This window comes from Variovorax ginsengisoli, assembly GCF_030811835.1.
In the GTDB taxonomy this organism is placed as follows: domain Bacteria; phylum Pseudomonadota; class Gammaproteobacteria; order Burkholderiales; family Burkholderiaceae_C; genus Variovorax; species Variovorax ginsengisoli_C.
In genome coordinates this window covers 1-57,348 of the sequence record NZ_JAUSRO010000003.1, presented here as the reverse complement: position 1 = coordinate 57,348, position 57,348 = coordinate 1, and the positions used below count along the sequence as shown (strand labels likewise).

General features: G+C 66.8%; 52 protein-coding genes (1 of these 52 only partly in view). 25 read left to right on the top strand and 27 right to left on the bottom strand.

The genetic code is table 11. From position 1 onward, the window contains the following. The 10 genes from J2W36_RS04540 to J2W36_RS04495 all read right to left on the bottom strand — a co-directional run. On the bottom strand, positions 1-695 hold the 5' portion of the coding sequence (locus J2W36_RS04540) for a branched-chain amino acid ABC transporter permease (RefSeq protein WP_307688493.1). Its footprint begins 334 nt before the window's first position; only the first 695 of its 1,029 coding nucleotides appear in the window; the start codon lies at positions 693-695; its stop codon lies beyond the left edge, outside the window. 62 nt (positions 696-757) lie between these two features. Next, positions 758-1,903 (bottom strand): ABC transporter substrate-binding protein, encoded by a 1,146-nt coding sequence (locus J2W36_RS04535; protein ID WP_307688492.1) that lies wholly within the window; start codon positions 1,901-1,903, stop codon positions 758-760. Positions 1,904-1,976: 73 nt separating this feature from the next. Further along, entirely contained in the window at positions 1,977-3,083 is a 1,107-nt protein-coding gene (gene paaE / locus J2W36_RS04530; RefSeq protein WP_307688491.1) for a 1,2-phenylacetyl-CoA epoxidase subunit PaaE, read from the bottom strand. 22 nt (positions 3,084-3,105) lie between these two features. After that, entirely contained in the window at positions 3,106-3,636 is a 531-nt protein-coding gene (gene paaD, locus J2W36_RS04525) for a 1,2-phenylacetyl-CoA epoxidase subunit PaaD (RefSeq protein WP_370869255.1), read from the bottom strand. Beyond that, entirely contained in the window at positions 3,633-4,406 is a 774-nt protein-coding gene (gene paaC / locus J2W36_RS04520; RefSeq protein ID WP_307688489.1) for a 1,2-phenylacetyl-CoA epoxidase subunit PaaC, read from the bottom strand. Before paaC ends, paaD begins: the two co-directional genes overlap by 4 nt. Positions 4,407-4,414: 8 nt before the next feature. Next, on the bottom strand, positions 4,415-4,732 hold the full coding sequence (paaB, locus tag J2W36_RS04515; protein ID WP_307688488.1) for a 1,2-phenylacetyl-CoA epoxidase subunit PaaB: 318 nt from the start codon (positions 4,730-4,732) through the stop codon (positions 4,415-4,417). Next, entirely contained in the window at positions 4,729-5,745 is a 1,017-nt protein-coding gene (gene paaA, locus J2W36_RS04510; protein WP_307688487.1) for a 1,2-phenylacetyl-CoA epoxidase subunit PaaA, read from the bottom strand. The genes paaB and paaA overlap by 4 nt, the downstream gene beginning before the upstream one ends. Positions 5,746-5,784: 39 nt before the next feature. Further along, positions 5,785-7,101, bottom strand: coding sequence for a phenylacetate--CoA ligase PaaK (gene paaK / locus J2W36_RS04505; protein ID WP_307688486.1), 1,317 nt, complete (start codon positions 7,099-7,101; stop codon positions 5,785-5,787). A 52-nt stretch (positions 7,102-7,153) separates the two neighbouring features. Next, entirely contained in the window at positions 7,154-7,594 is a 441-nt protein-coding gene (gene paaI, locus J2W36_RS04500; protein ID WP_307688485.1) for a hydroxyphenylacetyl-CoA thioesterase PaaI, read from the bottom strand. A 22-nt stretch (positions 7,595-7,616) separates the two neighbouring features. Next, positions 7,617-8,399 (bottom strand): enoyl-CoA hydratase-related protein, encoded by a 783-nt coding sequence (locus J2W36_RS04495; RefSeq protein ID WP_307688484.1) that lies wholly within the window; start codon positions 8,397-8,399, stop codon positions 7,617-7,619. Between the two features lie 186 nt (positions 8,400-8,585). On the opposite strand from J2W36_RS04495, the gene J2W36_RS04490 reads away from it, so the two are divergent. The 5 genes from J2W36_RS04490 (at position 8,586) to J2W36_RS04470 (ending at position 13,816) form a co-directional block, all read left to right on the top strand. Continuing rightward, positions 8,586-9,188, top strand: a complete 603-nt coding sequence (locus J2W36_RS04490) for a phenylacetic acid degradation protein PaaY (RefSeq protein ID WP_307688483.1) — start codon at positions 8,586-8,588, stop codon at positions 9,186-9,188. Positions 9,189-9,243: 55 nt separating this feature from the next. After that, positions 9,244-9,852, top strand: a complete 609-nt coding sequence (locus tag J2W36_RS04485) for a TetR/AcrR family transcriptional regulator (RefSeq protein WP_307688482.1) — start codon at positions 9,244-9,246, stop codon at positions 9,850-9,852. Between the two features lie 33 nt (positions 9,853-9,885). Then, the gene (locus J2W36_RS04480) at positions 9,886-10,245 is read left to right on the top strand and encodes a DUF2946 family protein (RefSeq protein WP_307688481.1); all 360 of its coding nucleotides are present in this window, start codon (positions 9,886-9,888) and stop codon (positions 10,243-10,245) included. Positions 10,246-10,397: 152 nt separating this feature from the next. After that, positions 10,398-12,455 carry a TonB-dependent receptor gene (locus tag J2W36_RS04475; protein ID WP_307688480.1) on the top strand — a complete coding sequence of 686 codons (2,058 nt, stop codon included), beginning with the start codon at positions 10,398-10,400 and terminating at the stop codon, positions 12,453-12,455. Positions 12,456-12,457: 2 nt separating this feature from the next. Then, positions 12,458-13,816: a PepSY-associated TM helix domain-containing protein gene (locus tag J2W36_RS04470; RefSeq protein WP_370869271.1), complete on the top strand. Its 1,359-nt coding sequence runs from the start codon at positions 12,458-12,460 to the stop codon at positions 13,814-13,816. Positions 13,817-13,825: 9 nt separating this feature from the next. On the opposite strand, the gene boxA is transcribed toward J2W36_RS04470, so the two are convergent. From boxA to J2W36_RS04450, 4 genes are all read right to left on the bottom strand, one after another. Then, complete coding sequence (boxA, locus tag J2W36_RS04465) at positions 13,826-15,103, bottom strand: benzoyl-CoA 2,3-epoxidase subunit BoxA (RefSeq protein ID WP_307688478.1); 1,278 nt, start codon at positions 15,101-15,103, stop codon at positions 13,826-13,828. 5 nt (positions 15,104-15,108) lie between these two features. Then, positions 15,109-16,536 carry a benzoyl-CoA 2,3-epoxidase subunit BoxB gene (gene boxB / locus J2W36_RS04460; protein ID WP_307688477.1) on the bottom strand — a complete coding sequence of 476 codons (1,428 nt, stop codon included), beginning with the start codon at positions 16,534-16,536 and terminating at the stop codon, positions 15,109-15,111. A 32-nt stretch (positions 16,537-16,568) separates the two neighbouring features. After that, entirely contained in the window at positions 16,569-18,242 is a 1,674-nt protein-coding gene (gene boxC / locus J2W36_RS04455; RefSeq protein ID WP_307688476.1) for a 2,3-epoxybenzoyl-CoA dihydrolase, read from the bottom strand. A gap of 155 nt (positions 18,243-18,397) precedes the next feature. Beyond that, on the bottom strand, positions 18,398-19,330 hold the full coding sequence (locus J2W36_RS04450; protein ID WP_370869254.1) for a helix-turn-helix transcriptional regulator: 933 nt from the start codon (positions 19,328-19,330) through the stop codon (positions 18,398-18,400). 170 nt (positions 19,331-19,500) lie between these two features. Between J2W36_RS04450 and J2W36_RS04445 the strand changes: the two genes are divergently transcribed. The 9 genes from J2W36_RS04445 (at position 19,501) to J2W36_RS04405 (ending at position 28,522) form a co-directional block, all read left to right on the top strand. Then, complete coding sequence (locus J2W36_RS04445; RefSeq protein ID WP_307688475.1) at positions 19,501-19,968, top strand: 4-hydroxylaminobenzoate lyase; 468 nt, start codon at positions 19,501-19,503, stop codon at positions 19,966-19,968. A 4-nt stretch (positions 19,969-19,972) separates the two neighbouring features. Then, entirely contained in the window at positions 19,973-21,526 is a 1,554-nt protein-coding gene (locus tag J2W36_RS04440; RefSeq protein ID WP_307688474.1) for a 3,4-dehydroadipyl-CoA semialdehyde dehydrogenase, read from the top strand. A gap of 61 nt (positions 21,527-21,587) precedes the next feature. After that, complete coding sequence (locus J2W36_RS04435) at positions 21,588-23,162, top strand: benzoate-CoA ligase family protein (protein ID WP_307688473.1); 1,575 nt, start codon at positions 21,588-21,590, stop codon at positions 23,160-23,162. Then, positions 23,159-23,959: an alpha/beta fold hydrolase gene (locus J2W36_RS04430; protein WP_307688472.1), complete on the top strand. Its 801-nt coding sequence runs from the start codon at positions 23,159-23,161 to the stop codon at positions 23,957-23,959. The genes J2W36_RS04435 and J2W36_RS04430 overlap by 4 nt, the downstream gene beginning before the upstream one ends. Further along, positions 23,956-25,128 (top strand): ABC transporter substrate-binding protein, encoded by a 1,173-nt coding sequence (locus tag J2W36_RS04425; protein ID WP_307688471.1) that lies wholly within the window; start codon positions 23,956-23,958, stop codon positions 25,126-25,128. Before J2W36_RS04430 ends, J2W36_RS04425 begins: the two co-directional genes overlap by 4 nt. 128 nt (positions 25,129-25,256) lie before the next feature. After that, positions 25,257-26,129: a branched-chain amino acid ABC transporter permease gene (locus J2W36_RS04420; RefSeq protein ID WP_307688470.1), complete on the top strand. Its 873-nt coding sequence runs from the start codon at positions 25,257-25,259 to the stop codon at positions 26,127-26,129. Further along, the gene (locus tag J2W36_RS04415) at positions 26,126-27,076 is read left to right on the top strand and encodes a branched-chain amino acid ABC transporter permease (protein ID WP_307688469.1); all 951 of its coding nucleotides are present in this window, start codon (positions 26,126-26,128) and stop codon (positions 27,074-27,076) included. The genes J2W36_RS04420 and J2W36_RS04415 overlap by 4 nt, the downstream gene beginning before the upstream one ends. Next, positions 27,073-27,819 (top strand): ABC transporter ATP-binding protein, encoded by a 747-nt coding sequence (locus J2W36_RS04410; RefSeq protein WP_307688468.1) that lies wholly within the window; start codon positions 27,073-27,075, stop codon positions 27,817-27,819. The genes J2W36_RS04415 and J2W36_RS04410 overlap by 4 nt, the downstream gene beginning before the upstream one ends. Position 27,820: 1 nt before the next feature. Then, on the top strand, positions 27,821-28,522 hold the full coding sequence (locus J2W36_RS04405) for an ABC transporter ATP-binding protein (protein WP_307688467.1): 702 nt from the start codon (positions 27,821-27,823) through the stop codon (positions 28,520-28,522). 3 nt (positions 28,523-28,525) lie between these two features. Here J2W36_RS04405 and adhP read toward each other — a convergent pair whose 3' ends face one another. Beyond that, positions 28,526-29,554 carry an alcohol dehydrogenase AdhP gene (gene adhP / locus J2W36_RS04400; protein WP_307688466.1) on the bottom strand — a complete coding sequence of 343 codons (1,029 nt, stop codon included), beginning with the start codon at positions 29,552-29,554 and terminating at the stop codon, positions 28,526-28,528. A 91-nt stretch (positions 29,555-29,645) separates the two neighbouring features. Continuing rightward, entirely contained in the window at positions 29,646-30,140 is a 495-nt protein-coding gene (locus J2W36_RS04395; protein ID WP_307688465.1) for an SET domain-containing protein, read from the bottom strand. Positions 30,141-30,348: 208 nt separating this feature from the next. Between J2W36_RS04395 and J2W36_RS04390 the strand changes: the two genes are divergently transcribed. Continuing rightward, positions 30,349-32,145, top strand: coding sequence for a diguanylate cyclase (locus tag J2W36_RS04390; RefSeq protein WP_307688464.1), 1,797 nt, complete (start codon positions 30,349-30,351; stop codon positions 32,143-32,145). Here the strand turns inward: J2W36_RS04390 and J2W36_RS04385 are convergent. Beyond that, positions 32,132-32,512, bottom strand: a complete 381-nt coding sequence (locus J2W36_RS04385) for a hypothetical protein (RefSeq protein ID WP_307688463.1) — start codon at positions 32,510-32,512, stop codon at positions 32,132-32,134. The two genes, J2W36_RS04390 and J2W36_RS04385, sit on opposite strands and share 14 nt — an antisense overlap. 579 nt (positions 32,513-33,091) lie before the next feature. Between J2W36_RS04385 and J2W36_RS04380 the strand changes: the two genes are divergently transcribed. From J2W36_RS04380 to J2W36_RS04365, 4 genes are all read left to right on the top strand, one after another. Further along, positions 33,092-34,108, top strand: a complete 1,017-nt coding sequence (locus J2W36_RS04380) for an excalibur calcium-binding domain-containing protein (protein ID WP_307688462.1) — start codon at positions 33,092-33,094, stop codon at positions 34,106-34,108. Between the two features lie 203 nt (positions 34,109-34,311). After that, positions 34,312-34,689: a helicase SNF2 gene (locus tag J2W36_RS04375; protein ID WP_307688461.1), complete on the top strand. Its 378-nt coding sequence runs from the start codon at positions 34,312-34,314 to the stop codon at positions 34,687-34,689. A 182-nt stretch (positions 34,690-34,871) separates the two neighbouring features. Further along, a complete protein-coding gene (locus J2W36_RS04370) occupies positions 34,872-35,285 on the top strand; it encodes a response regulator transcription factor (RefSeq protein ID WP_307688460.1) in 414 nt (137 codons plus the stop codon). A gap of 91 nt (positions 35,286-35,376) precedes the next feature. Continuing rightward, positions 35,377-35,580 (top strand): hypothetical protein, encoded by a 204-nt coding sequence (locus J2W36_RS04365; protein WP_307688459.1) that lies wholly within the window; start codon positions 35,377-35,379, stop codon positions 35,578-35,580. A gap of 30 nt (positions 35,581-35,610) precedes the next feature. Here the strand turns inward: J2W36_RS04365 and J2W36_RS04360 are convergent, their stop codons facing one another. From J2W36_RS04360 to J2W36_RS04345, 4 genes are all read right to left on the bottom strand, one after another. Continuing rightward, the gene (locus J2W36_RS04360; RefSeq protein ID WP_307688458.1) at positions 35,611-37,092 is read right to left on the bottom strand and encodes a DegQ family serine endoprotease; all 1,482 of its coding nucleotides are present in this window, start codon (positions 37,090-37,092) and stop codon (positions 35,611-35,613) included. A gap of 84 nt (positions 37,093-37,176) precedes the next feature. Continuing rightward, complete coding sequence (locus J2W36_RS04355) at positions 37,177-38,493, bottom strand: ATP-binding protein (protein WP_307688457.1); 1,317 nt, start codon at positions 38,491-38,493, stop codon at positions 37,177-37,179. Then, on the bottom strand, positions 38,490-39,149 hold the full coding sequence (locus J2W36_RS04350; RefSeq protein ID WP_307688456.1) for a response regulator: 660 nt from the start codon (positions 39,147-39,149) through the stop codon (positions 38,490-38,492). Before J2W36_RS04350 ends, J2W36_RS04355 begins: the two co-directional genes overlap by 4 nt. 30 nt (positions 39,150-39,179) lie before the next feature. Next, entirely contained in the window at positions 39,180-39,950 is a 771-nt protein-coding gene (locus tag J2W36_RS04345) for an IclR family transcriptional regulator domain-containing protein (protein WP_307688455.1), read from the bottom strand. A 144-nt stretch (positions 39,951-40,094) separates the two neighbouring features. Here J2W36_RS04345 and pobA point away from each other — a divergent pair, with 144 nt between their 5' ends. Further along, entirely contained in the window at positions 40,095-41,279 is a 1,185-nt protein-coding gene (pobA, locus tag J2W36_RS04340) for a 4-hydroxybenzoate 3-monooxygenase (protein WP_307688454.1), read from the top strand. Positions 41,280-41,351: 72 nt separating this feature from the next. Here pobA and J2W36_RS04335 read toward each other — a convergent pair whose 3' ends face one another. The 3 genes from J2W36_RS04335 to J2W36_RS04325 form a co-directional block, all read right to left on the bottom strand. Beyond that, positions 41,352-43,676: a xanthine dehydrogenase family protein molybdopterin-binding subunit gene (locus J2W36_RS04335; protein ID WP_307688453.1), complete on the bottom strand. Its 2,325-nt coding sequence runs from the start codon at positions 43,674-43,676 to the stop codon at positions 41,352-41,354. Between the two features lie 132 nt (positions 43,677-43,808). Further along, on the bottom strand, positions 43,809-45,038 hold the full coding sequence (locus tag J2W36_RS04330) for an NAD(P)/FAD-dependent oxidoreductase (protein ID WP_307688452.1): 1,230 nt from the start codon (positions 45,036-45,038) through the stop codon (positions 43,809-43,811). Positions 45,039-45,156: 118 nt separating this feature from the next. Next, a complete protein-coding gene (locus J2W36_RS04325; RefSeq protein WP_307688451.1) occupies positions 45,157-45,714 on the bottom strand; it encodes a cytochrome b in 558 nt (185 codons plus the stop codon). Between the two features lie 128 nt (positions 45,715-45,842). Here J2W36_RS04325 and J2W36_RS04320 point away from each other — a divergent pair, with 128 nt between their 5' ends. Continuing rightward, entirely contained in the window at positions 45,843-47,351 is a 1,509-nt protein-coding gene (locus J2W36_RS04320; protein WP_307688450.1) for a glycosyltransferase family 2 protein, read from the top strand. A 77-nt stretch (positions 47,352-47,428) separates the two neighbouring features. Here J2W36_RS04320 and J2W36_RS04315 read toward each other — a convergent pair whose 3' ends face one another. Then, positions 47,429-48,445, bottom strand: coding sequence for a 1-aminocyclopropane-1-carboxylate deaminase (locus tag J2W36_RS04315; protein ID WP_307688449.1), 1,017 nt, complete (start codon positions 48,443-48,445; stop codon positions 47,429-47,431). Between the two features lie 147 nt (positions 48,446-48,592). Between J2W36_RS04315 and J2W36_RS04310 the strand changes: the two genes are divergently transcribed. Next, positions 48,593-49,111 (top strand): Lrp/AsnC family transcriptional regulator, encoded by a 519-nt coding sequence (locus tag J2W36_RS04310; RefSeq protein WP_307688448.1) that lies wholly within the window; start codon positions 48,593-48,595, stop codon positions 49,109-49,111. A 52-nt stretch (positions 49,112-49,163) separates the two neighbouring features. Here J2W36_RS04310 and J2W36_RS04305 read toward each other — a convergent pair whose 3' ends face one another. Then, on the bottom strand, positions 49,164-49,979 hold the full coding sequence (locus J2W36_RS04305) for a DODA-type extradiol aromatic ring-opening family dioxygenase (RefSeq protein ID WP_307688447.1): 816 nt from the start codon (positions 49,977-49,979) through the stop codon (positions 49,164-49,166). A 90-nt stretch (positions 49,980-50,069) separates the two neighbouring features. Here J2W36_RS04305 and J2W36_RS04300 point away from each other — a divergent pair, with 90 nt between their 5' ends. Beyond that, on the top strand, positions 50,070-50,990 hold the full coding sequence (locus tag J2W36_RS04300; RefSeq protein ID WP_307688446.1) for a LysR family transcriptional regulator: 921 nt from the start codon (positions 50,070-50,072) through the stop codon (positions 50,988-50,990). A 40-nt stretch (positions 50,991-51,030) separates the two neighbouring features. Further along, complete coding sequence (locus J2W36_RS04295; RefSeq protein WP_307688445.1) at positions 51,031-52,194, top strand: zinc-binding dehydrogenase; 1,164 nt, start codon at positions 51,031-51,033, stop codon at positions 52,192-52,194. A gap of 67 nt (positions 52,195-52,261) precedes the next feature. Here J2W36_RS04295 and J2W36_RS04290 read toward each other — a convergent pair whose 3' ends face one another. Next, on the bottom strand, positions 52,262-54,349 hold the full coding sequence (locus tag J2W36_RS04290) for an NAD(+) synthase (RefSeq protein ID WP_307688444.1): 2,088 nt from the start codon (positions 54,347-54,349) through the stop codon (positions 52,262-52,264). 182 nt (positions 54,350-54,531) lie between these two features. Here J2W36_RS04290 and J2W36_RS04285 point away from each other — a divergent pair, with 182 nt between their 5' ends. Further along, positions 54,532-57,195 carry an ATP-binding protein gene (locus J2W36_RS04285; RefSeq protein WP_307688443.1) on the top strand — a complete coding sequence of 888 codons (2,664 nt, stop codon included), beginning with the start codon at positions 54,532-54,534 and terminating at the stop codon, positions 57,193-57,195. Positions 57,196-57,348: the final 153 nt, after the last annotated feature.

Sequence of the window (57,348 nt, the reverse complement as noted above, 5' to 3'; positions counted from 1 at the left end):
GCACCCACCCGGTTCATCGCCGTGGCCCGCAATGCCTTGCCGATCATCGAGCGGCCGAAGAACACGAAGAGCAGCGCGACCAGTGCCAGCGTCACGCCCACCACCACCAGCGACTGGCCCGTGACCTGCAAGCCGCCCACCTCGAAACGCGCATCGGAAAACGCCGGCGTGCGGGAGCCCTCGGCCCCGAAGAACAGCAGGCCCAGCCCGACCAGCACGCCATGCAGCGCGACCGAGACGATCAGCAGCATGAGCACCGTGGCCTGGGCCAGGGGCCGAAAAGCCAGGCGGTACAGCAAGGGCCCGAGCGGGGTGATGAGGACCAGCGTCGCAGCCGCCTGCCCTGCCAAGGACGCCGGCCGCCAGGCCAGCACCATCGCCGCGGCGACCAGGGGCAGCGCCACGCACCAGACCAACGCAGATACCCAGTCGACCGTCGCGCCCCGCTTCCAGCGCCAGGCCTCGACCACCAGCACGGCGGCAGCCAGGGCCAACAGCAGCCACAGCGTCGGCGGCACGCGGCCGGCCTGCAACGCGACCATCGAGAGTGCGCCGAACGCGACGAACTCGCCTTGCGGAATGAAGATGACCCGTGTCACCGAGAACACGAGCACCAGGGCCACGGCCATGAGGCCGTAGACCGCACCGTTGACGAGGCCGTCCTGCGCCAGCAGCAGCGCGATCTGGACATCCATGGATGGAAACTTTCAAGAAGGCCAGCGGCCGGGAACCCAAGGTGCGCGAAATTGCGGCGAGCTCAAGGAACGTACTTCCAGGCGCCGTTCTCGATACGGACCATCACGCGTGCGCGCTGGTCCAGACCCAGGTGGTCGGTGGGCGACAGCGTGAAGATGCCGTGCGCGCCCGGCACTTCCTTCAACTGTTCGAGCGCATCGCGCAGTGCCGCGCGGAACTCGGGCGTGCCAGGTTGCGCCTTCTTCAGCGCCACCGGGATCGCCGTCGTCATGAGCAGCCCGGCGTCCCACGCGTGCGCGCCGAAGGTCGACACCGAACCCTTGCCGTAGGCCGCCTCGTAAGCCGCGACATAGGCTTGCGCCGCCTTGCGCACCGGGTTGCTGGCGGGCAACTGGTCGGCCACGAGGACCGGGCCGGCTGGCAGGAAAGTGCCTTCGACGTCTTTGCCGCCCACGCGCAGGAAGTCGGCATTGGCCACGCCGTGCGTCTGGTACATCTTGCCGGCGTAGCCACGCTCCTTGAGCGCCTTCTGCGGCAACGCGGCTGGCGTGCCCGAACCCGCGACCAGCACCGCGTCAGGCTTGGCCGAAATGAGCTTGAGCGTCTGGCCGGTGACCGAGGTGTCGGCGCGGCCGTAGCGCTCGTTGGCGACCACCGTCAGGCCCTTGAGCTGCGCGGCCTTGGTGAATTCCTGGAACCAGCCTTCACCGTACGCGTCGGAAAATCCGATGAAGCCGACCGTCTTCACCCCCGACGAGGCCATGTGCTCGGCAATGGCGAGAGACATCATGATGTCGTTCTGCGGCGTCTTGAAAACCCACTTGCGCTTGGCGTCCATCGGCTCGACGATCCGCGCCGAGGCGGCCATGGAGATCATCGGCGTCTGGGCCTCGGCCGCCACGTCGATCATGGCGAGCGAGTTGGGCGTGACCGTGGAGCCCAGCACGATGTCGACCTTGCTCTCGGCGATCAGCTTGCGCGTGTTGGCCACTGCGGCCGTGGTGTCCGACGCGTCGTCGAGCACGATGTAGTTGATCTTCTGGCCACCGATGGTCTTGGGCATCAGCGCGATCGTGTTCTTCTCGGGAATGCCCAGTGACGCCGCGGGCCCGGTGGCCGACAAGGTCACGCCGACGTTGATATCGGCATGGGCAGACAGGGCCACGGCAACGAGGCCGGCGAGCAGCAGGGGTTTCAGGAATGTCATTTCTTTTGTCTCCGTTGTAGTGAGTCAGGGTTGTCACGGTTCGAAAAAGGCGGGCGACCCGCGCACAGGGAACTCAGCGATCGTCAAAGGACAGCACCACGCGCTCGGTCAGCGGATGCGCCTGGCAGGTGAGCACGAAACCGTCGGCCACTTCCTTCTTGTCGAGTGCGAAGTTGCGCTCCATGCGCACCTGGCCCTCGACCACCTTGGCACGGCAGGTACCGCACACGCCCGAGGTGCAGGAGTAAGGCACCTCGAGCCCGGCGGCAGAGGCCGCATCCAGGATGCTCGGCTGACCCTTGCGAAAGGAAATCTCGCGCTGCAGGCCGTCGCGCACGATGACGATGCGCGCCTGCTCCGCGTCGCCGGGCTGGGCCTCGTGCAGCATCGCACCGCCCACGGGTGTGCCCGCTGCCACCGCTGCGCCCGCAGGCAGCGCCACGCCGAAGCGCTCGATGTGAATGCGCTCCTGCGGCACGCCCGCGGCCAGCAGCGCCGCCTCGGCCTCGTCGTTCATCTGGAAGGGGCCGCAGACGAACACGTGGTCGATCGCGCCGGCAGGCACCACGCTGGCGAGGAACTCGCCGATCTTCTCGCGGTTCATCACGCCCCGGTTGAGCGGCGCGTCGGTGTGTTCGTCGGAGAACACGTGCTGCAGCACCAGACGCGTCATGTAGCGGTTCTTGAGGTCCTCGATTTCCTCCTTGAACATCGTGGACTGCAGCAGCCGGTTGCCATAGATCAGCGTGAAGCGGCTCAACGGTTCGCGCGCCAGCACGGTCTTCATGATCGACAGGATCGGCGTGATGCCGCTGCCCCCCGCAATGCCGACGTGGTGGCGCCTGGACGCTGGGTCGAGCGGCACGAAGAAGCGGCCCTGCGGCGCCATCACATTCACCGTATCGCCGGGCTTGAGCTGCGCGTTGACCCAGTTGGAGAACACACCGCCGCGCACCTTGCGCACACCGACGCGCAGCTCGCCGTCGTCCACGCCCGCGCAGATCGAATACGAGCGCCGCAGGTCCTGGCCGTCGACATCGCCGCGCAGCGTGAGGTATTGGCCCTGGGTGAAGGCGAAGGCGTCGCGCAGTTCGGGCGGTACGTCGAAGGAAACGATGACGGCTTCCTGGGTGTCGGGCTCGACGGCGCGTACGCGCAGCGGATGAAAGAGGACGCTCATGGGGCCTTCTCGATGGGCGGAGTCAAAGAGGTTTGAAGTGCTCGAACGGTTCCTTGCATGCAAGGCAGCGGTGAAGCGCCTTGCAGGCCGTGGAACCGAAGGCCGAAAGCCGTTCGGTGTGGGTGCTGCCGCAACGGGGGCAGGCCAGTGCGGGCGCAAGACTGCGCCCGAAGAAACGCACGGGCACCGCTTCGCCCGCAGCGACCCCATGCGGCGGCGCAATGCCGTAGGCAGCCAGCTTCTGCCGACCCTCGGCGGTGATCCAGTCGGTGGTCCAGGCCGGGGCACGGCGCAGGCTGATCGTCACCGGCCCCAGCCCTGCGGCCACGAGTGCCGACTGCACGTCGTGCGCGATGACTTCCGTGGCCGGACAACCCGAGTAGGTCGGCGTGAGCACGATCTCCAGCGCGTCGTCGCGGTCCACCACGTCGCGAACGATGCCCAGTTCGCGCACCGACACGGCGGGCACTTCAGGGTCGAGCACGGTGTCGAGCACCGCCCAGGCCGCGTGGACGCGGGCCGCGCGCGTGTCTTCGGCCAGCAGTTCGCTCACCACACGCCTCCGGGAAAGGCGCGCTGCAGGTACTGCATGTCGGTGAGGATGAAGCCCATGTGCTCGCTGTGCCGGCCGCGCTTGCCATCGCTGCGGAAAGCCGACGCAGCGGGCACGGCCAGCGTGGCTTCGCCGAGGATCGACCGCATCTCTTCGTGCCACGGCGCCTCCAGCTCAGACCACAGGGGGCCAAGCCCGCTCGCGGCGGCCTCGCGGTCGGCCGCATCGGTGTCGAAGAGTTCCGGCACATAGCGCCAGGCACTGTCGAGCGCGGCCTGCATGCGGCGCCGCGATTCGGCGGTGCCGTCGCCCAGGCGCACCACCCAGTCGCCCGAATGCTGCTGGTGGTAGCGCGCTTCCTTGAGCGCCTTGCCTGCAATGGCGGCCAGTTCGGCGTCGCTCGACGTGGCCAGACGCGCCCAGAGCAGCTTCAACCAGGTCGCGACCATCGCGTTGCGCAGAACGCTGAAGGCGAAGTCGCCGCGCGGCAGCTCGACCAGCGTGAGGTTCAGGTAGTCGCACTCATTGCGCAGGAACGCCAACTGGTCTTCGTCATGCGCCAGGCCTTCGAGGTGGCCCGCATGGGTCAGCAGCGCGCGGGCCTGGCCGACCAGATCGAGCGCGATGTTGGCCATGGCGATGTCTTCTTCGAGCACCGGCGCGTGGCCGCACCATTCGCCCAGCCGCTGCGCCAGGATCAGGCAGGTGTCGCCGATGCGCAGCAGGTACTGCACGTCCGCCGTTCGGTTCAGTTCGATAGAGGCTTGCATGTCGCTCCTCACATGTGGTCGACCGACTTGGGCAATGCATAGAAGGTCGGATGCCGGTACACCTTGTCTTCCGCGGGATCGAAGTACATCGCCTTGTCGCCCGGGTCGCTGGCGACGATCTGGTCCGAACGCACGACCCAGATGCTGCTGCCCTCCTGGCGCCGTGTGTAGACGTCGCGGGCCAGCTGGATCGCCATCTTCGGGTCGGCCGCATGCAGGCTGCCGCAATGCTTGTGGTCCAGGCCCGCCTTGCTGCGCACGAACACTTCCCACAGCGGCCATTCCTGCTGCGATTGCGGCTTGTCTTGCTGCATGTCGGTGCTCATGCCGCCTCCTTCATGGGTTGCTTGCGGGCGTGTGCCAACGCGGCTTCGCGCACCCAGGCGCCGTCTTCCCAGGCGTCGACACGCGCCTGCAGCCGCTCGCGGTTGCAGGGGCCGTCACCGCCGACCACGCGCCAGAATTCGCTCCAGTCGATGGTGCCGAAGTCGTGCGACTGGCGTGCCTCGTTCCATTTCAGGTCCGGGTCGGGCAGCGTCACGCCCAGGATGCGGGCCTGCTCGACCGTGGCGTCGATGAACTTCTGTCGCAGTTCGTCGTTGCTGACGCGCTTGATGCCCCAGCGCATCGACTGCGCGCTGTTGGGCGACTGGTCGTCGGGCGGCCCGAACATCATGATCGAGGGCCACCACCAGCGGTCGACCGCGTCCTGCACCATCGCCTTCTGCGCGGCGGTGCCCTCGGTCATCATCGTGAGAAGGGACTCGTAGCCCTGGCGCTGGTGAAAGCTCTCCTCGCGGCAGATGCGGATCATGGCGCGCGCATACGGCGCGTACGAACAGCGGCAGATCGGCACCTGGTTCATGATGGCCGCGCCGTCCACCAGCCAGCCGATGGTGCCCATGTCGGCCCAGGTCAGCGTCGGGTAGTTGAAGATCGAGCTGTACTTGGCGCGGCCGGTGTGCAGCGCGTCGAACAGCTGGTCGCGCGAGGTGCCAAGCGTCTCGGCCGCGGCGTACAGGTAGAGGCCGTGGCCACCCTCGTCCTGCACCTTGGCCAGCAGGATGGCCTTGCGCTTCAAGGTGGGGGCGCGGCTGATCCAGTTGCCCTCGGGCAGCATGCCGACGATCTCGGAATGTGCATGCTGGCTGATCTGTCGCACCAGCGTCTTGCGGTAATGGTCCGGCATCCAGTCCTTGGCCTCGATGAAGTCACCGGCATCGATGTGCGCGTCGAAGCGCTCCTCGAGCCGCATTTCTTCGGCCGAGCGGACCGCCTTCTTCCTGTCCACGGCGTCGGCGCCGTCCTTGCCCATCGTGTCCATCGCTTGTGTGTACATGTGTGCTCCTGCTCAATGCGTTGATTCGGATGCGCCAGCTCAGCGCAGGCGCGTGTCGACCACGCGCCGGGCCTTGCCGGTCTGGGTGCGTTCGATGGAATCCGGGTCGAACACCCGCACCTGCGTGGAAATGCCCACCAGCGTCTTCACGCGGTGCTGCACCCACTGTGCGATGGCACTGCGGTCGGCCTCATTGATGCGGCCCGCGGCGGGCTGCAACTCGCAGTGCACCTCGACCTGGTCGAGCAGGCCGTCGCGACTCACATGCAGCTGGTACAGGCCGGACAGCTGCTGGTGCGCCAGCACGATCTCCTCGACCTGCGTGGGAAACACATTGACGCCCCGGATGATCATCATGTCGTCGCTGCGGCCGACGATCTTTCCCATGCGCCGGAAGGCGCGCGAGGTGGGCGGCAGCAGCCGCGTGAGGTCGCGCGTGCGGTAGCGGACGATGGGCATCGCTTCCTTGGTGAGCGAGGTGAAGACCAGCTCGCCCTCCTCGCCGTCGGGCACCAGCTCGCCGGTCTCGGGGTCGACGATCTCCGGATAGAAATGGTCTTCCCAGATCACCGGGCCGTCCTTGCTCTCGATGCATTCGCTGGCCACGCCCGGGCCCATCACTTCGGACAGGCCGTAGATGTCCACCGCGTCCAGTCCGGCCTTGGCCTCGATGTCGTGGCGCATGGCCTCGGTCCAGGGTTCGGCGCCGAAGATGCCGACCTTCAGCGCGCTGTCGCGTGCGTCCAGACCCTGGCGCGTGAACTCCTCGATGATCACCTGCATGTAGCTGGGCGTGACCATGATGAGCGAGGGCTTGAAGTCGCGGATGAGCTGCACCTGCTTTTCGGTCTGCCCGCCCGACATCGGGATCACCGTGCAGCCGGCCCGCTCGGCGCCGTAGTGCGCACCGAGGCCGCCGGTGAAGAGACCGTAGCCGTAGGCCACGTGGATCATGTCGCCCGGCCGGCCGCCTGCCGCACGGATCGAACGCGCCACCAGCTCGGCCCAGGTGTCGATGTCCTGCCGCGTGTAGCCCACCACCGTCGGCTTGCCGGTGGTGCCAGATGACGCGTGGATGCGGGCCACCTGCTCGCGCGGGACCGCGAACATGCCGAAGGGGTAGTTGTCGCGCAGGTCGGTCTTGACCGTGAACGGGAACTTGGCGAGGTCGCTCAGTTGCCGCAGGTCGCCCGGCTTGACGCCCTTGGCATCGAAGGATTTGCGGTAGTGCGGCACATGGTCGTAGGCGTGTTGCAGCGTGGCCTGCATGCGGGCGAGCTGCAGCGCCGTGATCTCGTCGCGGCTGGCGGTTTCGATGGGCGACAGGTCGCCGGGGGCGGGTCTCTGGACGGGCATGGAGCGTTCCTGGAGGGGGCAGGTTCGGGTTGCGTGGATGCCGCGCGCGGCGTCAGGCCGCCGGCACTGCCGGCCGGCCCTTGGCGGTGTGCGAGCGGCCGCGGAACACCGCGATGCGCTCGCCGCGCTGGTTCGTGACTTCGGTGTCGTACACGCCGGTGCGGCCTGCCTTGGACACTTCGTGGCTGTGCGCCGTGAGCAGATCGTCCACGCGAGCCGGGGCCAGGAAGTCGATCGTGAAGGCCGAAGCCACCGTGAGCTCGCCGTGCGAATTGCACGCGAATGCAAAGGCCGAGTCCGCCAGCGTGGAGATCACGCCGCCGTGGCAAGTGTCGTGTCCGTTGAGCATGTCCTCGCGCACCCGCATGTGGAGCGTGGCGCGCCCAGGCGCAATGTCGAGCACCTGCATGCCGAAGCTGCGCGTCATGCGGTCGCGGCGCAACATGCCGTCGCGCACGTGCTCGGCCATGTCCTGGGGCGAGAGATCGGTCATCGTGGGCATCCTTTTCGGCGCTTCAGCGGTCGCTGAACTGCGGCGCACGCTTGCTGCGAAACGCGTCGACGCCTTCGAGGTAGTCATGGGCACCGCCCAGGGCCGTCTGGAGCGTGGCTTCGGCGTCGAGCGCCGCGCGCACATCGAGCCCCTGCGCGATGGCCATCGCATGGCGCGTGGCGACCAGGGCGCGCGTCGGCATGGCGGCCAGCCGTGCCGCGAGTGCGGCGACGGTGCCGGCCAGCGCATCGTCGTCCACGCACTGCCAGATCATTCCCATCTGCGCGGCCTGTTCGCCTGGAATGCGGTCGCCCAGCAGCGCCAGTCCCATCGCGCGCGCCGAACCGACCAGCCGCGGCAGCAGCCACGTTCCGCCGGTGTCGGGCACCAGCCCGATCTTGGAGAAGGCCTGGATGAAGCTCGCCGAGCGCGCGGCGACCACCAGGTCGCAGCACAGCGCCAGGTTGGCGCCCGCCCCGGCGGCCACGCCGTGGACCGATGCGATCACCGGCACCGGCATCGACCGGATGCGCGCGACCAGAGGCGCGTAGTGCGTGCGGATCAAAGCGCCCAGGTCCTGGCCTGGTGCGGCCGACGGGTCGCTCAGGTCCTGCCCGGCGCAAAAGCCGCGCCCTGCCCCCGAAATCACCACGCAGCGCACCGCGCTGTCGCCAGCAGCCACATCGAGCGCCGTCCGCAATTCGGCATGCATGGCCGTCGTGAAGCTGTTGATCGCCGTCGGGCGGTTCAGCGTCAGTTCGCGCACGGCAGCCGACTGGCGGACAAGGATCAGGGGCTCGGTCATCGGGTCCTCTTTTTTTTTGGGGGGGCGGCGAGGGGCAACGGCCGATTATTACTATTGACCGACCGTTCGGTAGATTTTAAGATGGGCTTTCGCGGCGATGCAAGGTGTTTGGTGCTGGTGCAAACCCTGAGCAGGCACGTCGCTTCAACCGCATTCCCACCGCACACCCACAACAGGAAACCAGACATGCCCTGCTATTCCATCGAAGGCGTCGTGCCGGTCGTCGACCCGTCGGCGTATGTGCATCCCACCGCCGTGCTGATCGGCGACGTGATCGTCGGCCCGCGGTGCTACGTCGGGCCGAACGCGTGCCTGCGCGGCGACTTCGGGCGCATCGTGTTGCACGCTGGCGCCAACGTGCAGGACACCTGCGTCATGCATGGCTTTCCGCTGCAGGACACGGTGGTCGAGGAGGACGGCCACATCGGCCATGGGGCCGTGTTGCATGGCTGCATCGTGCGGCGCGACGCGCTCGTCGGCATGAATGCAGTGGTGATGGACGAGGCCGAGATCGGCGCCCAGTCCTTCGTGGCGGCCTGTGCATTCGTGCCCGCCGGCATGAAGGTGCCGCCGCGCAGCCTGGCCGCCGGATTGCCGGCCAAGGTCAAGCGCGAACTCAGCGACGAGGAAATCGCATGGAAACGCGAAGGGACCCTCACCTACCAGGCGCTGAGCCTGCGCTGCCTGGAGAGCCTCCGGGAAGTGGCGCCGCTCGCGCAGGTCGAGGCCGGGCGACCCCGCGTGCAGAGCACCCCGGTGCGCTCGCTGATTGCGACGCGGCGCTCCTGAGTCGCAGGCCGCTCGGGCAAGATACGTGCCTCGACACAACCAGGGAACTGACTGAATGGCACGCGGAAGAGCTTCGAACTACGAGGAACAGAGGGACATGATCCTCAGGCAGGCGGCCACGCTCTTCGCCCGGTACGGCTATCCGTCGACGTCCATGAACCAGGTGGCCGAAGCGTGCAGCCTGTCCAAAGCCACGCTCTACCACTACTACCGGGACAAATACAGCCTGCTGGTGAGCATCGCCGACGGGCATGTCTCGCGGCTGGCAGCGTTGATCGACGACGAGCAGGCGCTCGCGCTGCATGGGGAGGCGCGGCTGCGCCACCTGATCAACCGGATCGTCGAAGAGTATGCAGACGCGCAGAACGCGCACCGGGTGCTCACCGAGGACGTGAAGTTCCTGGAGGCCGAAGACCGCGAACGCGTGCTGGCCAAGGAGCGCCACGTGGTCGCGGGTTTTGCCGAGGCCGTCACCGAGATGCGCGCCGGCCAGCCCAGCACGCACCTGTCCAAGCCCTTGACCATGCTGCTGTTCGGCATGATCAACTGGATGTTCACCTGGATGAAGCCCGACGGCGAACTCGACCATGCGGCCATGGGGCCGATCGTTGCCGATCTGTTCCTGGGCGGGATCTCTCAGGTGCGGCTGCCGCCCACGTCCTAGGCCCAGCGCTTTCGACGTGATAATCCACGTCCCATGCACGCCCTGCGCCACGTTCACCTCCTGCACCGTCTGGTGCTCGCGTGGTTCGTGCTGTCGCTGGGCGTGGCCATCGCCGGCCCCGTCGTCCATCCGCAGTCGATGGAGATGGTCTGCTCGGCCGCCGGCATGATCAAGTTGATCGTCCACACCGACGAAGGCACGCAGGACCCCGGCCGCACGGCCATGGACTGCCCGCTGTGCACGACAACAGGTGCGCCGCCACCCATCGTCGGCGCGCTGCACCTGCCCACGCCGCTGCCGCTCGCGCACGCGGTGCAGTCGATCCCTTCGGCTCGTATTGCGGCCGCCACCCAGGCGCCGTTGCCCGCGCGCGGGCCACCTGCACGCTCCTGAACTGATTTTTTCATCGCCCGGCGGTGCGCGTTTGCGCGCGTCATCGGGTCTGTCCTCAGTTCACGAGCGTCGCATCCCGCACCGGCCCTTGCGCCCGGCAACGGATGCAGCGCTCGTTGCGGCCGTGCGTGCACGGCCGCGGAGTTTGCTTCATGTCCCGTTTCTTTCGCCCCCCAGCGCCTGTGCTCACCCTGGCGCTGGCGCTGCCTTTCGCCGTGCCGGTCGCGGCGCAATCGTCCGTCGCGAACCGCGACGATCCCGCACTCACGCTCGGCACGCTGAGCACGGTCGACGTGCGCGCCACCGCCACCGGTGCGCTGTCGGCGCGTAACGTCTTCAGCTCAGTCGATCTGCTGGGCGCCAGCCTGCTCGAAGACCAGCACGTCGACTTCAGCTGGGAGCTGTTCTCGCGCGCGCCCGGCGTGCAGGTCACGCCATTCCGGCAAGGCACGGACGCCGGCCGCTTCTCGTTCCGAGGTTTCAACGGCGAGGGCCGGGTCAACGCGGTCAAGCTGCTGATCGACGGCATTCCCAGCAACGACAACGCGGGTGGCATGCCCTTTCTGGACGCCGTGTCGCCGCTGGACATCGAAAGCATCGAGATCGTGCGCGGGACCAACGATCCGCGCTACGGTTTGAACAACATCGCGGGCAACGTGGACGTGCGCACGCGCATCGGCGGCAACGACGGACGTGCCAGCGTCACGCTGGGCAGCTTCGGCACCCGGGAAACGCAGATCGCCAAGGGCATCGAAAACGGCAACTGGAGCCAGAACTACTTTCTCGGCTGGCGCGACTCCGACGGCTACCGCGACCACGCCGATGCCCGCAAGATCAACTTTGCGGGCAAGTGGTTCTACACCAGCGACGACGGCCGCTGGCGCACGGGTGTGATCGCGCGCTACTACCGCAACAAGGCGCTGGAATCGGGCTACCAGACCTTTGCCGAAGCCACCCAGTCGCCGCGCAGTTCTCCGTCGTACGCGCAGGCCGACCGCAGCGAACGAGAGACACGCCAGCTGAGCGCCTACCTCGATGGCCAGCTGACCGACGCGCTGTCGTGGTCGACCCGCGCGTACTTCAACCGCTATGAAAATCAGCGCTTCGTGCGATTCTCGGCGGCCGGCCTGCAGCAGGAGCGCGACAACGACGAGACGCAGCGCGGAGCCTCCAGCACCCTCACCTGGCGCCCGAAGGTCGACTGGGCCCATGAATTCACGCTGGAGGGCGGCGTGGATGCGCAGTGGCAGGACAATGCCGCGCAGCGCTACCGCACGGTCGATCGCGTGCGGACCTCGCAGTTCCGCGCCTGGGATTTCGATCTCGACACCCAGGGCGCCTATGTCCAGGCCGTGATCCGGCCGACCGAGGCGCTCAAGATCGTCCCGGCGCTGCGCATCGACCACGTCGGTGGACACTTCACCGACCAGTTGACCGGCACCACGTCGCCGGTCTACGACTATGGACTGATCCGCCAGCCCAAGCTCAGCGTCGCCTACACGCTGGCGCCCGCGGCCACCGTGTACGGCAACTGGGGGCGTACGTTCCAGATCGGCACGGGCATCGACGCCTACCGCACGCAGGCACGCAACCTGGCGCCGTCGCTCAACGATGGCTGGGAGGCGGGCCTGAAGTTCAGCCCCGCCGCGTGGCTCGACGGCCGCGTGGCCTACTGGGAGCAACGCGCCTCCGGCGAGGTGGCGCGTGTGCTCGGCGTCAACGGCGTGGCCGATCCGGGTGGCCTGGGCAACATCGGCAAGACGCTGCGCAAGGGCTTCGACCTCCAGCTGAATGCCCACCCGAGCGCCCGGCTGACGGCCTGGGCGGCCTACTCCCACCAGGTGGCACGCGTCACTGAGCCCGACCCGAGCGCACCCGCCACGCTGGGGCGCGAGATCGAAAACGTGCCGCACTACCTCTGGTCCGCCGGCCTCGACTACCAAGCGGCCGAAAAACTCAAGCTGTCGGCCTGGGCCAACGGCCAGGGCGCCTATTACGTGGAGCGCACCAACACGCTGGGGCGATTCGGCCAGTACACGCTGCTCAACCTGGGCGCGACCTACCGGCTTTCGCCGACGGTGGATCTGAACCTGCAGGTGAAGAACGTGACCAACCGCAAGTACGTCTACGCCTGGTACGACAGCGGCTCCTCGGGCTTCTCGGCGGGCGATGGACGCGGCGTCTATGCCAGTGCGAGCTGGAAATTCTGATGATGGCGACCACCTCAGCCACGCCGACGCCGGCACAACCATCGGCGCGCTTCTACCGCGCCGTCTGGCGCTGGCATTTCTACGCCGGCCTGCTCGTACTGCCCTTCCTGGTGTGGCTCTCGGTCACCGGCGGCCTTTTTGTGTTCAAGAACGAGATCGATGGCTTCTTTCATCGCGCGCTGAAGACCGTGCCGGCCGCAAACGGCGCGGCACAGACGCCGGGTGAGATCGTGGCCGCCGCGCTGGCGGCGAATCCGGGCGAATGGTTCAAGTACACACCAGCCGCGCAGGCAGGGGCATCGGCCGAGGTCGGCGTCGTCACGCGGTCGGGCGCGCGCGTGTCCGTCTATGTCGATCCCCACGACGGCCGGGTACTGGGCAGCATCGCCGACGGCGGCTCGGTCGCATGGACGATACGGCGGCTGCACAGCCTGAAGTACTTCGGCACCATCGCGCGCGGGGCCATCGAGATGGCTGCAGGCTGGGCGGTGTTGCTGATCGCCACTGGCATCTACCTGTGGTGGCCGCGCGGGCGCCGGTTGCAGCCGGGCGGTGTGCTGACCGTGCGCGGCAAGCCGCGCCAACGGGTCTTCTGGCGCGATCTGCATGCGGTGACCGGGATCTTGGTTGGCGCCGCGCTCGTGTTTCTCGCCTTGACCGGCATGCCCTGGTCGGTGCTGTGGGGCGCCCAGGTCAACCGCTGGGCCAATGGCACGAACTTCGGCTATCCGTCAGGGGTGCGCGTCGATGTGCCCATGTCGACCCAGCGCCTGAACGAAGAGGAGCCGACCGCCTGGTCGCTCGCGCAGGCGCGCTTGCCGCAGTCGATGCCGCAGGCTTCGCCTGCGCCGGACATCGGCATCGACGCGGCCGCAGCCATTGTCGAGCGGCTGGGCATCGGCTCCGGCTACACGCTGGCGCCGCCCCGCGGCCCCACGGACGTCTACACCGCCTCGGTCTACCCCGACGACCTCGCGCGCCAGCGGGTGATCCACCTCGACCGGTACAGCGGCCGGCCGCTGGTCGACATGCGCTACGCCGACTACGGCCCGCTGGGTCGCTGGCTGGAATGGGGCATCAACGTGCACCTGGGGCAGGAGTTCGGCGTGCCGAACAAGATCGTGCTGGTACTCGCGTGCCTGGGCATCGTGCTGCTGTGCATGAGCGCTGCGGTGATGTGGTGGAAGCGCCGCCCCGCCGGCAGCCTGGGCGTCCCGCCCGCGCCTGCGGACCGCCGCACACTTTACGGCGTCGCGGCACTGCTGGCGGTTGGCGGCGTCGCTTTCCCGCTGGTCGGCGCGTCGCTGCTGGTGATGCTGGTGGTCGACCTCGCAGTCGTCGGGCGCGGCCTGACACCTTGACGCACCGTTTCAGTACGTCTCCAGGTGCAGCCGACCCTCCTTCTTCAGCGCCGCCCCCACGGTGTCCCAGTCGAGGCCGGCGCCGGTGGCCACGTCACGCAGCGCCAGCACCACACCCTCCTCCATGCTTTTCAGGCCGCACACGTAGAAGTGCGTATTGCCGTCGGCCAGCAGCGCGGCCAGGTCGGCAGCACGCTCGCGCATCGCGTCTTGCACATAGCGCCGCGGCTGGCCCGGAATGCGGGAGAAGGCCAGGTTGATGTCGATGAAGTCCTTGGGCAGCGTCTGCAGCGGTCCGAAGTAAGGCAGTTCCTGCTGGCTTCGTGCGCCGAAGAAGAGCATCAGCTTGCCGCCTTCGAACTTGCCGCTCTTGCGCAGGCGGCGTCGCCATTCGGTCATGGCACGCATCGGCGCGCTTCCCGTGCCGGTGCAAATCATCACGATGTGCGACTTCGGGTGGTTCGGCATCAGGAAGGTGGAACCGAAGGGCCCGACCACCGTCACCGTGTCGCCGACCTTCAGGTCGCAGACGTAGTTGGAGGCGATGCCCCTGACCGCGTTGCCCTGATGGTCCTGCGTCACGCGCTTGACGGTCAATGAAACGTTGTTGTACCCCGGGCGCTCGCCGTTGCGCGGACTGGCGATCGAGTACTGGCGCGGGTGGTGCGCCTTGCCCAGCGCGTCGGTGCCGGGCGGCACGATGCCGATCGATTGCCCTTCCAGCACCGGAAATGGCATCGCGCCAAAATCCAGCACGACATGATGGGTCTCGCTCTCGAAGCCGGCTTCGGTGCAGTTGAAGTTGCCGGTCACGGTCGCCCTCACCGGCCGCTTCGGCGCATAGAGGTTGGTGTAGGCATGGGCGGCGGACCACGGCGGCGTGGTCGCACCATAGCTCGTCGACATGAACGGCGCCTCGCCGGGCGTCACAACGGGCTCGACCTCGACCTTCGTCGCCGCATCGATGCCGCTGCCGGCATCCATCACTCCGGCGGCCTCGAGCTCCTCCGCGCTCAGTTCGGGCGGCAATTCCTCCCAGCCGAGTTGCTCCTCGATGGAGTAGGCCCGTTGCAGGGGCATGTTGCGCCAGTTGTCGATGGAGCCGGTGGGGCAAGGCGAGATACAGGCCATGCAGCCGTTGCAGACATCCGCCCGGACGACATAGTTGTTGTCGTCGTGCGTGATGGCATTCACCGGGCACGTGGCTTCGCAGGTGTTGCAGCGGATGCAGATTTCCGGGTCGATCAGATGCTGCCGGATGACACCGGCTTCAACGGCCATGTCCATCCCGTTCACCCGAAACGCACGTACTCGAAGTCGACCGGCTGGCGATTGATGCCCATCACCGGCGGTGCGATCCAGCCCGCAAATTTGCCCGGGTCGACCACACGGCCCATCAGCGACGCCACGAAGGCGAAGTCGTCGGGCGTCGGCAGCCATTCGCTCTTCTTGGCGGCCCATTCCGCCTCGCCCACGACCCGGCCGTCCGGCGACATCTTGATACCGGCGAGCGCACCGATCTGGCGGTTGAAGGCCTTGTGCGGCACCGTCAGGCGCGTCGGGATGCCGGCTTTCTCCAGCACCTTGTTCCAGCGGTTCACGCCAGCGACCGAGTCCTTGATGAAGTCGTCACGCAGCACCTCGTTCAGGGCATTGAGCATCGGCACGTCCTTCTCGACGAGCTGGCCGTCCTTGACTTCGAGCACCTTGTAGGTCTGGCCCTTGAGCACGTGGTCATCGGTGCGTTTGCCTTCCTCGTAGCGGCCCTTGAGGCCCGAGCTGTAGAAGATCGCCGCGTTGCTCGACTGGTCGGCGCCGAACAGGTCGATGGTCACGCTGTAGTGGAAGTTCAGGTAGCGCTGGATGGTGCCCAGGTCGATGGCGCCAGCGGCGCGCACCTTCTGCGCATCGTCGGTCTTCAGTTCGTTCATCACAGCTGCCGTACGGGTCAGCACGCGCGACACGCCGCTCTCGCCGACGAACATGTGGTGCGCTTCCTCGGTCAGCATGAACTTGGTGGTGCGTGCGAGCGGATCGAAGGCGCTCTCGGCCAGCGCCGACAGCTGGAACTTGCCGTCGCGGTCGGTGAAGTAGGTGAACATGAAGAAGGCCAGCCAGTCGGGCGTCTTCTCGTTGAACGCGCCCAGGATGCGCGGGTTGTCGACGTCGCCCGAGGTGCGCTGCAGCAGCGCTTCGGCCTCTTCCCGGCCGTCACGGCCGAAGTGCTTGTGCAACAGGTAGACCATCGCCCACAGATGGCGACCCTCCTCCACGTTGATCTGATACAGGTTGCGCAGGTCGTACATGCTGGGCGCGGTCAGACCCAGGTGGCGTTGCTGCTCGACGGATGCCGGCTCGGTGTCGCCCTGCGTCACGATGATGCGGCGCAGGTTGGCGCGGTGCTCGCCCGGCACGTCCTGCCAGGCCTTCTCGCCCTTGTGGTCGCCGAAGTGGATCTCGCGGCTGGCATCGCCGGGGTTCAGGAAGATGCCCCATCGGTAGTCGCGCATCTTCACGTGGCCGAACTGCGCCCAGCCCTGCGGGTCGACGCTGACCGCGGTGCGCAGGTACACGTCGTAGCCGGTCGAACCGTCGGGACCGACGTCGTCCCACCAATTCACGAAATTCGGCTGCCAGCCTTCGAGCGCGCGTTGCAGCGTGCGGTCTTCGCTGAGGTTGACGTTGTTCGGGATCTTGTCGCTGTAATTGACGGTGCTCATGGCGTTTCCTTGCGAGTTCGGAGGGGTCGGGATCAGACGCGATTCAGATCGAAGCCGGCTTTTTCACCGGTGCCGTAGACCTTCAGGGCGCCCTTGGCGCCGACGGCGTTGGGGCGGTTGAAGATCCAGTTCTGCCAGGCGGTGAGCCGGCCGAAGATGCGGGTGTTCATGTTTTCCTTGCTGGCGAAGCGCAGGTTGGCTTCCAGCCCGGTGAGTGCGTCGGGGGACATCGCCACGCGCTCCTCGATGGCCATGCGCAGTTCGTCTTCCCAGTCGATGTCGTCGGGTGCCGCGGTCACCAGGCCGAGCGCCAGCGCCGCATCGGCATCGAGCGCCTGGCCGACAGCAGCGCGAGCGGCCTCGAGCGGCGCGACCTCTTCATAGAAGCGGCGCTGGAGGCGGCTCTGGTCGTTCACCAGCGGATAGAAGCCGAAGTTGAACTCGTTGAGCGTGAGCTTGGGCGCACGCTCCGCGTCGTCGGGCAGCGCGAGCATGTACGTGCGGTCGGATGCGAAGGCGATCTCCGCCAGCGTACCGGCGAAGGCGGAACCCGGCTCGACCAGCGCGAAGAGACTGCGCGACGAAACGTCCAGCCGCGCCAGTGTGCGGCGCAGCGCGCCGATCGTCTCGCGCACCAGCCAGTGGTCCTGGTGGGCGAGCATCAGGGCGTCGTTGGCCAGCACGGCCTGCGCGTCGCCTTCGGTCTTCAGCAGCCAGGTGCCGATGTCCAGTTCGTTCGTGCGCAGGTTCAGGATGGCGTCGTCCAGCTGGCGGCACATCGCCAGCGGCCACCAGGCCGCACCCGCGGCCTCGATGCCCGCGATGTCGGTCGGCCGCGCGCCCGTGGGCGCCTTGACGGTGAGCGTCGCGGTGCGACGGGTGCGGTCGATGTCGACCTGCACATGCGCATAGCGCAGCGTGTCGGCACCGTCCTGACGTTCGAGGCGCGGCAGTGAGACGCCCTTGGCGCCTGCGCCAGGGCGCTTGCTGCCCTCCGCCAGCTTGGCGGCACGCTCCTGCACAGTGGCCGCGAACTGCGCTGGCTTGGCGATCGCGTCGACCAGGCGCCAGTCGACCGCGCGCTGGCCGCGCACGCCTTCGACGCTGGTGCAGAAGATGTCGGCCAGGTCATGGCGCACGTGGCGCTTGTCGGTCACACGCGTAAGGCCGCCGGTGCCGGGCAGCACACCCAGCAAAGGCACTTCGGGCAGCGAGACGGCGGAAGAACGGTCGTCGACCAGCACGATCTCGTCGCAGGCCAGCGCCAGTTCGTAGCCGCCGCCAGCACAGGCGCCATTGACCGCGGCCAGGAACTTCAGGCCCGAATGCTTCGAGCTGTCTTCGATGCCGTTGCGCGTTTCGTTGGTGAACTTGCAGAAGTTCACCTTCCAGGCATGGCTGGAGACGCCGAGCATGAAGATGTTGGCGCCGGAACAGAAGATGCGGTCCTTGCCGCTGGTCACGATGACCGACTGGACCTCCGGATGCTCGAAGCGCACGCGGTTGAGCGCATCGTTGAGCTCGATGTCGACCCCAAGGTCGTAACTGTTGAGCTTGAGCTTGTAGCCCGGGCGGATGCCGCCGTCTTCTGCGATGTCGAGTGTGAGCCGTGCGACCGCGCCCTCGACGGCAAGATGCCAGTGCCGGTACTGGGCCGGCTCGGTACGGTAGTCAACGCGGGGCGCCTGGGCGGCTGTGTCGGTCATGGGTGGTCTCCGTGGGCAGAACAGACAAGAAACATAATGCATTTCTTGCAGTTGGTGCATGCATCATCATGCATGTAAACCGGCAAGTCAATGCCTGTTGCACTTTTCTGCAGCTCCGGAAAAACCCGCGGTTGGTAGGTCGCCGGCCGCGCTTGTCAGACCGCGGTGACCATCGCCGCGCGCACGGCGGCACGCAGCGCATCGAAGCTCTGCGCCAGCGTCTGCCCGCCGGTGTCGACCGACAGGTCGGCCTTCGAATAGAAGGCCGCGCGCCCGTCAAGGATGCGATGCAGGTCTTCCATCGCCTCCTTGCTGGCGGCGATGGGGCGGATGTCGCCCTGGGCCACGACGCGCCCCATGTGCTCCTCCGGCGTCGCGCGCAGCCAGACGGTGGTGCAGTGCGCCAGCAATTCGTTGAAGGTCGCCGGGTCCGACACGATGCCACCCGGGGTGGCGATCACCACTTCGCTGTGGATCTGCACCGCTTCCTCCAACGCTCGCCGCTCGTAGCGCCGGTAGGCGTTGGTGCCATAGAGGTCGTGGATCTCGCGCACGCTGCAGCCGGCGAGCTTCTCGATCTCGCGGCTCAGCTCGATGAAGGGCACGTCGAGATCCTGCGCCAGCATCGGGCCCAGCGTCGACTTGCCCGCGCCGCGCAGGCCGATCAGCGCGATGCGGCGGTGCCGCGCCGCGTCACCGCGACCGCTGCCCAGCAAATCGCCCAGCGCAATGCGCGCCCGGCGGAGGTCGGCCTCGCTGCGGTGCTCCAGCAATTCGCGGATCAGCAGCCATTCGGGCGAACTGGTGGTGACGTCGCCCACCAGTTCGGCGAGCGAGCAGTGCAAGGCCTGCGCCACCTGCTGCAGCACCAGGATCGAGGCGTTCCCTGTGCCGTACTCGAGGTTCGCCAGATGGCGCTCCGATACGTCGGCCGCCTGCGCCACCGCCTTGCGGGTCAGGCCGCGCTGCGCGCGCAGGCTGCGAACGCGTTCGCCCAGCACCGCGAGCAGCGGATTGCGCGGCGCTTCGCCCATGGCCACATCGATCGCACCCGTCATGGCGACGCCCCGCCCTGCTTCCTCAGTCATGGAACTCCTCATTCGATGCCTCGATTTTGCGCGCTCAGGGTAAACGCGATACATGCATTATGTTGCTTGACATGATGCACTTTGCTGCTTATTGTTTGACCAAACGCAAGATACTGCAGGCTAACCGAAGCTGCAACTGCAACCTATCGAAACCCGCCCGCCAGGAAGACATGTCCAAGCAAGCATTCCATCAATTGATCGCGGACCTGAGTGCGCAGATCGCGGGCCGGCCACTGGACGACACGCTCGACCGCTGGTTGAACGCGGAACACGGCGCCGGCACGCCGACCTATGCACGTCTCAAGGATGCCTGCATCGAAGGCGTGGCCGAGGGCTGGCTCTGCGAGCGCGAAGGCGGCGGCATCCGCTACGGCCGCCCCTTCAAGCCCGAAGACGCCCTGCACCGCTTCTCGGTGGACGTGGTCGACATGGCCGACCTCGCAGGCCCGCACCACATGCATCCCAACGGCGAGATCGACCTGATCATGCCGATCGAGGGCGACGCGACCTTCGACGGACGTCCGGCCGGCTGGTGCGTGTACCCACCGGGCAGTGCCCACCACCCGACCGTCAACAACGGCCGCGCACTCGTCCTCTACCTGCTGCCTGAAGGGCAGATCCAATTCACACGGACCTGACACCATGACCGAGCTTCTTCCCAACCACGTCGGCGGTCGCTGGCAGACCGGCAGCGGCGCCGGCGTGCCGCTGTTCGATCCGGTCGTCGGCACCGAGCTGGCACGCGTCGACGCGACCGGGCTCGACCTGCCGGCGGCCTTTGACTTTGCCCGCGACATCGGCGGCGCCGCGTTGCGCGCGCTGAGCTATTGCCAGCGCGCCGGGCTGCTCGCCGCCGTCGTCAAGGTGCTGCAGACGCACCGCGACAGCTACTACGAGATCGCCACGGCCAACTCGGGCACCGTGAGGAACGACTCGGCCGTCGACATCGACGGCGCGATCTTCACGCTGGGCCAGTACGCCAAGTGGGGTGACGCGCTGGGCGACGTGCACGCGCTGCGCGACGGCGACGGGGTGAAGCTGGGCAAGGAACCTGTTTTCCTCTCGCAGCACCTGCAGGTTCCCACACGCGGCGTCGCACTCTTCATCAACGCCTTCAACTTCCCGGCCTGGGGCCTGTGGGAGAAGGCGGCACCCGCCCTGCTGTCGGGCGTGCCCGTCATCGTCAAGCCCGGCACCTCGACCGCCTGGCTCACGCAGCGCATGGTGCGCGACGTGGTCGATGCCGGCGTGCTGCCTGCCGGCGCGCTGTCGGTGATCTGCGGCAGCTCGAACGGGCTGATGGACCAGTTGCAGCCCTTCGACGTTGTCTCCTTCACCGGCTCGGCCGAGACCGGCGCGCTGATCCGATCGCATGCGGCCGTGGCGCATCGCTCGGTGCGCGTCAACATTGAGGCCGACAGCCTCAATTCGGCGGTGCTGCTGCCCGACGCCACGCCGGGCACCGACGCCTTCAACCTGCTGGTGCGCGAGGTCGTGCGCGAGATGACGGTCAAGAGCGGCCAGAAATGCACCGCGATCCGCCGCATCCTCGTGCCGGCGACCGTCTACGATGCGGCCGCCGAGGCGATCAGCGCCAAGCTGCGCGGCGTGACGGTCGGCAACCCGCGCAACGAGAGTGTGCGGATGGGTTCGCTGGTGAGCCGCGCGCAGCTGAACGCGGTGCGCGAGGGCCTTGCGGCATTGCAGCGGCAGACCACCGTGCTGCACAACGGCAGCGAGCAAGCACTGGTCGACGCCGACCCGGCCATCGCCGCCTGCATCGGCCCGGTGCTGCTGGGCGCGAAGGATGCGGACGCTGCGGACAGCGTGCACGATATCGAGGTCTTCGGCCCCGTCGCGACCTTGCTCGCCTACCGCGACGTCGACCATGCGATCGCGCTGGCGCACCGCGGCCAGGGCTCGCTGGTCACCTCGCTCTACGGCAGCGACGACGGGGCGCTCGCGCGCACCGCCGTGCAGCTCGCGGCCAGCCACGGCCGGGTCCATGTGGTCAGCCCCGACGTGGCGCAGACGCACACCGGCCACGGCAACGTGATGCCGATGTCGCTGCATGGAGGCCCGGGGCGCGCCGGCGGCGGCGCGGAACTCGGCGGCCTGCGGGCGCTGGACTTCTACCACCGCCGAAGCGCGATACAGGCCAGTCCGGCGGTGCTGGCCGGGCTGGGCCTGCACTAACCATCCCCGTACGAAACACACAAGAGCGCATCACCGCGCCGATGACACCAGGAGACACACGATGAGCTTGCCCACCGAATTCAACTTCGCCGAACACCTGTTCGCACTCAACCGCGCGCGGCCAGCCAAGCTCGCCTACATCGACGACCGCGGCACGCTCAGCTACGGCGCCCTGGAAGACCGCGCCCGTCGCTTGGCCAGTGCCCTGCAGTCGGCGGGCGTCCAGCGCGAAGAACGCGTGCTGCTGCTGCAGCTCGACAGCCACGACTGGCCGGTGAGCTTCCTGGGATGCCTCTACGCCGGCGTGGTGCCCGTCGCGGTCAACACGCTGCTCACGGCGGACGACTATGCCTACATGATCGAGCACAGCGGCGCCGTCGCGGCGCTGGTGTCCGGCGCGCTGCTCCCAGTGCTGCAGGACGCCATGTCGAAGTCGCCGCATGCGCTGAGACAGCTCTTCGTCTCGCAACCCACCGCCGCTCTGCCCAACAGCGCCAGCGACCTCGACGCCGTCATCGGCGCCCATCCTCCGCTGGCCAGGCCGGCCGCGACGGGCCCGCAGGACCACGCCTTCTGGCTCTACTCGTCGGGCTCGACCGGCCGGCCCAAGGGCACGGTCCACAGCCACGGCAACCCCTGGTGGACTGCCGAGCTCTACGGCAAGCCGGTGCTCGGCCTCACCGAAGACGACGTCTGCTTCTCCGCGGCCAAGCTGTACTTCGCCTACGGACTGGGCAACGGGCTGAGCTTCCCGCTGTCGGTGGGCGCCACCGTGGTGCTGATGGCCGAGCGCCCGACCCCCGACGCAACCTTCAAGCGCTGGACCGGCACGGGCTTGTCGGCGGCAGCGTCGGGCGTGAAGCCCACCGTCTTCTTCGGCGCGCCCACCGGCTTCGCCGGCATGCTGGCATCGGCCGCCCTGCCCGCGCGTGACCGCGTGGCGCTGCGCATGTGCTCGTCCGCGGGTGAAGCGCTGCCGGGCGAGATCGCGCAGCGCTTCAAGGCGCACTTCGGCTGCGAGATCATCGACGGCATCGGCTCCACCGAGATGCTGCACATCTTCCTGTCCAACCGGCCGGGCGACATCCGATACGGCACCACCGGGCGGCCCGTGGACGGCTACGAGATCGAACTGCGCGGCGAAGACGGCCGCCCGGTGCCGGACGGCGAAGTCGGCGACCTCTACATCAAGGGCCCGAGCAGCGCACTCATGTACTGGGGCAACCCGGAAAAGAGCCGCCAGACCTTCCGCGACGGCTGGACGCAGAGCGGCGACAAGTACTCGCGCGACGCCGACGGCTACTACACCTACGCCGGCCGCAGCGACGACATGCTGAAGGTCAGCGGCATCTATGTGTCGCCCTTCGAGGTCGAGGCCACGCTGATGCGCCACCCGGCGGTGCTCGAGGCCGCCGTCATCGGCACGCAGGACAGCGACGGCCTGACCAAGACCAAGGCCTTCGTGGTGCTGAAGTCGAACCAGTCGTGCAGCGCCGAAGACCTGAAGGTCTTCGTGAAGGAGCACCTGGCCGCCTACAAGTACCCCCGCTTCATCGAGTTCGTCGACGAGCTGCCCAAGACCGCGACCGGCAAGATCCAGCGCTTCCGGCTGCGCGAGCAGGAGCAGCACGCGTGAGCGGCGAGACGCAATGGGCCGCCATCCGCTGGCGGGAGCGGGAGGTGCGCGTCGAGTACCTGCGCATCGCGGCCGAGCGCACGGATGCGCCGCTCGTCGTGTTCCTGCACGAAGGCCTGGGCTCGGTCGCGATGTGGAAGGACTTCCCGCAGCGGCTGTGCCAGGCCGGCGGCTTCCGCGGCTTGGTCTTCTCGCGGCCCGGCTACGGCCGCTCGACGCCGCGGGACGCCGATGAAGTCTGGGACGTCGACTTCATGCACCGCCAGGCGCACGAGGTGCTGCCGCCGCTGTTCGACGCCCTGGGTATCGACGAGCCGCCCTGGCTCTTCGGCCACAGCGATGGCGGATCGATTGCCCTGCTGTATGCGGCGCGCTTTCCGCAGCGCGTGGCTGGCCTGGTGGTGCTGGCGCCGCACATCTTCGTGGAAGACGTGACCGTCGCGCACATCGAGGTGGCGCGAGACACCTACCTCACCACCGATCTGCCGACCCGGCTCGGCCGCTACCACGACAGCGCCGACTCCGCCTTCTGGGGCTGGAACCGCATCTGGCTGCATCCGCCGTTTCGCCAATGGAATATCGAGGCCGAACTCGACGCCATCGCCTGCCCGGTGCTCGCGATCCAGGGCGTGGACGACGAGTACGGCACGCTGCAGCAGATCCGGGGCATCGCATCTCACGTGCCCGGCGTGCAGCTCATGGAATTGCCCGACTGCGCGCACTCGCCCCACAAGGACCAGCCGCAGCAGGTGATCGACGCGACCGTTTCATTCATCACAAAAAGGAGACAAGCATGAGCATTCAGAACACCCGCACCGCGCTGACCGCCCTCGCCCTGGCCTGCATCGCCACCCTCGGCCATGCGCAGCAGCAACCCAAGCTCAAGGTCGGCCTGATGCTGCCCTTCAGCGGCACCTACAACGCGCTGGGCGTGGCCATCGAGAATGGCTTCAAGCTGCGTGTCGAGGAGCAAGGCGGCAAACTCGGCGGCCGCGAGATCGAATACGTCAAGGTCGACGACGAGTCCGACCCGGCCAAGGCCACCGACAACGTCAACAAGCTCATCAAGCGCGACAACGTCGACGTGATCGTGGGCACGGTGCATTCCGGCGTCGCCATGGCGATGGCCAAGGCGGCCAAGGAAAGCGGGACCGTGCTGATCGTGCCCAATGCCGGTGCCGACGCGGTGACCGGCCCCATGTGCGCGCCCAACATCTTCCGCAGTTCCTTCAGCAACTGGCAGCCGGCCTACGCCATGGGCGAGGTCGCCGGCAAGCAGGAAAAGAAAAAGAAGGCGATCACCATCACCTGGAAGTACGCAGCCGGCGACGAATCGGTCAGCGGCTTCAAGGAAGGCTTTGAGAAGGCGGGCGGCCAGGTCGTCAAACAGCTCAACGTGCCGTTCCCGAACGTGGAGTTCCAGGCGCTGCTCACGGAGATTGCGGCGGCCAAGCCCGATGCGGTGTACGCCTTCTTCGCGGGCGGCGGCGCGGTGAAATTCGTCAAGGACTACGCAGCTGCGGGCCTGGACAAGACCATTCCGCTCTACGGCCCGGGCTTTCTGACCGACGGCACGCTCGACGCACAGGGCGCTGCTGCACAGGGCATGCTGACGACGCTGCACTACGCCGATGGCCTGAACACGCCGCGCGACACGAGTTTCCGCACCGCGTACGCCAAGGCCTTCAAACTGCAACCCGACGTGTATGCGGTGCAGGGCTACGACGCGGCGCAGATGCTGGCCATCGGGCTGGATGCGGTCAAGGGCGACATCGGCAAGAAGGCCGAGTTCAGCGCCGCCATCGAGCGCGCGAAGATCGACAGTCCACGCGGCGCGTTCTCGGTGAGCAAGTCGCACAACCCGGTTCAGGACATCTACCTGCGCAAGGTCGACGGCAAGGAGAACAAGGTCGTCGGCGTGGCCGTCAAGGGTCTGGCAGACCCGGCGCGCGGCTGCAGGATGTGACCTGACTCACCCCCCAAGCTTGCCCCCTTCGTGTGGCAGCGCCAACCCCCCCTCCAGGGGGCAATGCCAGCGGCCCGGCAAAGCCGGTTCCGCGGCATTTCACGAAAAAATCAAGTAACGGGCGTCCTATGGATATTGGAACTTTCCTGGTTCAGTGCCTGAACGCGGTCCAGTACGGCTTGCTGCTGTTCCTGGTCGCGTCCGGGCTGACGCTGATCTTCGGCATCATGGGCGTGATCAACCTCGCCCACGGCAGCTTCTACATGCTGGGCGCGTACATGGCGTTCGCGCTCTCGCCGCTGTTCGGCGACCAGTTCCTGGTGATGCTGGTCGCGGGCGTGGTGCTGGCCGCCCTGTTCGGCTACGTGCTCGAATGGGCCTTCTTCAGCTATCTCTACCAGCGCGACCACCTGCAACAGGTGCTGATGACCTACGGCCTCATCCTGGTGTTCGAGGCGCTGCGCTCGATGCTGGTGGGCAATGACGTGCATGGCGTGAAGGTGCCTGCCTGGCTCGAAGGCAGCTTTGCGCTGGGCGAATTGATGCGCTACCCGTGGTATCGGTTGTTCGCATCTGCCGCCTGCATCGTGCTGGCGCTGGGCCTGTACTTCGTGGTCAACCGAACCCGCCTGGGCATGATGGTCCGGGCAGGCGCGAGCAACCGCGACATGGTGCGCGGGCTGGGCATCGACATCCGACGGCTCTATCGCATCGTGTTCGCAGCGGGCGTGGCGCTGGCCGCACTGGCCGGCATGATCGCCGCGCCCATGTCTTCGGTCTATCCGGGCATGGGCGGCAGCGTGCTGATCATCTGCTTTGTCGTGGTGGTGATCGGCGGCGTCGGTTCGATCACGGGCGCGCTGGTGGCCTCGTTGCTGGTGGGCTTCGTCGACACGTTCGGCAAGGTGTTCTTCGCCGAACTCAGCGGCATGGGCATCTACGTATTGATGGCGGCCGTGCTGATCTGGCGGCCCGAAGGTTTGATGGGACGCAAGGCATGAAGCATTTTTCGCACTGGCTGCCCCTGGCCTGCGCACTCGCACTGGCCGCCCTCGGGCCTTGGATGACCCCGTACATGGCCGACCTGGTGGTCAAGGTCATGATCCTGTCGATCTTCGCGTTGAGCCTGGAGCTGCTGGTGGGCATGACCGGGCTCGTGAGCCTGGGCCATGCCGCCTTCTATGGCATCGGCGCCTATGCGACGGTGCTCGGTGCCGGGCGCGACGGTGGCTCCATCGCCTGGCTGCTGCCGCTGGCGATGGGCAGCGCCGCCGCTTACGCCCTGGTGGTGGGTGCATTGAGCCTGCGCACGCGGGGCGTCTACTTCATCATGGTCACGCTGGCCTTCGCGCAGATGGCGTTCTTCGTGTTCCACGACACGCCTTTCGGCGGCGGCAGCGATGGCATCTACATGTATGTCCGCCCCACCCTGGGTTCGATCGACATGGAAAGCCGCTGGGTGCAGTTCTACGGTGTGTTGGGCGCGCTGGCCGGGACCTATGGGCTGCTCGCGCTGATCCGCCGATCGCGCCTGGGCGCAGCACTCGCCGGCATCCGCGTCAACGAGCAACGCATGCGCGCCGCAGGCTTCGCGGTGTACGGCTACAAGCTGGCGGCGTTCGTGATCGCCGGGGCGCTGGCGGGGCTGGCGGGCTTCCTGGTGGCGGCGCGCGACGGCGTGGTCAACCCTGAACTCATGGCTTGGCACAACTCGGGCGAGGTGCTGCTGATGATCATCCTCGGCGGCCTGGGTCACCTGCGCGGCGCGGTGATCGGTGCCGTGGCGTTCACGCTGCTCAAGGAAGTGCTCTCCACGCACGCGCTGGTCGGGCCGCTGGCCGACCAGTGGCAGCTGACCCTGGGCCTGGCCATCATCGCCTTCGTGGCGCTGCTGCCCAAGGGCCTGATCGGGCTGGCGGCCCGGCTGTCGCCGAGGGGGGCAGCATGACAGCACTGCTTTCGGTCGAAGGACTCACCCGCCGCTTCGGCGGGCTGGTGGCGGTCAACGCGGTCACGCTGGACCTGCGGCTGGGCGAAATCCATGCGGTGATCGGCACCAACGGCGCAGGCAAGTCGACGCTGATCAACATGCTGTCGGGCGAGATCGACGTCTCCAGTGGGCGCATCGCACTCGCAGGAGAAGACATCACGACGCGCGCCCAGTCGCGCCGCGCGCGCGCGGGCATCGGCCGCAGCTACCAGCGCACGACCATCTTTCCTGAGTTCAGCGCGCGCGAGAACTGCCGCCTTGCAGCGCAGGCCGCCACGCCGCGCCCGTGGGCACTCTGGCAGCGGGCACAGGACTGCGAAGCCAGCAGTGCAGCCGCCAACGAAGCGCTTGCCGCAGCGGGCCTGCAGCCGTATGCAGACCGCATGGCCGGCACGCTGAGCCATGGTGCCAAGCGCCAGCTCGAAGTGGCGATGTGCCTGGCCACGCGCCCACGCGTGCTGCTGCTCGACGAGCCGCTGGCGGGCATGGGCGCAGAGGAGACCGAACGCATGCTCACACTGCTGGTGCAGCTCAAGGGCACCCACGCGATCCTGCTGGTGGAGCACGACATGGACGCGGTGTTCCGCATCGCCGACCGCATCACGGTCATGGTCAACGGCACGGTCATCGCCACCGGCGACCCTGCTGCCATCCGCAGCAACCACGACGTTCGCCAGGCCTACCTGGGGGAGGACCATTGACATGCTGCAGATCGAAGCTATCCACACCTATTACGGCGACAGCCACATCCTGCGGGGCGTTGACGCCGTGCAGGCCAGCGCCACCTCGCTCGGCTTGCTGGGCCGCAACGGCATGGGCAAGACCACGCTGATCCGCACGCTCATGGGCTATGTGCGCCCGGCCTCGGGCCAGGTGCTGCTCGATGGGCGCAACGTGACCGGATGGGCCCCCGAAAAAATGGCGCGCCTCGGACTGGGCTATGTGCCCGAGGGCCGGGGCATCTTCCCGAACCTTTCGGTGCGAGAGAACCTGTTGATGAGCGCACGCGCGGGCATCGATGGCCGCCGGGACTGGACCTTCGAGCGCGTGATGCACACCTTTCCGCGCCTGACCGAACGGCTGCAGCATGGCGGCCAGCAACTCTCGGGCGGCGAGCAGCAGATGCTGTCGATCGGCCGCGCGCTCATGACCAATCCGCGCCTGCTCATCCTGGACGAGGCGACCGAGGGGCTGGCACCGTTGATCGTGGCCGAGATCTGGCGCACCATCGGCGCGATCCGCGCCACCGGCATTGCCACGCTCATCGTCGACCGCGACTGGCGCCGCGTGCTCGCGCACACCGACCAGGCCATCGTGATGGAGAAAGGCCAGATCGCGCTGGCCGCACCTTCGGCGACGCTGACTGCTGCGCCACAACGCCTGGAGCAGGTGCTCGGGGTGTGAACCTCAGTGGAAGTCGATCACGACGCGCGAAGGCACCTCACCCTGCTCGAGCCGCTCGAACACCTGGTTGATCGCCGAGAGTGGCTGCAGTTCAATGTCGGCCTTGACCTTGCCTTCTGCCGCAAACGCCAGCGCCTCGGCCATGTCCTGGCGGGTACCTACAAAGGAGCCCCGGATGGTGATGCAGTCGGCTACCACGTCGAACAACGGCGTCGGGAGATCGCCAGGCGGCAGGCCGACCAGCACGCAAGTGCCGCGCTTGCGTGTCATGCCCACGCCCTGCTTGAACGCCGCCAGCGATGGGGCGGTGATGAGCACGCCATGCGCCCCGCCGCCCGTCGCCTGCCTGACGGCCACGACCGGATCGCCGACCCTTGCATTGACCACGGCGTCGGCGCCCAATTGCGTTGCATGCGCGAGCTTGCCATCGTCGATATCGACTGCGCACACATGCAGGCCCATGGCCTTGGCGTATTGCACGGCCAGGTGCCCGAGCCCGCCGATGCCGGAGATCACCACCCACTGACCGGGACGAGCGCCTGTTTCCTTCAGGCCCTTGTAGCTCGTGACGCCCGCGCAGATCAGCGGCGCCGCCTCGATGGCCGACAGGCCGGCAGGTATGTGGGCCACATAGTTGGGGTCGGCCACGATGTATTCGGCGAAGCCGCCGTTCTTCGTGTAGCCACCGAACTGCGCCTCTGCGCAGACGGTTTCCCAGGCGGCCATGCAATGCTCGCAATGGCCGCACGCCGAGTGCAGCCATGGCACGCCGACCCTATCGCCCAGCTTGACGGCGGTGACGCCCTCGCCCATCGCGACCACCAGGCCGATACCTTCGTGGCCAGGGATGAAAGGCAGCTTCGGCTTGACCGGCCAGTCGCCATGCGCGGCATGCAGGTCGGTGTGGCAGACACCGCATGCCTCGGTCTTCACCAGGATCTGACCTGGGCCCGGGCTGGGAATCTCCAGCGTACGGAGCTCGAGGGGCTGGCCGAATTGCTCGACCACCGCGGCTTGCATTGTGTGTGACATATGACGTGCACTCCTTGTGGAGTCAGTATCGGGCCCGGCCCGTGACCACACCTTGATGCAGATCAGACTGCGGCGCGCAAGAACCCTGCCGTCAGTCCGGCGCCAGCAGGGTACCTCGGCAGTTCGCGGCGCCACACCGGCACGGATAGTCCGCGGCGGTGGAGCCGTCGTCCGCCTCCAGGCCGTAGTCGACCGACAGCTCTTCGCCCGCCGCCACGGCACGCAGCGTCTGGAAGCGGAAGACCGGCCGGCCCGCACGGTCTTCGTCCTCGAAGGCCTCGCAGTTGGGATCGCAGGAATGGTTGAGAAAGCGTGTCGCGTTGCCGCCGTCCGAGCCGTCGATGACCTCGCCGCTCGACAGCATGGCCAGGTAGGTGAGTTGGCCGTCCCACTGCATGGCCGCCGCCTGCGCTGCAGGATAGCGGCGCCCCTCGTAGAAACCCAGAAACGTCCGGGCCGGCAACGCGCGCGCGGCAAAGGCGCCCGTGCCATGCACGCCGCTGGGACCGACACGGATGGGTGCAGTACCCATCTGCTTGCCGTACCCCTTCTTGGCCAGGTGTTGGGGTGGGAAGGATGCATTCATGAGGAGCGGCAGGCGTGTATGCAGAGGCGGAATCCATCTTTTACCGCATTCTCCAAGCGCCCGGATCACGCACAATGTGCCCCTGTCGCGCCCGAGGTAACTTCGATTCCGTCCGTTGATGCTGCGTTTTTGCCAATTTTTACTTTTTGCCATCGGCAGAGCCCCACGCTCTCAGGCTTGGGTGCTGGCTCTACGGGTATTGGTGGGGATGCTGACCGTGCACGCGGCCCAGGTTCAGGCGCAGTCGAACGCTGCGCCCCAGGCGGCTGTTTCTGAGGCGGCGCGCGCGCCCGCGCTGCTGTCGCGCCAACCTCAGGGCCAATTGCTCGTTGACCATCTGCAGCTGTTCGAGGACCCGACACGTGCGTTGTCCATCGAGCAGGTTCGCACGCCCGCACAGGAAGCGCGCTTCGCCTATCCTGACAATCCGCTCGTCGGCAGGGAGTCTGACCGGGTGCTTTGGTTCAAGTTGCAGTTGCGGCTGGCCAATCCCGCGGACACGTCGCGCGAGTGGCTGTTGCTGGTGCCGACGGTATCCACCCACGAACTGCGCTTCTACGGCCCCTACGACACCACCGGCAAGGCACTGGCGCCGCCCGTGACCACGGGCATGCGCCACCCGTGGTCAACGCGGCCGGCCGCGTCGGAGCAGATGGCCTGGCGCTTCCAGTTGCCCGACCCTGGGGTCTACACGGTGTACTTCCGGGTCGATTCCACCTTTGCGCGAATCTACGCGGTGTCGGCCTGGGACACCGCCGACTACCTGCAATCCACCCAGGACAAGCGAATGTTCGATGGCGTGAGCTACGGCCTGCTGCTCGGGCTGCTGGTCTACGGCCTGGTGCTGCTGCTGGTCTTTGGTGAAGGCATTTATCTCTACTTCCTGCTTTCGTGCATGTGCGCATTGATGGCGCTGGCGGGCTTCAACGGCCATGTGCTGCGCTACCTTTTTCCTCACTGGCCAACGGGTGCGGGCATCGCCTACATCCTGGCACCGGCACTGTGGGCGATCTGCAAGCTTCAGTTCGGGCGCAAGCTGCTGCGGCTGCGGCATTTCGCTCCGCGACTGGACCAGGTGGTGCGGCTCATGCTGATCGCGCTCGGTGCCGCAGCGGTCTACGCGCTATGGGGTCCCCATCCGCTGTGGATGTTCCGCCTGGTGCAGTTGGCGGTGGTGGTGTCCACCGCCGTGCTGCTCGTCGGCGCGGTGGTGGCTGTGCGGGGCCGCTACTGGCCGGCGGTGCTCTACTGCATCGGCGTGGCGCTGCTGTTCATCGGCATCTGCGCCATCATCGTGGCCAGCTGGGGCTGGATTGCCTGGACGCCCGACCAGATCAATGTGACGCAGGCCGCGTTGATCGCGGAACTGGTCGTCTTCGCGGTGGCCATGGCGTCGCGACTGCGGCTGATGCTGCGCTCCGAACAGGCGCTCACCGCACGAACACAGCAGCTGGTGGAAGCGCTGGGTACCGATGCGCTCACCGGGATTGCCAGTCGTGTCGGACTGGAGGGCCCGGCGTCCATTCGGATCCGGGAGGGCAAGCCTTTCTCGCTGATGCTGCTCGACCTCGATGGCTTCAAGAGCGTGAATGACACGCACGGTCATGCGGCCGGCGATGCGGTGTTGGTGGCCGTGGGACAACGCCTGCAACGGCAAGTGCGCCAAGGCGACATCGTGGCCCGCCTGGGCGGCGACGAATTCGCGGTGCTGGTGGCCGGTCGGACGTCGCGCGAGACGCTGGCCGATCTCGCCCTGCGGCTGGTGAAAGCCGGCGAGCGGCCGGTGGACTATGAGGGCCGAACGCTCAGCGTCGGGCTGAGCCTGGGCATTGCCTGCCATCCGGACGACGGCCACACCATGCCGCTGCTGCTGCGCGCCGCCGACCGCGCCATGTATCACTGCAAGCAGCAGCGTACCGGCCCATCGTTCGCATTCGCCAGCGACTTGCCGGCGTCCACCAGCGACCGGCCACCGCTGAGCAATGCTGCGGCTACTTCGGCTTGACGGCGACGCGCAGGCGCATGGCACGCGGCACGCTCACGGCGTCTTCGGAGATCACCTCCAGGCGTCCCCTGCCATAGCGGCGCTCCATTTCCATGAGTGCCGCAGCACGGTAACGCGCCTGCGCCATCAGCGGCTGCGCATCCTTGTCGGTGCGACCAGATGCTCCGGACGCCGACGCGACAGCGCGCGCCTCCACGTCATAGAGCGTGCCAGTGCCATCGGCAGGCTGCACGGCAACCTCGATGGGATAGCCGTCGACTTGGACCACGGTGCGCGGTGCGGAGGCCAGCTGGGTGTCGCTTGGACTCGCCGCACAGCCGGCAAGCAAGGCAAGGCTCACGATGACGCTCACAGCTTGGTACTTCATGTCGGAACCCTGACGAAAATCGAAATCGAACGGCGGCCAGAGGCACCCATCAGCCAATGAACAACAAAGCGGAAAGATCCCGCCAGAGCCACACCACTACCACGAGAGCCGACGCAAACGCAGCCACCGCAAAAAGACCCAGGAGCCCGGCCAGCCAGCGCTGTCGACGGCCAGGATCGGCTGCGGGAATGGAAGCCGCTGGCCGCGCGTTGGCGGGCGCCGCCGCCCGGCGCATTGGCGCAGGCATCGGTTTCGGTGCGAGCTTGGGCTTGGACTGCGTCCATTCGGGCATCGGCAAGGCGCCCACGCCTGGGTCTTCGGCCGCTGCGGACCTTGACGGGGATCGCTGTCTCTGAACGGGAATTTCAAGGCTTGCCAATGCAAGCTCCTTTGCTGGTAAGGGGTCAAAGAGGGCAAAGAGGATTCAAAGCGCCGCCGACACCGCGCTCGCACCGTTGGCGGTACGAATGGTAACGTCCCCGGTCAGCCCGTCCAGGGCACACGCGCCACATGACAAAATGGTGCGCTGCATGCGCTGCCGGTGCACTGCACTTCCCTGCATTTCAGTACCCGATCTCCATGAACAGGCAGATTACGATGTCGAGCTCCGTGTCGCGCGCATGCGCCGTGTTTCTATGTACCGCGGTCCTTGCTGCCTGCGGCGGCGGCAGCAGCAGCGACACGGCAGACCCCAGCGCGGGGCTCAACAAAATCAGTTGCGCCACTTTCACCTATCAGGGCGACGCACAGCTCTACCTGGCGGCCAATCCCTCTGCTGCGTCGGTACTTGACGCCGATGGCAACGGCGTTGCCTGCGAGTCGCTGCCGGTCAAGGGCGGCACGACGCCGACCACCCCGACAACGCCCACCACCCCTGAGGTCGCGGCTGCCGTGGTGCCTGCAGGCAGTTGGGTCGGGACGCTGGACAACGGCGATGGCCTGCGCGGCGTCGTGTTCTCCTCGGGCGAAACCTGGTTCGTGCGTACGCAGACACGCTCGTATGGCACGCAGTTTCCGACCTGGATCGTGCAGAGCAAGACGGGCACAGCCACCGAAGGCGGCAAGTTCGCCGTGGCCGATGCGCAGGCGCTCTCGGTGATCGACTACGCAGCCACGCAGTCCGGCACGGCGACCTGGGCGGTGACTACCACGCCAGGGACCCTCATGACAGGCACCTGGAGCCAGGGCAGCGCGGTGTACGCAATGTCGGCGGCGTACCAGGCGAGTGAAGCGAAGGTACCACTGCTCGACACCCTCGTCGGAAACTACACCGATACGAAACTTGCCGCCGCCAATCCGACGGTCAGCGCGGCCGATCTGCCACTGATCACAGTCAGCGCGAACAACGGCTACAACGGCAAGATCACAGGCCACATCAACGCCACCTGCACCCTCGATGGAGAAATCTACGCGGACGGCGTGGATCCACCTGCCTTCGGCATCAACCTTCGCTATCAGGGCACCTGTCCGGTCAATCTCGCATACGGCGCGGGCATCGCGATGTATGACCAAGTCAACCGTGGGCTCTATCTGCTGACGATCAACGGTGACCTTTCCAACAAACCCGGCGCGGTGCTGTTCGGCACCAGGAATTGAGGGCATCGATCGTTTCCGTTTCGTGAACGCCGTGGTTCAGTTTCATACGGGTTTTTACCTAGTAAGCAGCGCACAATTCATTTCATCAGAGCAGCAGACCCGTTGCTCTGGGTGAACAGGGCCCCGAGCGAGGTGGCCACCCTTGACGGGTGGCATCCCACCCAAGACCGGTTCGAAGCATCCAACCTACTGAAGGAAATGAAATGAAGACCTCGAAGATCATCGCCGCTGCTGCCCTCTGCCTGATCGCTGCCGTTAGCGCCCAAGCGGAAACCTACCAGGGCGTCCTGGCGACACCCACCTTCAATAACCGTGCCACCGTGGCTGCCGAAGCCGTGGTGGCCGCACACACGGCCAACCCGTACGCCGAAGGCGCCAACGCGGGCGTGGCGCCCGTAGTCGCAGGTAACGTCGATCGTGCAAGCGTCCAGCGCGAGGCCGTGGCTGCTGCACGCGCCGGGGACGTCTATGCCGAAGGTGCCAGCGCGGGCGTTGCTCCCGTGATGGCCAGCAACGTCGACCGCGCCACCGTCCGTGCCGAAGCACGTGCTGCTGCCCGCAGCAACTTCGCCGCACTGTGACCGATGGCCCCGCCTGGAGCGGGCGGCCCTGAAAAAAATCGGCCTATGCAGCACGCATGGCCGATTTTTTTATTGGCATATGCACTTGCGTGGCAAACTTGAGATCCCCATTGGTCTGAACGCGGCGAAATCTCCATGGGTCCAGCACCCAGCGTCCAGCCACCTGCCGGCAAGGAACCGTATTGTCTTTAGCCATTTTTCTGACCGAAGACAACGCAATCGCCCGAGCGCATCTGACCCAGGCGGTGCGGGAATTCACGGGTGAGGAACTCGTCGGATTTGCCACCGGCGAAATGGATGCGCTGACCTGGCTGATCACCCATCCTGACGATTGGGGCCTTCTGATCCTCGACCTCTTCCTGAGCGACGGCCACGGCCTGGGGGTGCTCGCAGGATGTCGTGTACGCAAGCCATCCCAGAAGGTGGTCGTGGTCAGCAACTATGCGACGCCGGACATGCGCCGTCGCTGCCTCGGACTGGGCGCAGACATGGTCTTCGACAAGATCACCGAACTCGATGCGCTGATGGCTTATTGCGTGGGGCTCCAACAGCGTGCGGGCCTTGCACAAATTCACGCTTCAAGTGCAACGGATTGATACATCGTTACCAACAGACTGATTTGGTGTAGGTTTGGCAGCAGAATTCAGACGATTCGACCATCTGCTCACAATTGAACCCTTCCCCACCATGCCCCGCACCCGCGACCCCATCGACCCCATCGTGCTCGACGACCGCGGACTGTCCGTGGCGCAATTGCAGGCCAAACATGGCGCGCAGCATCCGGTCTTCACTCAGGTGCTGTGGGAAGACGCGATCGCACGCCGGCGTACCCTCGACGATTACTGGGGCTGGGTCGAATACCACGTCTGCCTGAACAACGAGAATGAATAGACCAGCGCCCGGGCGCACCGGCCTTTCCGGTCAGCCCACGCGCACAGGCACGAAGATCCGGTCCGTCCCACGCTGGATCAGCAGCGCCACGGACTTGTCGGCCTTGGCCACCACTGCGCGCACCTGATCGAGCGACTTGGCTGGCGTCCCGTTGATCGCCAGCAGCACGTCGCCTGCCTGCACGCCTGCCAACTCCGAAGGTCCCCCGACATCCTCGATCAGCAGTCCGGTGTCGACGGCCGCTTCGCGCTTCTCCTGGGGCCGCAGCTCGCGCAAGGCCAGCCCGAGCTTGCCGCCCTGGGCGGTCGCGTCATCGGCCTTGGCGACGCTGGCCGCTTTCTCGCTCGCGTCGGCGAGCTTGGCACTGAGTTCCTGCGGTGCCCCCTGACGCCAGACCTCCAGCGTGACCTTGGTTCCCGGACGCTGCTGGCCAATGATCGCAGGCAAGTCGCCCGAGGACACGATGGCTTGCCCATCGACCTTGCGGATCACGTCGCCCGTACGCAGGCCGGCCTGTTCCCCCGGGCTGCCCTTCTCCACGTTGGAGACCAGCGCGCCTTCGGGCTTGTCGAGCTTGAAGGAGTCGGCAAAGGCCTGATTCACCTCCTGCACTGCCACCCCCAGACGCGCATGGCTGGCCTTGCCGGTCGCGACGATCTGGTCCTTGACCTGCACGGCCACATCGATCGGGATGGCGAACGACACGCCCTGGTAGCCGCCGCTGCGGCTGTAGATCTGCGAATTGATGCCGACCACCTCGCCGCGCGTGTTGATCAGCGGCCCGCCCGAATTGCCTGGGTTCACGGCCACGTCGGTCTGGATGAAGGGCACATAGCTGTCGTCGGGCAATGAACGGCCCTTGGCACTGACCACGCCGGCCGTCACGGTGTTCTCGAATCCGAAGGGCGAACCGATGGCCAGCACCCATTCGCCCACCTTCAGTTCCTTGGTGCTGCCCAGCGCGATCACCGGCAGGTTCCTGGCATCGATCTTGAGCACGGCGATGTCCGTCTTCTCGTCGCTGCCGAGCACCTTGGCGCGGAATTCACGGCGGTCGGTAAGCTTGACCGTGACTTCCTTGGCGCCCTTGACCACATGGGCGTTGGTCAGGATCGTGCCGTCGGCACTCACGATGAAGCCCGAGCCTTCACCACGCGTGGGCACTTCGCGCTGTTGCTGCTGGCGTCCGTGCGGATTCATCTGACCCTGGAAGCGCTTGAAGAACTGGAACATCGGATCGTCCGGATCAATCCCCTGCATGGCCGCTGCCTCGTCGTCGCTGGGCTTCATGCTGCCGATCACGCTGATGTTGACCACGGCCGGGCCGTCGCGCGAGGTGATGGTGGAAAAGTCGGGCAGCGTGACGACCGGGGCGCCGGCCACGGTGCTCGCCACCGGCGGTGCGCCCACGGCTCGCGCGCTGGTGTAGGCGCCGGCACCGACGGCACCGATCACGCCGGCAGCCGCCAGCGCGAGGACGAGTCCCTTGGGGGAAGTCAGACGGGTGTTCATTTCGGATCCTTTCGAGGTGGGTTGAAACACGATGAAAGGGAATGTCGCCGCGCAGACTTAGTGCACGCTTAAAGGGCTCCGATGTCAGATGTTGGCGAAATGAACGGCAACCTTCAGGCCGCCCAGTTCCGCGGAGGTGCCCAGGGTCAGCGTGGCGCCGTGCAGCGTGGCGATCGATTTGACGATGGCCAGGCCGAGCCCGCTGCCAGGTGCCTGGGGTTCGCCCGAGCGGTAGAAGCGGTCGAGCACGCGCTCGTGCTCCTCGGGGGGCAGGCCAGGGCCGCTGTCCTCGACGCTGAGTTCGACGCCGTCGGCCTGCGTGCGAATGGCCACGTCGACACGCCCGCCTTCGGGGGTGTACTTGACCGCGTTGTCCAGCAGATTGCGCAGCAGCATGCGCAATGCCTCGGGCTGACCGCTGACCGTGGCCGCGTCGGTGTGCGCGAGGCCCATGTCGATGCGCCGCGCTTGAGCGGCGGCCAGGGCGTCCGAAATCGCCAGCCGGGCGACCTCGTCGAGCGCCACGGCTTGAGGGGGTGCACCCGCCGCCATGCTGGCCTCGTGGCGCGCGAGTGCCAGCATCTGCTCGACGAGCCGCGTGGCGCGGTCGATGCCCGCGGCCAGGCGTGCGACGGCCCGCTCGCGTGTCGCCTCGTCGCCCGCGCGCTGCAGGCCCTGCACCTGGAGCTTGAGCGCTGCCAGCGGCGAACGCAGTTCATGCGCGGCGTCGGCCACGAAGTGCTTCTGCGCCTCGAAGGCGTGACGTACACGCTCGAACAGCAGGTTGAGTTCGTGCACCAGCGGGCGCACCTCCTCGGGCAGGCCTGCCTCGCTGACCGGCGACAGATCGTCGGCCTGACGCGCGGCCACCTGGGCTCGCACGCGGGAGACCGGTGCCAGCGAATGGCTGACCACCCACCACACCACCAGCATCAGCAGCGGTGCCATCAACGCCACCGGACCGATGGTGCGCAGTGCCAACGCGCCGGCCATGCGGCGGCGCACTGCCATGTCCTGTGCCACCTGGATGACCAGGCCGCTGCGCGTCTGCACCGAGAACACCCGGTAGGTCGTGCCACGCGCCCGCGCGTCGACGAAGCCCAGCACCGCCAGTTGCGGCAGCGCGGCATCGGCTGCCGACTCGAAGATACGTTCCCCGTCCGCCGTCCACACCTGCACGACGAACTCGAAGTTCTCCTCCCCCCCCGCCAGTCCACCCACCGCACCGCCTGGCGGAAGGCCCGAGCGCAGCGACAGCGCCATCTGCTGCATGTGGTAGTCGAAAATGTCGTCGGCCTCGTGCAGCACCGTACGGTAGGCGACCGTGGCCTGCACGCCCGCGGCCAGCACGATGGCGATCAGGAGGAACCCGAGCAGCCGCGCGCGCAGCGACCGGATCATTGCTTGGGCACCATGTAGCCGACGCCGCGCACGTTGCGGATGAAGTCCGCACCCAGCTTCTTGCGCAGGCCGTGGATGTACACCTCGACGGCATTGCTGCTGATCTCATCCTTCCAGCTGTAGAGCTTCTCTTCGAGCTGCTGGCGCGACAGCACCATGCCCGGGCGCGCCAACAGCGGTTCCAGCACGGCCCATTCGCGTGCCGACAGCACCACCGGCGCACCGCCGACCGTGACTTCGCGCGTCTGCGGGTTGATCGTCACGCCCATGTGTTCGTACACCGGCTCGGCGCGCCCCGATGCGCGTCGCAGCAGCGCCCGGATGCGCGCGAGCAATTCATCGAGGTCGTAGGGCTTGAGCACGTAGTCGTCGGCACCGGCGTCCAGCCCTTCGATGCGTTGCTGCACGGAGTCGCGCGCCGTGGCGATCAACACCGGCATGCGCTGCTTGCGCGCACGCAGGGCCCGCAGCACCTCGAGGCCATCGCGCCGCGGAACCCCCAGGTCGAGCAGCACCAGGTCGTATTGCTGCGTGCGCAGGGCACTCTCAGCGGCGTCCCCGTCCTTCACCCAGTCAACGGCGTACTGCTCTGCGCGCAGCAGGTCGAGCACGGCCTCGCCGATCATCACGTCGTCTTCAAGCAGCAGGAGGCGCATGGGTAGCTCTCTTTTTCCAGATCAGGTTGATCACAGCAGCGCGCGCACTTCCCGCGCCGCATCGTGCAGCAGGGTCAGCAGTTCGCCGCGCACGCTTTCTTCGGTATGTCGAGCGCCGGAGATCACCACATTGAGCGCGGCCACGGTGCGCCCCTTCATGTCGCGCAGCGGCACGGCCAGCGCCTGCACGCCGAGTTCGTGCTCCTCGCTGGCGAAGCAATGGTCTTGCTTGCGTACCTGCGCAATGCGCTGGCGCAGCAAGCGTGCCTGCGTGGCGGTCTGGGGCGTGAGGCGATGGAACGTGCGACCCTTGAGCCAGCGCGTGAGCTCCGCCGGCTCCATCGCGGCCAGCAGCACGCGGCCGGTGGAGGTGGCGTGCGCAGGCAGGCGCGCACCCAGGTGCAGCCCGTACGCCAGCACGCGCGCCGGGGCGCCGTAGCTCACGCTGCGCGCGATGATGACCGCCTCCTCGCCGTCGAGCACCACGGCGGAGAACGACTCCTGCGTCTGCGCGGCCAGCCGGTTCAACGTGGGCTGCAGCGCGCGCGGCAGACGCGACGATGCCAGGTAGCTGCCGGAAAAGCGCAACACCTTCGGCGACATCCAGAAATAGCTGCCATCGCTCTCCAGATAGCCCAGGTGCGCCAGGGTGAGCAGATGGCGCCGTGCGGCGGCACGCGTGATGCCCGCGCGTTCGGCGGCCAGGGTGGCATTGAGGCGCTGGCGTTCGGTGTCGAAGCTCTCGAGCACCGCCATGCCTTTGGCAATGCCTTCGATGAAGTCGGGTTTGGCGATGGTCATGGCGGGAACGGCGCGGGTTGCTGCGCGATCATCGCACAGCCGCTACCTTCACCGCACACTGCCGTGATGCCGGTGCGCACGGCGCGCACGGGTCGTCCTACGCTCGGGCATCCCATCGAACCCAACAACAGGAGACCTTTCACCATGCGCACCCAAGTCGCCATCATCGGCGCAGGCCCCGCCGGCCTGCTGCTCGGCCAATTGCTTCACAAGGCCGGCATCGACAACGTCGTCATCGAGCGCCAGACCGGCGACTACGTGCTCGGCCGCATCCGGGCCGGGGTGCTTGAACAGATCACCATGGATCTGCTGGCACGTGCGGGCGTCGATGCCCGCGCCAAGGCCGAAGGCCTGCCGCACGATGGCATCGAACTGCTGTTCCAGGGCGAGCGCCACCGCATCGACCTGCACGCGCTCACCGGCGGAAAGCAGGTCACCGTGTACGGTCAGACCGAGGTCACGCGCGACCTGATGCAGGCACGCGCTGCCGCAGGCCTCACGACCGTTTACAGCGCCGGCGACGTTTCGCTGCACGACTTCGACGGCGAGCAGCCGCGCGTGCGCTACACGGTCGACGGCGTGGCGCATGAACTGGCCTGCGACTTCATCGCAGGGTGCGACGGTTACCACGGTGTCAGCCGGGCCAGCGTGCCCGACAGTGCGCTGCGCACCTACGAGAAGATCTACCCCTTCGGTTGGCTGGGCGTGCTGGCCGATGTGCCACCGGTCTCGCACGAACTGATCTATGCGAACACGGCGCGTGGCTTTGCGTTGTGCAGCATGCGCAGCGCCACGCGAAGCCGCTACTACGTCCAGGTGCCGACCGAGGAAAAAGTGGAGAACTGGAGCGACGATGCCTTCTGGAACGAACTGCGCACGCGGCTGGACCCCGAAGCGCGCGAGCGCCTGGTGACCGGTCCTTCGCTGGAGAAGAGCATTGCACCGCTGCGCAGCTTCGTGGCAGAGCCCATGCGTTTCGGACGCCTGTTCCTCGCCGGCGACGCCGCGCACATCGTTCCGCCCACGGGCGCCAAGGGTCTGAACCTGGCAGCAGGCGACGTCGGCTACCTGGCGCGCGCGATGGAAACGTACTACGGCGAGAAAAAGTCGGACTCGGCGCTCGACCGCTACTCCGACCTGTGCCTGCGTCGGGTCTGGAAGGCCGAACGCTTTTCGTGGTGGTTCACCTCGCTCATGCACCGCTTCCCGGAGACCGGCGAGTTCGGGCAGAAGATCCAGGAAGCGGAGCTGGACTACCTGGTGCATTCGCACGCGGCCTCTGCATCGCTGGCGGAGAACTACGTCGGGCTGCCGCTCGAGGAGTTCTAAACCGCCTGAGCGTGCCCCGGACGTCGCATCGACCGATCCGGGGTCACCGCTTGCCGCGCAGCGCGCCCCGGCTCACGCGCTCTGCGTCGCCTGCCAGACGCGCGCCGGACTCAGCGGCATCTGCAGGCGGCCGATGTTCGCCGCCAAGCCGCTGCGCGCGAATGCGTCGGCCACCGCGTTGACAACGGCCGGCGTCGCGCCGATGGTGCCGAGTTCGCCCACGCCCTTGACCCCCAGCGGATTGTTCTTGCAGGGCGTGGACTCGTCCATCTCCATCCTGAACATCTCGCCGATGATGTCCGCACGCGGCGCCGCGTAGTCCATCAGGCTGCCGGTCACCGGTTGGCCGGTTTCACTGTCGTACACCACGCGCTCGTACAGCGCCTGGCCGATGCCCTGCACCGCACCGCCCTCGAGCTGGCCGCGCACGATCAGCGGATTGATCACGCGGCCCACGTCGTTGACCGAGCTGTAGGCCACCACGCTCACCTCGCCGGTCGGTGCGTCGAGCTCGATCTCGCAGATGTGGCAACCGTTCGGCCAGGTCGGGCCAGCCACGGCGCTGGTCGAGTCGACGAAGATCTGGCTTTCGGGCTGCTTGCCGGCCAGCTCGAACAGGTCGAGCTTCAAGTCGGTGCCCGCCACGGTGAACTCGCCGTTGGCGTAGGTCACGTCGTCGGCTGCGGCCTCGAACTCCTGCGCTGCCAGCGCCCGTGCCTTGTCGATGGTGCGTTCGGCGCCGACACGCACGGCCGAGCCGCCCGTGAACAGCGAGCGCGACCCCGCACTGCCGAAGCCGTCGCCGCGATCGGTGTCGCCGAGGATCACGCGGACCTTCTCGATCGGCACGCCGAAGGTGTCGACCGCCAGCTGCGCCAGCGAGGTCGCAATGCCCTGCCCCATCGCATTCACCGCGGAGAACACTTCGATGATGCCGTCGGCCTTGACGGCCACCGTCACGCGTTCCTCGAACACATTGCCGCCCGTCCATTCGAGGAAGGTCGCCATGCCCAGCCCGCGCACCTTGCCTTCGCGCTGCGACTGCGCCGCGCGCGCCTCGAAGCCCTGCCAGTCGGCCAGCGCCAGGCCCTGGTCCATCACCTTCTCGAACTGGCCGGTGTCATAGGTCTGGTTCATCGGGTTCTTGTAGGGCATCTGCTCCGGGCGGATGAAGTTGCGCCGGCGCAGCGCGACACGGTCGATGCCCGTCTGGCGCGCAGCCTCGTCCATCAGCCGTTCCATCGTGAAGATGGCTTCAGGCCGGCCTGCACCGCGGTAGGCGCCCGTCGGCGACGTGTTGGTCAGCACCGCCTTGAAATGGAAGTCGATCGTCTGGATGTCATAGACGCTGGTCTGCACCCAGGGGCCGATCAACAACTGGATCGCCACGCCGGTGCCGGTGGCGTAGGCGCCCACATTGGCCAGCGACGCGATGCGCAGGCCGAGGATCTTGCCGTCGGCGGCCAGCGCGAGTTCGGCGGTGGAGGCCACGTCACGCCCGTGTGCGGAGGACAGGAATTCCTCGCTGCGGTCGGCCACCCATTTCACCGGCCGGCGCAGCGCGTGGGCGCAGTAGGCCACGGCGATGTCTTCGGGATAGGCACCAGTCTTCATGCCGAAGCCGCCGCCGACGTCGCCGACCACCACGCGCACCTTGTCCTTGGGCAGGCCGATGGCACCGCAAACCGAATCGCGCACGCCCGAAGGCATCTGCGTGCTCATGCGGATCGTCAGGCGCTCGGTGGCGCTGTCGAAGTCGGCCAGCACCGTGCGCGGTTCAATCGTCAGCGCCACCACGCGCTGGTTGACGATGTCGAGCTTGACGACGTGGGCAGCCTTGGCGAACGCTTCGGCGGTAGCATCAACGCTGCCATGGCGCATCTCGGCAGAGATGTTGTCGGGCGCAGCCTCGCACAACACCGGCGCGCCGGGTGCGGTGGCCACAGCCATATCGACGGCCATGGGCAGCTCTTCGTAGTCGACGAACACGGCCTCGGCTGCATTGCGCGCCTGCTCGACCGACTCGGCCACCACGGCCGCCACCGGTTCGCCGACGAAGCGTGCGCGCTCATGCGCCAGCACACGGCGATCGGGCGTGGCGCCCGGCGTGCCGTCGGCGCGTTTGAAGCCAGCCGTGCCAGGCATCGGCTGAACGCCGGCGGCCACGAGATCGGCACCGGAGAAGACCCCCAGCACGCCCGGCATGTCCCGCGCGCTGGTGGTGTCGACCGAGATGATCCGTGCATGCGGATAGGGAGAACGCACAAAGATCAGGTGCGCCTGGCCGGGAAGCGACACGTCGTCGGTGTACTTGCCTGCGCCTGCGAGCAGCGCCTCGTCTTCAAGCCGGCGAACGGCCTGGCCACTGCCGAAACGAAGGGGATTGTTGGTGTCCACGTGGTTGTCCTGCATGGTTGCACGGACCGGCGCGATGCCGGCTCCGCGTTGTCAAGGTGGGACAGCCACTATAAGGCGCCGCGGCGATCCCTGCAGCACGCCCCGGCGACACTTGCGCGTCGTCCGCGCGCGTCAGCCCGCCAGGTGATTCTTCAGCGGCACGGCCGGATCGGCAGCCACGTCGGGTGCGGGTGAACGCCTTGCTTCGAGCAGCTTGCGGCTCATCATGTGGTCGACCGGCGCGTTGACCGATTCGACGCACACCAGCTGGCCACCGACGTAATGGAGCAGCGAGAAGGCGGCCGGGTTGGGACCGGGCCGGCGCACCGTGACCAGACCCGGCGTGGCGGGCGCAGGGACCAGCCCCGCCATCTGCAGTCGCAGCCCGCCCTGGTCGGACCAGAACCAGGCCAGCGCATCGTGCGGGCGCGGCGCGCCCAGCAGCGTGGCCACCGCCGTGCGAGCCTGGTCGTTGGCGTTCTGCACCGACTCCAGGCGCAGCGCGCTCGCGGCACGGCGCTCGTGAAAGCGCGTGCAGTCGCCAACCGCCAGCACAGCCGGGTCGCTGGTCTGCATGAATTCGTCGACCACCACGCCATCGGCGCATTCCAGGCCCGCGGCCTCGGCGAGCGTGGTCTCGGGCGTGGCGCCCACGGCAATCAGCAGCAGGTCGAGCGGCAGCGATTCGCCAGCCACCTCGACCGCCACCACGCGATCGTCGGTGATCTCGAAGCGGTCAGCCTGCGTGCCCAGCCGCACGTCGATGCCCGCAGCGCGATGCACGTCCAGCACCGCCTCGGACAACGCAGGGGACACGGCGCGTGCCATCAGGCGCGGACCGGCTTCGAGCACCGTCACCTCCTTGCCCATGGCACGCGCCGTGGCGGCCACCTCCAGGCCGATGAAGCCGCCGCCCAAGACCACGACGCGCTGCGCCGCGGCCAAGCGGGCGCGCAGATGCAGCGCCTCAGGCACGGCGCGCAGCACTGCCATGTTCGCGAGCGGCGCAGCCAGCGCGGGCAGCGCACGGGCGCGCGTGCCGGTCGCCAGCACCAGGTGGCGCCACGGGAGTACCGCACCGGAGTGCAATTGCACGGTGTGCGCCTTGCGATCGATCGCCACCGCGGCATCGCCCAGATGCAGATGGATCCCTGCTTCGGCATACCAGGCCGGCGCGCGGTGCGCCTGCGGCTCGGTGTCTTCACCTTTCAGGAACGCCTTGGACAGCGGTGGACGGTGGTAAGGCAGCCAGCGCTCCTCGCACACCAGGTGGGTGCGGCCGCCTTGTCCGGCTTCGGCCAGCCCGGCACAGAGTTGGGCGGCGGCATGCCCGCCGCCGATGATCACGATGGCGTCAGTCATGCCGCGTCTTTCGATGGTTCGTTGTCATGGAGAGGCCCGGCCACTCGCCGGGCGCGAAGCCGGGGATTCTGCCATTCGGTTGCGGCGCGAGCGCTGCGTCGGCGTGCAAGGACGTCGGTCAGATCATGCGCTGCAACTCGCGCTCGCCGTCCACGAACTGGTGCTTGAGCGCGCCGCCCACATGCAGCGCGAACATCGCATAGAGCACATAGCCCGCCCATTCGTGCACGGCGCCCAGTGCGCTGTGCCACGTTTCCTTGGCGGCCGGCTCGATGTCCATGATCCAGCCGATGCGCGGCCACTCGAACAGGCCGAAGAGCTGCATTGGATGCGTGGCGGCGTCTTTCCAGGCCGAATCGTGCATCCAGCCCGACAGCGGCAGCAGGATCATCAGCAGGTAAAGCACCATGTGCGCAGCGTGCGCCCCCCCACGCTCGAGCCGCCCATAGGATGCAGGCATGGGCGGCGGCGGGTGGCCGAACCGCCAGAGGATGCGCAGCAGCACCAGGCCCAGCACGGTGATGCCGATCGACTTGTGGGTGTCGATCACGGGCCGGATCCAGTCGTCGGGAAAGCGCTCGACCAGAAGGATCAGTCCAATATTGACCGCCATGAGCACGGCAATGAGCCAATGCAGGATGATCGCAGGTCGGGTGTAGCGTTTTTCTGGGGACATGTGGGAATTCTCGGCCCGCCAGCGACTCTTTCCAAGCATCCGCGCGCAGGGCCTGCGAAATTCCGGGGCCTTTCGAAACCGCCGCATCGTCGGCCGCGTACCTGCCTGCACAGATCCGGATCTCACTTTTGAACGACGCCCTCCTTCGCGCTTTCGCCGCCGCCTCGCCGCGGGTTCTGCAGCCCGCCACGCCCTGGCGCAGTGTCCTGATCCATGGCGGCGTGTTCGCGCTGTGGGTGCTGCTGCTGAGCCGCGCCTTCACGCACGGCGACAGGATGGGTGCGACCAGCGGCGAGGTCTGGTCATGGTCGGTGGGTGTGGCCTATGTGCTGTACGACACGGTGCTGCTGCTCTTCGTCGCCTGGCAGACGCTGCCCCTGCTGCGCCATCCCGTCGCGCCAGCGGCCATCGATGCCACGCGGCGCGCCACATTGGGCGTGATCGTCGCGTCGCACAACGAGGCGGCGGTACTGCCGGTCACGCTGGGCGCATTGCTCAGCCAGTCCGACCCGCCCGACCGCATCGTCATCGCCGACGATGGCTCCAGCGACGGCACCGCCGAGTTGCTTACCAGCCACTACGGCCTGGTGGCGCCGGCGCTGGGCGAGCTGAGCGCGCCGAGTACGCTGCACTCGTCGCTGGTCTGGTTGCGGCTGCCTCACGGCGGCAAGGCGGTCGCCCTCAATTCGGCCATTCTGGGCATCGACACCGAAACCGTGCTGACGGTCGATGGCGACACCCTGCTCGACAACGGCGCCATCGCCGCCGTGCGACGCGCGTTCTCTGCCGAGCCGGCGCTCGTGGCGGCCACGGGCGTCATCACACCGGTGTGCAGCCGCACGCTGTCGGGCCGATGCTTCCAGTGGTTCCAGACCTATGAGTACATCCGCAACTTCCTCTCCCGCTACGCATGGATGCGGGTCAACGGGCTGCTGCTGATCTCCGGCGCCTTCGCAGGCTTTCGCACCGACGCGGTGCGCGCGGTGGGTGGTTTCGACACCGACTGCCTGGTCGAAGACTACGAACTCATCCACCGATTGCACCGTCACGCGCAGGCGCACGGCCTGCCCTGGACGGTGCGGGTGCTTGGCGACGCGCAGGCGCACACCGACGCACCGAGCAGCGTGGCCTCGTTCCTGCGCCAGCGCCGCCGCTGGTTCGGTGGCTTCCTGCAGACGCAGTACTGGTATCGGGCCATGGTCGGCGACCGCCGCTATGGCTGGCTGGGCACCGCCATGCTGCCGGTCAAGGCCATCGACACGCTGCAGCCGCTCTACGGCCTGGCCGCCTTCTTCCTTTTGCTGGTGTACCTGGTACGTGGCAACCTGGGCGTGCTCGCACCGGTGGCCGGCGTGATCGGCGCGAAGATCGTGCTCGACCTGGTGTTTCATCTGTGGTCCGTGCACCTGTACCGCCGCTGGATCGGCCAGCACAGCGAGGCCAACATGGCCCAGGCTTTTCTTGCGGCCATCGTCGAGCCGTTCACCTTCCAGATCCTGCGCCACACGGGTGCCGCCTGGGGCTGGTGGGTGTTTCTCACCGGCAACGGCACCTGGGGCCGGCAGGTTCGCGTCGGGCTGGTGGCCAAGCCAGATGCACAGATAACGCAACCGCCACAGCCGCCGTCCCGACGCTAGCCGCGCGCCTTCGCAGCCAGGAATCTGCCTCGCCTGGCGTGGCTGCAGTTGCACGGGTGCTTGACGGTCGATGGCGATCAACCGTTGCGAAAGAGGAAGCTGTAGGCACTCAACGCCGGCACGCCGCCGAGGTGCGCATACAGCACCTTCGAGCCCGCCGGAAACTCGCCGAGGCGCACCTTTTCGATCATCCCGTGCATCGACTTGCCCTCGTACACCGGGTCGGTCAGCATCCCTTCCAGACGGGCGCACAGGCGGATCGCCTCCAGCGTGCCATCGTTGGGCAGCCCGTATTCAGGGCCGCCGAAGCGGGTGTCGAGCACCACGTCCTTCTCGGTGATGTCGCGTCCGAGCTCGACGAGTTCGGCGGTGTTCTTCGCGATGCGCAGCACCTGGTCAAAGGTCTTCCCGGGCTTGGCCGAGGCATCGATGCCGATCACGCGGTCGGCCCGGCCATCGGCCGCGAAGCCGACCACCATGCCGGCCTGCGTGCTGCCGGTGACGGCGCAGACCACGACGTAGTCGAACTGGATGTCCATCTCGGCTTCCTGCTGGCGCACCTCTTCGGCGAAGGCCACGAAGCCCAGGCCGCCCCTCGGATGCTCTGAGCATCCCGCCGGAATCGGAAAGGGCTTGCCGCCGGCCTGGCGCACGCTCTCCATCGCGTCTTCCCAGCTCTTGCGGATGCCGATGTCGAAGCCCGCAGCGTCGAGACGCACGTCGGCGCCCATGATGCGCGACATCTCGATGTTGCCGACCCGGTCGTACACCGCATCGGAATAGTTCACCCAGTTCTCCTGCACCAGCACGCACTTCAGCCCGAGGTGCGCCGCCACCGCCGCGACCTGGCGCGTCTGGTTCGACTGGATGCCGCCGATCGACACCAGCGTGTCGTAACCGCCTTCGAGCGCCTCGGGGATGAGGTACTCAAGCTTGCGCGTCTTGTTGCCGCCGAAGGCCAGGCCGCTGTTGCAGTCCTCGCGCTTGGCATAGAGATCGACCTTGCCACCGAGGTGGGCGCTCAGTCGCTTGAGCGGCTGGATGGGCGAAGGACCGAAGGTGAGCGGATAGCGGGGAAATTTCTGCAGGTTCACGGTGGGGCTCCAGGTTCGATTCAACGATGGGTCTGGGTTGAATCTTAGGAAGGAAGCTGATTAACAGGGTTGCGAAATCAACCCATGAAACCTATTCCAGGCATTCCCGAAACTGCAAAATCGGCTTAATCTTTTGAAAAATCCCAAATGAAAGCAACAAAAGTTCTTCGCACGAGTACTCACGTGCCCGCAACGCCCAAAGATGGGCTCGACCGCACGGATCGGGCCATCCTGCGCACCCTGCAACGCGATGCCTCGATCTCCAACGTGGCGCTGGCTGGCAAGGTCAACCTCAGCGCGCCGGCCTGCCTGCGCCGGGTCGAACGGCTCAAAGCCGGTGGCTGGATTCGTGGCATCGTCGCGCTGCTCGAGCCGCGTGCCATCGATGCCGGCATGCTGGTGATGATCGGCGTGGTGCTCGACCGTTCCACACCGGAGTCCTTCGCGGCGTTCGAGAAAGCGGTGCAGAAGGTGTCGGGCTGCCTCGAATGCCACGTGGTGACCGGCGAGTTCGACTACTTCATGATGCTGCGCACGCGCGACCACGAAAGCTTCAACCGCCTGCATGCGGAGCAACTGCTCTACCTGCCGGGCGTGCGGCAGGTGCGCAGTTTCATGGTGCTCAAGGAGGTGTTGTCGACCACGCAGTTGCCGCTGCCGGCCTGAGGTCTGGGCAACTGCAGCAAATGCCCAGGCGACCCGATACGGCGCGTCGGGCTCAGCCGCCGAAACGGAAGCTCGACACCGCAAGGCCGCCCATGAACGCATCTTCGTGGTAGACGCGCTCCCCGGCATCGCCCGCTGCGGCGCCCACGGCCACCATCAGCGGAATCAGATGCTCCTCGCGCGGATGCGCGATGCGCGCAGCCGGTGCCGACGCCCAGTCCAGCAGTGCCGCATCGCGCGTGCCGCCCGTGGCGCCAACCACGGCACGGTCGAGCCAATCGTCGAAGGCCTTCGAGGGCTCGCGTGCCTGCGGGCCGAACGCGCGCAGGTTGTGGTAGCTCAGGCCGCTGCCGATGATCAAGACGTCTTCGTCGCGCAAGGGCGCGAGCGCACGGCCCAGCGCCAGATGCTCGGCGGGGTCGAGCCCGCGACGCAGCGACAGCTGCACCATCGGCACGTCGGCCGCCGGATAGATGGCCGCCATGGGCGAAAACGCGCCATGGTCGAAGCCGCGCTCGGCATCGCTGTGCGCAGGCAGGCCCGCCGCCTCGATCAGCGACTTCACACGCAGGGCCAGGTCGGGCGCGCCGGGCGCGTCGTAGCGCACCTGGTAGGTGTGGGCAGGAAAGCCGCCGTAGTCGTAGACCATCGGCGGGTGTGGATTCGCCATCACGGTGAAGGCTGGCGCCTCCCAATGCGCCGACACCATGAGGACGGCACGTGGCGTGCGGCCCAACTGCCGCGGCATGTCGGCCAGCGAGGCGGCCAGCAGGTCGTAGGCCGGGCCCATCTCCTTTTTCATCCAGGGCCAGGGGCCACCGCCGTGGGAGATGAAATAGGTGGGAAGTCGCGAGGTCGTGGTGGTCATGGAAGTGCTCCTTGATGCCAGTCTAGAGATTTCCCTTGAGGAAATCGATAGGCTACGATTCATCGATTCATTTCTCCCGAAGAAACATTGATGGACCGTCTTACCAGCCTGCGTGTCTTCCGCGACGTGGTGGAAGCGGGCAGCTTCACCGCAGCCGCCGACCGCCTGTCGATCTCGGCGCCCATGGCGAGCAAGCATGTGGCGCAGCTGGAGAAGTCGCTCGGTGCCCGACTGCTGCACCGCACCAGCCGGCATTTGAGCCTGACGGAAGCCGGCCAGGCCTGGTACACGCAAAGCGCGCAGGCGCTGGACCTGCTCGATGCAGCGCAAGCGGCCATCGGCCAGAAGAACGAGGCGCCCCGCGGGCAGCTCAAGGTGAGCGCCCCCGTCTGGTGTGCCACGCCGCAGTTCGCGCGCGTGCTGGCCGCCTACGGCGCGCGGTACCCCGAAGTGCTGGTCGACATCCACCTGGAGAACCGCAAGGTTGATCTCGTGGCCGACGGCTACGACCTCGCGTTGCGTGCGACGCAGGAGCCGTCGCCCGCGCTCATCGCGCGGCCGCTGTGTCGGCAGCAATTCCATCTGGTGGCGTCGTTCGACTACGTGGCCCGGGTCGGGCGGCCCGGCACCCCCGCCGACCTGGCGCATCTGGGCGCCATCGTGCCAAGCTATGTGAACATCGAAGGTCTGGCTTTGCGCGGACCGGGAGGCCGGATGACACCGTTGCGCCTGCAGCCTGTGCTGCGCTCGGACGACACCACCCTGACGCTGCACGCGGTGCGCGCGGGCATGGGTTGGGCCTTCCTGCCGGAGTGGCTGGTCGACGACGACCTGGCAGCCGGTCGGCTGGAACGGCTGGTACCCGATCACAGCGCCCCGCCGAGCACCCTCTTCGCGGTCTACACCAGCCGCCAGTACATGGCGCCGAAGCTGCGAAGCTTCATCGACTTTTTCGGCGAACGTCTCGGTCGCGACCAGCCACCGTCGACGCGCGCAGCACCCGCGGCCTAAACTGAACGCCAACGATCCACAGGCCCCGGCCTCTTTTCCCATGACCACAGAAACCATCCCCACCGCCCTGCAGCTGCGCTCGCTCGTCAAGCCCGAGGGCGTGCTGGAAGTGACGCTCGCCCGCGTCGACATTGCACTGCCGACCGACGACGAGGTCCTGGTGCGCATCGAAGCGTCGCCCATCAACCCGTCCGACCTCGGGCTGCTCTTCGGCGCCGCCGACATGGCCAGCGCCAAGGTGTCGGGTCCGCCCTTGGCACCGGTGGTCACCGCGCCCGTCCCTGCGGCTGGCATGAAGGCGATGGCCGCTCGGATCGGCGAGTCGCTGCCTGTGGGCAACGAAGGCGCAGGCGTGGTCGTGCGTGCAGGCAAGTCGCAGGCCGCCCTGGCACTGCTGGGCAAGACCGTCGCCGTGCTGGGCGGCGCGATGTATGCGCAGTACCGCACGTTGCCCGCCGCGCAATGCCTGCTGCTGCCCGACGGCGCGAGCGCGGCTGACGGTGCATCGTCGTTTGTCAATCCGCTGACCGCGCTGGGCATGGTGGAGACGATGCGCCGCGAAGGCCACACCGCCTTGGTTCACACAGCAGCGGCATCCAATCTCGGCCAGATGCTCAACCGCATCTGCCAGAAGGACGGCATCGGCCTGGTCAATATCGTGCGCAAGCAGGAACAGGCCGATCAGCTCAAGGCGATGGGCGCGGCCTATGTCTGCAATGCAAGCGCACCCACCTTTCTGGACGACCTGACCGCCGCGCTGGTTGCCACCGGTGCCACCATCGCCTTCGATGCCACGGGCGGCGGCAAGCTGGCCGGGCAGATCCTCGGCTGCATGGAGGCGGCGCTCAACAAGACCGCCAAGGAATACAGCCGCTACGGGTCCACCACGCACAAGCAGGTGTACCTCTACGGCCGACTCGACCTGACACCCGTCGAGTTCCCCGTGAACTTCGGCATGGCCTGGGGCATGGGGGGTTGGTTGCTCTTCCCTTTTCTGCAGAAGATTGGCCCCGAGGCCACACAAAAGCTCAAGCAGCGCGTGGCTTCGGAACTCAAGACCACCTTCGCCAGCCGATACGCCCGGGAAGTCTCTCTCGCCGAAATGCTGCAGCCCGAGATGATCGCGGTCTATGCCCAGCGCGCGACCGGCGCGAAGTTCCTGTTGAATCCGGCCAAGGATCTGGAGTCACCGGCCGACTTCTAGCCCCCAGCGCAGGCGTCTCGCCCCCGCGCAGGCGTCTCGCGCTTCTGGACCACGACCCACAGCGCGCTCAATCGGCCGGCGCCGAAGCCGTCGTGGGTATCCGCTCCAGGTCGCGCATCCACACCGCGGCCTCCGAGTCACTGGGCGCGCGCCAGTCACCGCGCGGTGACAACGAACCGCCCGAGCCGACCTTGGGCGCATTCGGCACGCAAGAGCGCTTGAACTGGCTGGTCTTGAAAAAGCGCCAGAGGAACGTGCCCAAATGCTTGCGGATGGCCGCCAGTGTGTATTCGTTCTGCGCCTCGCCATGGGATTGGGGCCATCGCCCCAGCGTGCGATCGTGCCAGGCGACGTGGGCGAGGTACGCCACCTTCGTCGGCTTGAAGCCGTAGCGCAGCGTGTAGTAGAGATGGAAGTCCTGCAGCTCGTACGGGCCGATGGTGTCTTCTGTCTTCTGTCCCGGCTGCGCGGCACCGGAAGCATCCGCCGCGTCAGAGGGGATGAGCTCCGGGCTGACCTCCGTATCGACGATGGCATGCAGCACCTGGCTGCCTTCGGCGCCGAGCAGGCCGCTGTCGGCCACCCAGCGCACCAGATGCTTGATCAACGTCTTGGGCACGCTGGCATTCACGTTGTAGTGCGACATATGATCGCCCACGCCGTAGGTGCACCAGCCCAGCGCCAATTCGCTGAGGTCACCGGTGCCCACGACGATGCCGCCATGGTGGTTGGCCAGCCGGAAAAGGTGGCTCGTTCGCTCGCCCGCCTGCACGTTCTCGAAGGTGATGTCGTACTGCGGCACGCCGTCGCCGAACGGATGCCCGAGATCGGCCAGCATCTGCTTGCAGCTGGGCCGGATGTCGATCTCGCGGGCCGTGCAGCCGATGGCGGCCATCAGTTGGTGCGCCTGCACGAGAGTGCGGTCGCTGGTGGCAAAGCCCGGCATCGTGAAACCGAGAATGTGCTCACGCGGCTTGCCCAGGCGATCCATGGCCTGCGCACAGACCAGCAGCGCATGCGTCGAGTCCAGTCCGCCCGACACGCCGATCACCAGCTTGTCGATCTGGCTGGCTTCGAGCCGCTGCACCAATGACTGCACCTGGATGTTGAAGACCTCCTGGCAGCGCTCGTCACGCCGCGCGCTGTCTGCCGGCACATACGGAAACCGCTCGACCGTGCGCAGCAAGCCGTCGGGGACGCGCGCGGGCAGTTCGATGTCGAAATGCACCGTCCGCCAACTGGCCAGTGCTGCCTTGTGGCGTTGCGCCGAGATGCCGAAGGTATTCTGGCGCATGCGTTCGCGCGACAGGCGCTCCAGATCGACATCGGCGCGAATCATGTGAGAGCGGTTGCTGAAGCGCTCGCTCTCGGCGAGCAGTTCGCCGCTCTCGTAGATCAACGCCTGGCCATCCCAGGCCAGATCGGTCGTCGACTCCCCGATGCCGGCCGACGAGTAGAGGTAGGCGGCCAGGCACCGCGCGGACTGTGAAGCAACCAGGTTGTGCCGGTAGTCGGACTTGCCGATGGTGATGTTCGATGCCGACAGATTGACCAGCACCGTGGCCCCAGCCAACGCGGCCAGGCTGGACGGTGGAATCGGCACCCACACATCCTCGCAAATCTCCACGTGGATCTTCAGCAGCGGGAACTGTGTGGCCTGGAACACCAGGTCGGCGCCGAAGGGCACGCGCTGGCCGCAAAGATCGATCTCGGTCGCCAGGGCGCTGTCGGCGGCGCTGAACTGGCGTGCCTCATAGAACTCGCCGTAATTGGGCAGATAGGTCTTGGGCGTCACGCCCAGCAAGCGGCCGCCCGCCACCACAGCGGCGCAGTTGAACAGCCTGTGATCGAGCCGCACGGGGAGCCCGACGATCGCCACGGTGCTCACTTCGGCGGACGCGTCGATCACGGCCTGCAAGGCGACCTCGCACGCGTCGAGCAGCGCAGCCTGGTGGAAGAGGTCGTCGCAGGTGTATGCCGACAGGCCCAGTTCCGGGAACGCGACGACAAGGACGCCAGACGCCGCTGCCTGTCGGTACATCGCCACGGTTTCCTCGGCATTGAAAACCGGATCGGCCACCCGGTTGCGCGGCACGGCGACGGCGACACGGGCGAAGCCGTGCCGCAAGGGGTTGAAGAACGCTAGCTCTGCCACGTTATTTCCTGTTCATGGGTGACTCATGGGTGACCCGTTCGACTGTGCCACGTTGAATGCTCGCATGTTTCACGCACGCGGTGTGCCGTGTGTGCCAACAGCGAGGATCCCAACCCGGGCATGGTGTTTTACGCTTTCGTCTGACGTGCAATTGCAAGCGGGACGGCTACATTGTGCGCAAAATGAAAGAAGCCCCTGCCCTGCGCGAACTCCCCTACGCCGACATTTTCGTGGGGGCAAGCGACATGGCGCAGCGCATGCGCGCGCACGACTGGGCGCGCACGCCACTCGGTCCACCCGAGCATTGGCCCGAAACGCTCAAAGTAGCGCTGCGCATCCTGCTGACATCTCGCTTCGAGATGTGGCTCGGCTGGGGTCCCGACGTCCTCTTTTTCTACAACGACGCCTACCGGCCGACACTCGGCGACAAGCATGAACACGCGTTGGCCCGGCCCACGCGCGACGTCTGGGCCGAAATCTGGGACGATGTAAGGGGGCGCATCGAGACAGTCTACGATCGTGGCGAGTCGACCTGGGACGCATCGCTGATGCTGCTGATCGAACGCTCCGGCTATCCCGAGGAGACTTATCACACCTTTTCCTACAGCCCGCTGTTGGGCGACAGCGGACGCCCGGAAGGCCTGTTCTGCGCAGTGTCCGAGGACACTGGTCGCGTCATCAGCGAGCGACGGCTGTCGCTCCTGCGGGAACTGGGCGCGGGACTGACGAAGGCCACGCGCCGCGATGACGTCGTGGACGTCGTTCGTGGAACGCTCCAGCAGGCTGCGCGGGACCTCCCTTTCTCGTTGCTCTATCTCTTTGAAGCATCGGGTCAGGCCCACCTGCGCTGCGCGGCAGGCGTGGCGCCCGGCCACCCTTTTGCAGCCGCGACGCTGCAGCCTGGCAAGAACGATCCGTGGCAGGTTGAGCGCCTTCTGGCGGGCGAAAGTGCCTTCGTGCTGCCGTTGCCGCCACACATCGATGCACCCACGGGGCCGTGGCAACGGCCTGCTGCGTCGGTGTTCGTTGTGGCACTGCCACCGCAGAGTTCGGCACGCTCCGAAGGTTTTTTGGTGTGTGGCGTCTCACCTCACCGTCCACTGGACGACGGCACGCTCAGCTTCGTCGAACTGCTGGCCGGCCAGATCGCGCCGAGTCTGGCCAATCTGCAGGCACTCGAGGAGCGCACCGCCGAGCGCGATCGCCTGCGCGCCCTTTTCCAGCAAGCACCGGGCTTCATGTGTGTATTGAAGGGGCCGGAGCATGTCTTTGAACTCGTCAACGAGTCTTATGTGCAACTCGTGGGGCATCGGCATATCGAGGGCAAGACCGTGCGTGAGGCGTTGCCCGAACTCATCGATCAAGGCTTTCTCGGTCTGCTCGACGAGGTCTACCGTACAGGCGTCCCCTACATCGGTCAGGGCCAGAAGGTTTCGCTGCAACGCACGCCGGGCGCCGCTCTGGAGGAGCGCCGCCTGGACTTCGTCTACCAGCCCATTTTTGACACTAACGGTGCGGTGCTCGGGATATTTGCCGAAGGCTCCGACGTCACCGAGAAGCTCAACTCGGAGCGTGAACTGCGCGAACTCAACAATCATCTGGAGACGCGAATCGCAGAGCGCACACGCGATGTCGAAAGCGCACTCGACCGCTTGCGCGAGGAATCGCGCGAGCGTGAAGCCGTGCAAGAGGCCTTGCGACAATCGCAGAAAATGGAAGCCGTCGGCCAACTCACCGGAGGGCTGGCACATGATTTCAACAACCTGCTGGCCGGGATCACCGGCAGCCTCGAACTCATGCAACGCCGGCTCAAGCAAGGGCGATTCGAGGATTTCGAGCGATATATCGCGGTCGGACAAGGTGCCGCCAAGCGTGCTGCGGCGCTGACTCACCGCATGCTGGCATTTTCACGACGCCAGACGCTGGACCCGAAGCCAACCAATGCGAACCGGCTGGTCGCGGGCATGGAGGACCTGATCCGCCGCACCATCGGGCCGGAAAACACACTGGAGGTGGTCGGTGCGGTGGGGCTCTGGCCGATTCTGATCGACCCTCATCAACTCGAAAACGCGCTGCTCAATCTTTGTATCAATGCGCGGGACGCGATGCCCGACGGAGGTCGGCTGACCATCGAGACCGCCAACAAGTGGATGGACGAACGCGCAGCACGCGAGCGCGATCTCCCCCCAGGCCAGTATGTCTCACTGTGCGTGACCGATACCGGCACGGGCATGCCTCCGGAGGTCATTCAGCGGATCTTCGAACCGTTCTACACCACCAAACCGATTGGGCTGGGCACCGGCCTAGGCCTGTCGATGGTCTATGGGTTCGCGCGTCAGTCAGGGGGACAGGTTCGTGTTTATTCCGAGGTGGGAATGGGCACCACGATGTGCATCTACTTGCCACGTCACCACGCCGGTATCGAGGAATTTGATTCGCCAGTCCCCATCGAAATTTCGCCTCCTGGAGGACATGGATTTGTCCTCGTCGTCGACGACGAAGCAGCAGTACGTGCGTTGGTGGTCGAAGTTCTTGAGGAAATGGGCTATCAAACGCTCGAGGCCGAGGATGGCGCCACAGGCATGGCGGTCTTGCAGGCCAACGCGAGAATCGATCTGCTGATCACCGACGTGGGCTTGCCTGGCGGAATGAATGGCCGCCAATTGGCCGACGGCGCACGTGCCACACGGCAGGAATTGAAAGTCCTGTTCATTACAGGCTACGCGGAAAATGCGGTGATTGGAAATGGGCACCTGGAACCCTGGATGCAGGTGCTCACCAAACCATTCACTTTGGATACGCTTGCACGCCGCGTGCGAGCGCTTATCGCTTCGCCAACGGCCTGAAGTCATCCGTCATTCCTAGGCCGAACGATAACGTTTGCAAACCCGAAGAGGATTTGCATTCCCAGAAAGCAGAAAGCCCCCGCTTGAATAAACAAGCGGGGGCAGACTGGGCTGTAAGAGCCTGACGATGACCTACTTTCACACGGGAACCCG

Coding starts and splice junctions, on each gene's coding strand:
- J2W36_RS04535 (WP_307688492.1), bottom strand. CDS start 1,903: ATGACATTCCTGAAACCCCTGCTGCTCGCCGGCCTCGTTGCCGTGGCC.
- paaE (WP_307688491.1), bottom strand. CDS start 3,083: ATGAGCGTCCTCTTTCATCCGCTGCGCGTACGCGCCGTCGAGCCCGAC.
- paaC (WP_307688489.1), bottom strand. CDS start 4,406: ATGCAAGCCTCTATCGAACTGAACCGAACGGCGGACGTGCAGTACCTG.
- paaB (WP_307688488.1), bottom strand. CDS start 4,732: ATGAGCACCGACATGCAGCAAGACAAGCCGCAATCGCAGCAGGAATGG.
- paaA (WP_307688487.1), bottom strand. CDS start 5,745: ATGTACACACAAGCGATGGACACGATGGGCAAGGACGGCGCCGACGCC.
- paaK (WP_307688486.1), bottom strand. CDS start 7,101: ATGCCCGTCCAGAGACCCGCCCCCGGCGACCTGTCGCCCATCGAAACC.
- paaI (WP_307688485.1), bottom strand. CDS start 7,594: ATGACCGATCTCTCGCCCCAGGACATGGCCGAGCACGTGCGCGACGGC.
- J2W36_RS04495 (WP_307688484.1), bottom strand. CDS start 8,399: ATGACCGAGCCCCTGATCCTTGTCCGCCAGTCGGCTGCCGTGCGCGAA.
- J2W36_RS04490 (WP_307688483.1), top strand. CDS start 8,586: ATGCCCTGCTATTCCATCGAAGGCGTCGTGCCGGTCGTCGACCCGTCG.
- J2W36_RS04485 (WP_307688482.1), top strand. CDS start 9,244: ATGGCACGCGGAAGAGCTTCGAACTACGAGGAACAGAGGGACATGATC.
- J2W36_RS04480 (WP_307688481.1), top strand. CDS start 9,886: ATGCACGCCCTGCGCCACGTTCACCTCCTGCACCGTCTGGTGCTCGCG.
- J2W36_RS04475 (WP_307688480.1), top strand. CDS start 10,398: ATGTCCCGTTTCTTTCGCCCCCCAGCGCCTGTGCTCACCCTGGCGCTG.
- J2W36_RS04470 (WP_370869271.1), top strand. CDS start 12,458: ATGGCGACCACCTCAGCCACGCCGACGCCGGCACAACCATCGGCGCGC.
- boxA (WP_307688478.1), bottom strand. CDS start 15,103: ATGGACATGGCCGTTGAAGCCGGTGTCATCCGGCAGCATCTGATCGAC.
- boxB (WP_307688477.1), bottom strand. CDS start 16,536: ATGAGCACCGTCAATTACAGCGACAAGATCCCGAACAACGTCAACCTC.
- boxC (WP_307688476.1), bottom strand. CDS start 18,242: ATGACCGACACAGCCGCCCAGGCGCCCCGCGTTGACTACCGTACCGAG.
- J2W36_RS04450 (WP_370869254.1), bottom strand. CDS start 19,330: ATGACTGAGGAAGCAGGGCGGGGCGTCGCCATGACGGGTGCGATCGAT.
- J2W36_RS04445 (WP_307688475.1), top strand. CDS start 19,501: ATGTCCAAGCAAGCATTCCATCAATTGATCGCGGACCTGAGTGCGCAG.
- J2W36_RS04440 (WP_307688474.1), top strand. CDS start 19,973: ATGACCGAGCTTCTTCCCAACCACGTCGGCGGTCGCTGGCAGACCGGC.
- J2W36_RS04435 (WP_307688473.1), top strand. CDS start 21,588: ATGAGCTTGCCCACCGAATTCAACTTCGCCGAACACCTGTTCGCACTC.
- J2W36_RS04425 (WP_307688471.1), top strand. CDS start 23,956: ATGAGCATTCAGAACACCCGCACCGCGCTGACCGCCCTCGCCCTGGCC.
- J2W36_RS04420 (WP_307688470.1), top strand. CDS start 25,257: ATGGATATTGGAACTTTCCTGGTTCAGTGCCTGAACGCGGTCCAGTAC.
- J2W36_RS04415 (WP_307688469.1), top strand. CDS start 26,126: ATGAAGCATTTTTCGCACTGGCTGCCCCTGGCCTGCGCACTCGCACTG.
- J2W36_RS04410 (WP_307688468.1), top strand. CDS start 27,073: ATGACAGCACTGCTTTCGGTCGAAGGACTCACCCGCCGCTTCGGCGGG.
- J2W36_RS04405 (WP_307688467.1), top strand. CDS start 27,821: ATGCTGCAGATCGAAGCTATCCACACCTATTACGGCGACAGCCACATC.
- adhP (WP_307688466.1), bottom strand. CDS start 29,554: ATGTCACACACAATGCAAGCCGCGGTGGTCGAGCAATTCGGCCAGCCC.
- J2W36_RS04395 (WP_307688465.1), bottom strand. CDS start 30,140: ATGAATGCATCCTTCCCACCCCAACACCTGGCCAAGAAGGGGTACGGC.
- J2W36_RS04390 (WP_307688464.1), top strand. CDS start 30,349: ATGCTGACCGTGCACGCGGCCCAGGTTCAGGCGCAGTCGAACGCTGCG.
- J2W36_RS04385 (WP_307688463.1), bottom strand. CDS start 32,512: ATGAAGTACCAAGCTGTGAGCGTCATCGTGAGCCTTGCCTTGCTTGCC.
- J2W36_RS04380 (WP_307688462.1), top strand. CDS start 33,092: ATGAACAGGCAGATTACGATGTCGAGCTCCGTGTCGCGCGCATGCGCC.
- J2W36_RS04375 (WP_307688461.1), top strand. CDS start 34,312: ATGAAGACCTCGAAGATCATCGCCGCTGCTGCCCTCTGCCTGATCGCT.
- J2W36_RS04365 (WP_307688459.1), top strand. CDS start 35,377: ATGCCCCGCACCCGCGACCCCATCGACCCCATCGTGCTCGACGACCGC.
- J2W36_RS04360 (WP_307688458.1), bottom strand. CDS start 37,092: ATGAACACCCGTCTGACTTCCCCCAAGGGACTCGTCCTCGCGCTGGCG.
- J2W36_RS04355 (WP_307688457.1), bottom strand. CDS start 38,493: ATGATCCGGTCGCTGCGCGCGCGGCTGCTCGGGTTCCTCCTGATCGCC.
- J2W36_RS04350 (WP_307688456.1), bottom strand. CDS start 39,149: ATGCGCCTCCTGCTGCTTGAAGACGACGTGATGATCGGCGAGGCCGTG.
- J2W36_RS04345 (WP_307688455.1), bottom strand. CDS start 39,950: ATGACCATCGCCAAACCCGACTTCATCGAAGGCATTGCCAAAGGCATG.
- pobA (WP_307688454.1), top strand. CDS start 40,095: ATGCGCACCCAAGTCGCCATCATCGGCGCAGGCCCCGCCGGCCTGCTG.
- J2W36_RS04330 (WP_307688452.1), bottom strand. CDS start 45,038: ATGACTGACGCCATCGTGATCATCGGCGGCGGGCATGCCGCCGCCCAA.
- J2W36_RS04325 (WP_307688451.1), bottom strand. CDS start 45,714: ATGTCCCCAGAAAAACGCTACACCCGACCTGCGATCATCCTGCATTGG.
- J2W36_RS04310 (WP_307688448.1), top strand. CDS start 48,593: ATGAAAGCAACAAAAGTTCTTCGCACGAGTACTCACGTGCCCGCAACG.
- J2W36_RS04305 (WP_307688447.1), bottom strand. CDS start 49,979: ATGACCACCACGACCTCGCGACTTCCCACCTATTTCATCTCCCACGGC.
- J2W36_RS04300 (WP_307688446.1), top strand. CDS start 50,070: ATGGACCGTCTTACCAGCCTGCGTGTCTTCCGCGACGTGGTGGAAGCG.
- J2W36_RS04295 (WP_307688445.1), top strand. CDS start 51,031: ATGACCACAGAAACCATCCCCACCGCCCTGCAGCTGCGCTCGCTCGTC.
- J2W36_RS04285 (WP_307688443.1), top strand. CDS start 54,532: ATGAAAGAAGCCCCTGCCCTGCGCGAACTCCCCTACGCCGACATTTTC.